The sequence below is a fragment of the Microcoleus sp. AT9b-C3 genome (genome assembly GCF_036705485.1).
In the GTDB taxonomy this organism is placed as follows: domain Bacteria; phylum Cyanobacteriota; class Cyanobacteriia; order Cyanobacteriales; family Microcoleaceae; genus Microcoleus.
The window spans coordinates 56,449-114,119 of record NZ_JAUBUR010000007.1 but is presented as its reverse complement, the minus strand read 5'-3'; the positions used below and the strand labels follow the sequence as shown (position 1 = coordinate 114,119).

The 57,671-nt window shown below is 45.8% G+C and carries 30 protein-coding genes and 1 tRNA gene (1 of these 31 running past the window's edge); 11 read left to right on the top strand and 20 right to left on the bottom strand.

Annotation, left to right across the window (positions count from 1 at the left end):
* Positions 1 to 56: 56 nt before the first annotated feature.
* From QUB77_RS08975 to QUB77_RS08935, 9 genes are all read right to left on the bottom strand, one after another.
* Entirely contained in the window at positions 57 to 914 is an 858-nt protein-coding gene (locus QUB77_RS08975) for a DUF2382 domain-containing protein (RefSeq protein ID WP_333171507.1), read from the bottom strand.
* A 395-nt stretch (positions 915 to 1,309) separates the two neighbouring features.
* Positions 1,310 to 1,825 carry a DUF1499 domain-containing protein gene (locus tag QUB77_RS08970; protein ID WP_333171505.1) on the bottom strand — a complete coding sequence of 172 codons (516 nt, stop codon included), beginning with the start codon at positions 1,823 to 1,825 and terminating at the stop codon, positions 1,310 to 1,312.
* Positions 1,826 to 2,019: 194 nt separating this feature from the next.
* A complete protein-coding gene (locus tag QUB77_RS08965; protein WP_333171503.1) occupies positions 2,020 to 3,678 on the bottom strand; it encodes an adenylate/guanylate cyclase domain-containing protein in 1,659 nt (552 codons plus the stop codon).
* Positions 3,653 to 6,223 carry a response regulator gene (locus QUB77_RS08960; protein WP_333171501.1) on the bottom strand — a complete coding sequence of 857 codons (2,571 nt, stop codon included), beginning with the start codon at positions 6,221 to 6,223 and terminating at the stop codon, positions 3,653 to 3,655. Before QUB77_RS08960 ends, QUB77_RS08965 begins: the two co-directional genes overlap by 26 nt.
* On the bottom strand, positions 6,220 to 6,612 hold the full coding sequence (locus QUB77_RS08955) for a response regulator (RefSeq protein ID WP_333171499.1): 393 nt from the start codon (positions 6,610 to 6,612) through the stop codon (positions 6,220 to 6,222). The genes QUB77_RS08960 and QUB77_RS08955 overlap by 4 nt, the downstream gene beginning before the upstream one ends.
* Before the next feature lie 210 nt (positions 6,613 to 6,822).
* Positions 6,823 to 8,247 carry a response regulator gene (locus tag QUB77_RS08950; protein ID WP_333171497.1) on the bottom strand — a complete coding sequence of 475 codons (1,425 nt, stop codon included), beginning with the start codon at positions 8,245 to 8,247 and terminating at the stop codon, positions 6,823 to 6,825.
* A gap of 7 nt (positions 8,248 to 8,254) precedes the next feature.
* Complete coding sequence (locus tag QUB77_RS08945; protein WP_333171495.1) at positions 8,255 to 12,199, bottom strand: PAS domain S-box protein; 3,945 nt, start codon at positions 12,197 to 12,199, stop codon at positions 8,255 to 8,257.
* 625 nt (positions 12,200 to 12,824) lie between these two features.
* Positions 12,825 to 15,566, bottom strand: a complete 2,742-nt coding sequence (locus QUB77_RS08940; RefSeq protein WP_445251722.1) for a family 10 glycosylhydrolase — start codon at positions 15,564 to 15,566, stop codon at positions 12,825 to 12,827.
* A gap of 402 nt (positions 15,567 to 15,968) precedes the next feature.
* Positions 15,969 to 18,707, bottom strand: a complete 2,739-nt coding sequence (locus QUB77_RS08935; protein ID WP_333171491.1) for a DEAD/DEAH box helicase — start codon at positions 18,705 to 18,707, stop codon at positions 15,969 to 15,971.
* 132 nt (positions 18,708 to 18,839) lie between these two features.
* Between QUB77_RS08935 and QUB77_RS08930 the strand changes: the two genes are divergently transcribed.
* The 3 genes from QUB77_RS08930 to QUB77_RS08920 all read left to right on the top strand — a co-directional run bounded on the left by QUB77_RS08930 (position 18,840) and on the right by QUB77_RS08920 (position 22,370).
* Complete coding sequence (locus tag QUB77_RS08930) at positions 18,840 to 19,043, top strand: hypothetical protein (RefSeq protein WP_333322938.1); 204 nt, start codon at positions 18,840 to 18,842, stop codon at positions 19,041 to 19,043.
* A gap of 146 nt (positions 19,044 to 19,189) precedes the next feature.
* Positions 19,190 to 21,148, top strand: a complete 1,959-nt coding sequence (locus QUB77_RS08925; RefSeq protein WP_333171488.1) for an adenylate/guanylate cyclase domain-containing protein — start codon at positions 19,190 to 19,192, stop codon at positions 21,146 to 21,148.
* Positions 21,149 to 21,236: 88 nt separating this feature from the next.
* The gene (locus tag QUB77_RS08920; protein ID WP_333171485.1) at positions 21,237 to 22,370 is read left to right on the top strand and encodes a succinylglutamate desuccinylase/aspartoacylase family protein; all 1,134 of its coding nucleotides are present in this window, start codon (positions 21,237 to 21,239) and stop codon (positions 22,368 to 22,370) included.
* 102 nt (positions 22,371 to 22,472) lie between these two features.
* Here QUB77_RS08920 and QUB77_RS08915 read toward each other — a convergent pair whose 3' ends face one another.
* From QUB77_RS08915 to QUB77_RS08905, 3 genes are all read right to left on the bottom strand, one after another.
* Positions 22,473 to 22,601, bottom strand: coding sequence for a hypothetical protein (locus tag QUB77_RS08915; protein WP_333171483.1), 129 nt, complete (start codon positions 22,599 to 22,601; stop codon positions 22,473 to 22,475).
* Between the two features lie 212 nt (positions 22,602 to 22,813).
* The gene (locus QUB77_RS08910) at positions 22,814 to 24,946 is read right to left on the bottom strand and encodes a phosphodiester glycosidase family protein (protein WP_333171480.1); all 2,133 of its coding nucleotides are present in this window, start codon (positions 24,944 to 24,946) and stop codon (positions 22,814 to 22,816) included.
* Positions 24,947 to 25,061: 115 nt separating this feature from the next.
* Positions 25,062 to 30,554 (bottom strand): AAA family ATPase, encoded by a 5,493-nt coding sequence (locus QUB77_RS08905; RefSeq protein ID WP_333171478.1) that lies wholly within the window; start codon positions 30,552 to 30,554, stop codon positions 25,062 to 25,064.
* Positions 30,555 to 32,137: 1,583 nt separating this feature from the next.
* On the opposite strand from QUB77_RS08905, the gene QUB77_RS08900 reads away from it, so the two are divergent.
* Both QUB77_RS08900 and QUB77_RS08895 read left to right on the top strand, forming a co-directional pair.
* Entirely contained in the window at positions 32,138 to 36,910 is a 4,773-nt protein-coding gene (locus QUB77_RS08900; protein ID WP_333171475.1) for a glutamate synthase-related protein, read from the top strand.
* Between the two features lie 201 nt (positions 36,911 to 37,111).
* Complete coding sequence (locus QUB77_RS08895; RefSeq protein ID WP_333171472.1) at positions 37,112 to 37,513, top strand: endonuclease domain-containing protein; 402 nt, start codon at positions 37,112 to 37,114, stop codon at positions 37,511 to 37,513.
* Positions 37,514 to 37,738: 225 nt separating this feature from the next.
* Here the strand turns inward: QUB77_RS08895 and QUB77_RS08890 are convergent, their stop codons facing one another.
* The gene (locus QUB77_RS08890; protein WP_333171469.1) at positions 37,739 to 41,122 is read right to left on the bottom strand and encodes an Eco57I restriction-modification methylase domain-containing protein; all 3,384 of its coding nucleotides are present in this window, start codon (positions 41,120 to 41,122) and stop codon (positions 37,739 to 37,741) included.
* A gap of 383 nt (positions 41,123 to 41,505) precedes the next feature.
* Between QUB77_RS08890 and QUB77_RS08885 the strand changes: the two genes are divergently transcribed.
* The 3 genes from QUB77_RS08885 (at position 41,506) to gcvT (ending at position 43,281) form a co-directional block, all read left to right on the top strand.
* Positions 41,506 to 41,709, top strand: coding sequence for a hypothetical protein (locus QUB77_RS08885; protein WP_333085722.1), 204 nt, complete (start codon positions 41,506 to 41,508; stop codon positions 41,707 to 41,709).
* Between the two features lie 154 nt (positions 41,710 to 41,863).
* Positions 41,864 to 41,936: transfer RNA gene (locus tag QUB77_RS08880), tRNA-Ala, on the top strand.
* Between the two features lie 193 nt (positions 41,937 to 42,129).
* Positions 42,130 to 43,281: a glycine cleavage system aminomethyltransferase GcvT gene (gene gcvT / locus QUB77_RS08875; RefSeq protein ID WP_333171466.1), complete on the top strand. Its 1,152-nt coding sequence runs from the start codon at positions 42,130 to 42,132 to the stop codon at positions 43,279 to 43,281.
* A gap of 111 nt (positions 43,282 to 43,392) precedes the next feature.
* Here gcvT and QUB77_RS08870 read toward each other — a convergent pair whose 3' ends face one another.
* The gene (locus QUB77_RS08870; RefSeq protein ID WP_333171464.1) at positions 43,393 to 44,226 is read right to left on the bottom strand and encodes an alpha/beta hydrolase; all 834 of its coding nucleotides are present in this window, start codon (positions 44,224 to 44,226) and stop codon (positions 43,393 to 43,395) included.
* A gap of 60 nt (positions 44,227 to 44,286) precedes the next feature.
* On the opposite strand from QUB77_RS08870, the gene gcvH reads away from it, so the two are divergent.
* From gcvH to QUB77_RS08855, 3 genes are all read left to right on the top strand, one after another.
* A complete protein-coding gene (gene gcvH, locus QUB77_RS08865; protein ID WP_333171462.1) occupies positions 44,287 to 44,676 on the top strand; it encodes a glycine cleavage system protein GcvH in 390 nt (129 codons plus the stop codon).
* 294 nt (positions 44,677 to 44,970) lie between these two features.
* Entirely contained in the window at positions 44,971 to 47,922 is a 2,952-nt protein-coding gene (gene gcvP, locus QUB77_RS08860) for an aminomethyl-transferring glycine dehydrogenase (RefSeq protein WP_333171460.1), read from the top strand.
* Between the two features lie 197 nt (positions 47,923 to 48,119).
* Positions 48,120 to 49,802 (top strand): glycoside hydrolase family 44 protein, encoded by a 1,683-nt coding sequence (locus QUB77_RS08855; RefSeq protein WP_333171457.1) that lies wholly within the window; start codon positions 48,120 to 48,122, stop codon positions 49,800 to 49,802.
* A gap of 92 nt (positions 49,803 to 49,894) precedes the next feature.
* Here the strand turns inward: QUB77_RS08855 and QUB77_RS08850 are convergent, their stop codons facing one another.
* From QUB77_RS08850 to QUB77_RS08825, 6 genes are all read right to left on the bottom strand, one after another.
* Positions 49,895 to 50,767: an MBL fold metallo-hydrolase gene (locus tag QUB77_RS08850; protein ID WP_333171455.1), complete on the bottom strand. Its 873-nt coding sequence runs from the start codon at positions 50,765 to 50,767 to the stop codon at positions 49,895 to 49,897.
* Between the two features lie 362 nt (positions 50,768 to 51,129).
* Positions 51,130 to 52,368: an HhoA/HhoB/HtrA family serine endopeptidase gene (locus QUB77_RS08845; RefSeq protein WP_445251721.1), complete on the bottom strand. Its 1,239-nt coding sequence runs from the start codon at positions 52,366 to 52,368 to the stop codon at positions 51,130 to 51,132.
* A gap of 712 nt (positions 52,369 to 53,080) precedes the next feature.
* Entirely contained in the window at positions 53,081 to 54,163 is a 1,083-nt protein-coding gene (locus tag QUB77_RS08840) for an AI-2E family transporter (protein WP_333171448.1), read from the bottom strand.
* A gap of 353 nt (positions 54,164 to 54,516) precedes the next feature.
* Complete coding sequence (locus tag QUB77_RS08835) at positions 54,517 to 55,587, bottom strand: D-alanine--D-alanine ligase family protein (protein ID WP_333171446.1); 1,071 nt, start codon at positions 55,585 to 55,587, stop codon at positions 54,517 to 54,519.
* Positions 55,588 to 55,780: 193 nt separating this feature from the next.
* Entirely contained in the window at positions 55,781 to 57,121 is a 1,341-nt protein-coding gene (gene miaB, locus QUB77_RS08830; protein WP_333042505.1) for a tRNA (N6-isopentenyl adenosine(37)-C2)-methylthiotransferase MiaB, read from the bottom strand.
* A 196-nt stretch (positions 57,122 to 57,317) separates the two neighbouring features.
* Positions 57,318 to 57,671, bottom strand: the 3' end of a protein-coding gene (locus QUB77_RS08825) for a DNA cytosine methyltransferase (RefSeq protein ID WP_333171442.1). It continues 786 nt past the right edge of the window; the window shows 354 of its 1,140 coding nt (coding positions 787-1,140); the start codon falls outside the window, past its right edge; it ends in the stop codon at positions 57,318 to 57,320.

Sequence of the window (57,671 nt, the reverse complement as noted above, 5' to 3'; positions counted from 1 at the left end):
GTGACTGAATTATGCCATTAAGGCGCCATTCCTATGCAATATCTGTTGCGGTTGGTTTAGATCTTGTTATTTTTATTATCTACAACCGCAGTTCCATCAGTCTTAACGTCTAATTCTTCACGACGCAAGGTTTCTTCGCCCTCAACCGTGGTGCGAACAACTTCTTTTCTGACGTTGACTTCTTCGCGCACGAAAGCTTCCTTGTGGATGTCGGCAGTTTCTTCGTAGACTTCCATGCGTGCAACTTCCCCTGATTGGAAGTCAGCCTCACCGACTGAAACTACTCGACCCGCTTCTACCGGGGTTACTCGATCGATTACGACTCGTTCTTTTTCAATGGGTACTGAAGCTCGCGCTGTTTCAGTTTCCACGCGCTTGCCAACTGCTACTTCGCCTGTTTTTGCGCGGTGTTTGTTGGCAATCAAGCGTTCTTCATAAAGCTTGAGATTTTGGTGCTGCTGTTCGTTGGTGTCGTAGAGGGGGCGGTCCATATCGTAGCTGTAGCTGCTGCGATCGTAGCTAGCAGGAGTTGCAGTGGCAGCGGCAGTTCCTTGATTGCGGTAGACGCCTCTTACCTGTTCTTCGCGATCGTAATCTATTGATTCTAATTCATTGTAAGCCGGCAATTGTTCTGCTTGAGCTTTGTTGCGAAGACCTGTGGCGTGGACGCGACGGGCTCCGTAGTCGAAGCGAGCCGAGCCGATTGGCAACAATACTTTTTTGCCAAAAATCCAAATACCGGTGTCAATTACCAGATAGCGGAAACGACCAGTGTCATCAACCAAAGCGTCATAAACCGTGCCTACTTTTTCATCAGAGTCGCCAGCATAAACATCAAATCCCTTGATGTCATCTCCAGCAAAGATTTCTTCCTGATAGTTAGGATAAAAATCTGCTAATTTTTGAAGTGCCATGTGTTTTTTCCTCTTTGCTCTACTTAAATTAATAGTAGAAATTAATTCGCTAACTTCCCTCTCCCTAAAGTCAGAAGTGTATAATTTAGGTTGTTTAATACTATAGGAATACTACGGCATCTCTGCTTGTGTGCTAGCGCGCTCAGCTATTTTAAAGATTGTAAAACTCTACAATCGTCAATCTGATAACAAGTATTAAAACTCAAAGCCATCCGTAGGAACACGGCATTGCTGTGTCCTACTCCCTCTGCGGCAGACTCCTTTGTGGTGTGCCTACTGTTAATAATTGTTAACTAGCTGGTGACAAATCAACATTACATAGTATAGTGATGGGCAACAATTAAAGCCCCTCATCTTGCAGAAGAGGAGCTTCGGGAAAGTTAGAAATTTTCAGTTCAGAGTTGATTGAATTGAGTTCTGATAGCTTCTATCCGACTGCGGTTAACTCCCAAATCCGACTGTCCCAGACGGGAAGCCGATCGCACATGGATGACTTTTGCTGCATCATCTACCAAAAATTCAACGTCATCAACAAACCCCATCAAAGCACTGGTGAACTCGGCATAGAGGTAATTATCACTTGCCGTGATAATTTTAGTTTTTCCATAGGACTCGATTACCCCTTTTAGCTTTACCATCGCTTCACTCTGGGACGAAGTGTAGGTCAAAGGCTCAATTTTGTGTTCGGCATCTTGACTGAAGCTGCTGACGCAGTTGGGGGAACTCGGGCACGCTGCGAGTTTTCCTGACTGAATCCCGATATTGGCAGGTCTTGTTCCAGCAAACATTGTTTTTTCTCCGGGTATAGCGATAAAAGTAGCGATCGACAGTACCGCTACTGCTAGCAGTGATATTAAAATAACTAGGACTCTTTTCAACGCTGTCGGCGATTTTGTTTCAACTGTTTGCAAAGGATTAGCCCTCCAGAAAGTGCAAGTTGCATATAATACCAAATCCGGCTTAAATACCCCCTTTATTTCTTAGTCTGCGAAGGCAGACGCAGACTTCGTTTGTATAGTAGCGGTTTCAACCGCCGAATCATAAAGGGTATGGCAAACGCAGATTTGGTCTACTTTTCATATTAATTGAAATTGAGCTCTAAAATTTAAAAAGATTTTTTTTGTTCTTCAATTAACCAGTAAGTCAGCATTCTTCCTTTACCTTTAACCGGGATATGACCCCGTTCTTCCAAAACAAACTGCTCTTTCAAACGCTCGTAAGTCGCCGCTGTCACTTGAATTTTACCAGGCAATCCGTTAGATTCCATGCGTGAAGCAACATTAACAGTATCTCCCCACAAATCATAGCTAAATTTACTAATCCCAATAATTCCAGCCACCACCGAACCGCTGTGAATTCCGAGCCTCAATTGAAAATTTTCTCCCATTTTGGCATTAAACCTCCTCAAAGCTGCCTGCATCTCCAAAGCTAAAAGTGCGATCGCCTCAGAATGATCCTCCCGCGGCGTCGGCAAACCCCCAACCACCATGTAAGCATCCCCAATCGTCTTAATCTTTTCCAACCCGTGCAATTCAGACAACCTATCGAACTCAGAGAAAATCCCGTTCAAAATTTCTACCAACTGCGTCGGACTTTTGTGAGCCGAAAACTCTGTAAAACCCACCAAATCAGCAAACAAGACGCTCACATCATCAAAATGCTCCGCTATCAACTTTTGCTCTTTTTGTAAGCGCTCTGCAATAGGTTTCGGTAAAATATTCAGCAGCAATTTCTCTGTTTGCTCTTGCTGCAATTTCAGCGCTGCCTCAGCTTGTTTCCGCTGAATCAGCGAACCTAGCTGCGTAGCAACCGCGCTCACTAATTCCAACAAGCGCGGCTGACATTGCAGAACTTTTTCCCGATAAAAAATCAAAATAGCTAACACTTGGTTGTCGGCCAAAATTGGCACCCCAAAAGCCGCTTTCAATCCCACACTAACCGCAATTTCCGCGCGTAAAAAAACTTGTTCCGGTGCGGTAGAAACATCATCGATCCATTCAGACTGCTGCGACTGCCAAATCCTACCTGGGAGTCCCACACCGGGAGCAAAAATCAACTGCCAACTGGTTTGTCGGAATGCGGCAAAACTGGAGTCGCTGACGTACCTGCCTGTAGCGCATTTTAAAAAGCCCTCACTGCCAGGAATCCAAGCTTCGCCCAGATTCCATTCAATAGTTTGGCAAATTAAACCTAAAATCACATCTATAGCCGACTCAAAATCCTCAGATTTGCCAATAGCTTGAGTGGCATGCAGCAGCAATCTTGTTTCCATTTCCACCTGGTGGCGTTCAGCGATTTCCTGGTGCAACTGGATATTTTGAGCGGTCAATTTTTGATTTTTTTCTTGCAATTGCATTTGCAATAAACGCACAGTAAGTTGATTGCTCACTCGCGCCAATACTTCTTTCACCTGAAAAGGTTTGGTAATATAATCTGCTCCGCCCACTTCAAAAGCTTTTGCTTTATTTATTCCTTCTTCTAGCGCACTGAGAAAAATGATGGGAATTTCCCTAAATTGCGATTGTGCTTTTAATTTTTTACATAGTTCGTAACCGTCAATATCCGGCATCATAATATCAAGCAAAATCAAATCGGGGGGGCTAGATTGAATTGCATCTAACGCCGAAAAACCATTAGTAACAGGTCGAACTTTATAGCCATTTTTTTGCAAAATTCTAATCAACAAACGCAGATTATCTGGCGTATCGTCAACTACTAAAATATCTGCTTGATAGTTTTCAGTTTGTTCCGCCTTCATCTGCATTATCTGATTCCTCCGCCTCGGCAATTAAATTGAGAATTTTCTGGTAATCAAAATTATCGAGATGACCCTGGAGGATTTCCGCCAATTCAGGATGAGGCTCCCTTATTTCGTCGATTGTCCTGACAATTAAGTCAAAATCAGCACTGCGGATTACCTGCTTTATGTTGTCTATCCATTGTGCGGGAAGTCTAGGTAAATAAGCAAGCGCAGCATTAGGGATGGAGCCAGATAAATTATTGCGATCGCCTATTGAGATAAAATCCGTTGAGTTAGAGTAGAGATACTTAACCCCCAAATGTTTGGTCAGGGTATCAAATATATCTGTTTTGCGGAAAGGTTTGCTAATAAAATCGTCGCAGCCGACCAATAAAGCAAACGCTTGCCTTCCTTCAATTGTACTAGCTGTCAAAGCAATAATCTTTGGAATCGGGGAGTCGAGATGGGAAATATTCGTTTCCCCATTTCCTTGCTGCGGTTGCTCTCTCTGCTTAATTCTAGCCTTAATTTGTTTAGTAGCTTCGTAGCCGTCCATCACTGGCATTCGCACATCCATCAAAATTAAGTGCGGATGCCAATTTTCCCACATTTCTATTGCTTCCTGGCCGTTGGTGGCTTGTTCCACCGCGAAACCCAAAGGAGAAAGCATTTTGACTAAAAGTTGGCGGTTGTCTTCGCGATCGTCCACAATTAAAATCCGGTAGCACGGTTGATTGGGTTCCAACCCACTAACTTCGCGGTTAAGTTGCGGATCGGGAAGCTCAGCAGCATCAACTGCACCGACAGGAATTTCAAATTTAAAAGTAGTACCGACTTCCAGTTGACTTTCTACGACAATTTCTCCTCCCATCAGGCGGACAAATTGACGGCTGATCTTCAATCCTAAACCCGTGCCTTTCTGAATTTTTTGACCGGAAGCTGTTTGCACAAAAGCCTTAAAAATATTGCCCAATTCTTCGGGAGCAATGCCAACTCCTGTATCTTCAAGTTCAAAGAGAAGGAAAAAACTAGGCACAGTTAAGTCCTCAACATCAGGGCTGCATTCAACATTCGCAAAATCACTGCTAGTTCTTGAAAAATCCCGAATACTTCTTGTGGTATCAAAGCAAGCTGTGGGACTATCCAATAAATCCAAAAAACCTGATTTTTGTAACTTTGTAACTCTTAAGATAATTTCGCCTTTTTGGGTAAACTTAATCGCATTACTCAGAAGATTAATCAGCACTTGCCGCAGTTTAATATCATCGGTTCGCACGTACTGAGGAACGTCAGCCTCGCGCTGGAAATGCAACTGCAATTCTTCATTATGTACCCGCAGTTGAAACATATCTTGCAAATCGTCAAGCAAGCGGTAGAGGTCGAAGTTTTTCGGGTTGAGTGTCATCCGCCCCGCTTCAATTTTTGACAAATCTAAGACTTCATTGATCAAGGTCAGCAAGTGTTCGCCACTACGGCGAATAATTCTCATATTTTCTCGGTTTTCGAAAGTAAGATCCGGGCTGGGTTCCATGATTTGTGCAAAGCCGAGTATAGAATTGAGAGGGGTGCGTAACTCGTGGCTCATATTGGCAATAAACGTGCTTTTAGCTTTGTTTGCTGCTTCAGCAGCTAATGCAGCTTGTTGCAGTTGTTCTGTGCGTTCATCAATTTGGGCTTCTAAGGTGTGGTGGTATTCTGCTAGTATTTTTTCGGCTTGTTTGCGATCGCTAATATCTTGAAAAGCTGCGATCGCATAAACAATATTTCCGTTAGCGTCAAAAATCGGCGTGGTATTGATCTCGATCGCAATTCTTTTGCCATCTTGACGGATTTCTACATCGTCAACCTTGACAGATTCTCCTTTCAGTGCGCGCAAAATTGGCAGATTATCCGAGGGGTACAGCTCATCAGTATTGGCAACATAAAGCTGATAAGTGGCTGCTAATTGTTCCGCAGTGCTTTCCGGGATAGTGTCTGCACCCAGCAAATCCCGCGCTGCCTGGTTGAAATAGGCGATCGAGCCGTCGGGATGATAAACAGATACCCCCACTGGCAAAGCTTCTAAAAATTGACTCAGGCGGCTTTCACTCGCAGACAGGGCCTCATTTACTAGCTTTAACTCCTCGTTTACTTCTTGGCGTTTATGAATTTCATCTGTTAACTTTTGATCTTGCAAATAACTGTGAACTGCTTCCACTACCGTTAATTTTAAGTCTTCATTTTGCCAAGGTTTAGGGATATAACGGTACAATTTAGCATACTTTATAGCATTGCTCAGGGCTTCCAAATCTGCTTGCCCCGTTAGCATAATCGTCAGCGTCTCCGGCGAGCTTTCGTGAATTCTTCTGAGCAGTTCATCCCCTTTAATATCCGGCATGATATAATCGGAAAGCACCAAAGCAATCTCGTATTCATCTGCCTGCAAATCTGCCAGCAACTCTAAAGCATCAGCCCCCCCTTCAGCGGTTTCAATTATACACCGATCGCCGATCGCCTTTTTCAGTTCAATCTTTAAACTATTCAAAACGTCAGGTTCATCATCAATACAAACAATCACAGGTTTTTTCATAACTTAGCCAGCCCAGATTTTATAGTCTCTATTAAGTCTTTGCTTTCCCAGGGTTTGTACAAACAACAGTATAAATCTGCTTCTTCTACTGCCCGCTGAACAGCCGCTGCATCTGCTTGTCCTGTCAACATCACCTTAATAATTTTAGGATATTTTTGGTGAACTTTAATTAAAAGTTCGTCCCCTTTAATTCCCGGCATCAGCCAATCAGAAACAACCACAATCACCTCAGCTTCTTCTTGAAACTCCTCAAGTAAATCTAAAGCTTCATCACCACTTTCAGCTAATTCATAAAAATAATCATTTTTAAATTCATTTTTGAGCTGAATCTTGAGAGTATTCAAGATATCGGGTTCATCGTCAACGCAAAGAATTACAGGCTTATTCATCTTTTCCTCTCTGCTTAAATTTTAGTAGGTTTACCCACATGACTTGCTTTTACATTATTGATTTCCGGCAACGATGCAGGATATCTGCCCCCTATCTTATTTTAATAGGACTTCCGAAGATAAACCCGGTTTCTTGTAATAAATCTTGTATTTATCAGCGAGACAGCGACGGGTGTCACCGGGAATCAGCCCCCTGCAGGTAAGTTTTGTTTAATAAATAGGCAGCGAGACTGTAAAAGTTGTCTGCCCCGGTACAGAATCTACAGCGATTGTGCCTTCGTGTTTTTCCACAATTTTTCTCACAATATCCAATCCCAAACCGCTACCTTCGCCCGCAGATTTAGTCGTAAAAAACGGCTGAAAAATTTTGGGAATAACTTCTGAAGGAATACCTTTGCCGTTATCAGTAAACTTGAGGAAAATATTTGCCTCTTGCTGCCGAGTTTCAATCATCAAAATACCTTTATAATCCATGGCTTGCAGGGCATTATGAACGAGATTAGTCCAAACTTGATTTAAGTCATCGGGATAGCACATAATTTCGGGTAAATCTCCATAATTTTTAACTACTTCTATACCGTGTTTCAGTTGATTTTGATAAAGGGTTAACACCGTTTCAATGCCATCGTGCAAGTTCGCCTGGACTTTTTCTTGTTTGCTATCAAAATGAGCGTAGGTTTTTAGGGCAAATACTACTTTTCCCGACTTCGCTGTTGCTCTTTGGATCAGGCTAATACTTTTTTTAAAGCTCGCAAACTGGTAAGCACTATTTAAAACTACTTCCCAATCCGGCGATTTAAAAAGCGGCAAGAATTCTTCTATTTTTTCGTAGATTTCCATGTCAACTAAAGTATCCGCAATTTCCTCCGGCTTTTCAACAGATTCTGCCATCAAATCGCCAGTCAACTGCTGCTTAAATTTGCGTTTCTCTTTGCTTGTGAATAAAACTTCTTGATGGGTGGCTCTGTACAGTAAAGCTAAAAAATAAGCTTTGCTTTCGTCAGAAAGTTCTTGATAAATTTGAGGAAATTTCTCTAAAAAGTCGTCGGAAAAATTAGCTATATTATTAATAGAGGAACCTATAATGCCCAGGGGGGTATTGATTTCGTGAGCAATGCCGGCAATCAGTTGTCCCAGGGCTGCCATTTTTTCCGATTGAATCAAATGCTCTTGGGTGGCTTGCAGTTGGTGGAGGGCCGTTGCTAAATCTTGATTTTTTTCTTGCAAAGTTTGTTGCAGTGAACAAATTTTTAAATGAGTTTCTATCCGGGCTAAAACTTCTTCAACCTGAAACGGTTTAGTAATAAAGTCAACTCCGCCAACTGCAAAAGCTTTAACTTTATCTAGCACGTCATTGATCGCACTAATAAAAATAACAGGAATGTCTTTGGTTATTTCAGAAGCTTTGAGTTGCTGGCAAACTTGATAGCCGTCCATTTCCGGCATCATAATATCCAGTAGCACTAGATCCGGGGGTATTTTTTGAGCTGCCGACAATGCTAGCTTGCCATTGGGTACCGGGCGAACTTGATAGCCTTTTTCGCTCAAAATTCCTGTCAGCAGCCGCAGGTTTTCTGGGGTATCGTCCACTACTAAAATATTAGCTCGATTGGTTTTAGGTAAAGTTGAAGTCATCGGGTATTTACTGTTTCTCGCTGAGCTCGATTATGTTCAAAATTCTGTCATATTCAAAATTATTAATGCAATCTTGAAGCTTGCCCGCAAGAGAGGGATTGACAGTGCCGATTTGTGCGATCGAAGTTGCGATCGCCTCCATGTCTATACTCAAAATACTTTGCTTAAATTGGGCTATCCAGTCTGGAGAAAGAGAGGCGAAAGCCTCCGGTGTCAGCGCCTCCTCACTTGACTCCTCTACACCTGTGGCACTTAGTGCGGTTGGATCTTCATAAATATAGCGTACTCCTAAATGTTTCCCCATTGCCACAAAGATATCCTCCTCTCGGAACGGTTTCCGCATAAAATCATCGCAACCCGCCGAAAGAATCACCGCCCGTTCTTCCTCCAAAACACTAGCAGTTAGGGCCACAATCGCCGTTGCTTGTCCGCCAGTTGTAGTTTTAATCTGTTTCGTTGCCTCGTAGCCGTCCATGACAGGCATTCTCATGTCCATCCAAATCAGATGCGGTTCCCACTCCATAAAAATATCAACCGCTTCTTTACCGTTATTGGCTTCTCTCAACTCAAATCCGAGTGGACTGAGAAGTTTTACTAACAGTTGGCGGTTCAAAGGTTTGTCGTCCACAATTAGCAAGCGATAACTCGGTTGATTCGGTTCTAGGGCAACAACTCGACGTTGAGTTTTTTTGCTTTCAATATCACTAGCTTCAACCAGATGAACTTGGATGTCAAACTGAAATACTGCACCCTTTCCGATCTCGCTGCTAACAGTAATTTCACCTCCCATTAATTGTACGAACTGGCGGCTAATAGCTAAACCTAAACCCGTTCCTTCCTGAGAATCTTTACCTGTTTTCGTCTGCACGAATGCTTCAAACAACTGATGGATTTCCTCAGCAGCAATGCCTGCACCAGTATCTTGAACTTCAAAATGCAGCCAGTAGCGACCGGGTAATTGGTCAGTGCTGTTTTTATGTATATTCCGCCTTCCTCCTTTGACTTGCACCGACACTCCCCCTTCTGAAGTAAATTTAATTGCATTATTGAGCAAATTAATTAAGACTTGCCGCAATTTAACTTCATCAGTACAAATGTAATGGGGAACTTCGGCGTCTCTGTCGAAGATTAATTGCAAACCTTTTTGCTCAGCTCTGAGAGCAAACATATCTTCTAAATCGTCGATTAGTTGGTACAAATCGAAACTTTTTTCATTAATCGTGGTTCGTCCGGCTTCGATTTTTGATAAGTCTAAAACTTGGTTAATTAAAGCCAGTAAATGTTCGCCACTCCGCAGAATAATTCCGACATCTTCTTGATTTTCCTGAGACAACGTTTTACTGCGGATCATGACTTGAGCAAAGCCGATAACCGCGTTCAGGGGCGATCGCAATTCGTGACTCATATTGGCGAGAAAGGTACTTTTCGCTTTGTTTGCTGCTTCGGCCGCTTCTTTAGCCTGCTGCATTTTTATTTCCGCTTGTTTGTTATCAGTAATGTCTTTAATAAAACCTTCGTAGTAAAGTAAATTTCCTGCTTCATCGCAGACAGCGCGACAATTTTCCGAAATCCAGATTATGCTGCCATCTTTGCGGTAAATTTCCGATTCAAAGTTTGATAATATCCCGTACTCGTTCATCAGCGCTGCAAATTCGTCGCGGCGGTGGGGTTTTACATAAAGCTGGTTCTTAAAATTCGGCTGTGCTGCTATTAAATCAGCAGGCGAGTCGTAACCGTAGATGTTAGCTAAAGCGGGGTTAGCGCTGATGTATTTCCCGTCAACCGCAGTTTGAAAAATTCCATTCAAAGCATTTTCATAAATATTGCGGTACTTTTCTTCTGCTTCCCGCAGGGCAGTTTCTGCTTGTTGGCGCTCGGTAATATCGCTAGAAATCGACAAAAAACAAGCTTCTCCGTCAATATCGATGGTTTCTATCGACAGCAGCGCCGTTCTTTCTGTACCATTTTTATTGCGAAACCTCAGCTCATAATTGTGAAGAGCCGTTTTATTTTTTAACATTTGAATCATGCGATCGCGCTCTCCCAAACTCGCCCAAAAATTGAGTTCTACCGCTGTTTTGCCAATGATTTCTTCATGACTGTACCCCATCATCCGACAAAAGCTCTCATTGGCTTCTATGTGGCGACCATCGCTAATTCTAGTCAGAGTAATTGCATTAGGACTTAAACGAAAAGCTTTAGAAAACTTTTCTTTTGCCTTGGCAAGATCGGCGGTACGTTCGGCCACTTGCACTGCTAAATTCTCGTTGTATTCCTTTAATACTTTCTCGGCTAGTTTGCGTTCTGTAATATCTTGAAAAGCACACATCCCGTAGATAATATTTCCTTGAGCGTCATAAATAGGAGTTCCCCAAACTTGCAGGGGAACAGTTTTGTCAGTCGAGGAGATTTCAATGTCATCAACAGTTACACTTTTACCCTGCAAAGCATTTAAAATTGGGTCGCGTTCCGCCGGGTAAATTTCCTGAGTGCCAGCTAAATAAACTCGGTAGGATTGACGTAAAGTTTCGGAATCTGCTGGTACAATTCCTTGAGATAAAAGTTGCTCTCCGGTAGGATTAATGTAGTGAGGTTGACCGTTGGGTTCTGCAATAAAAATCCCTAGCGGTACTGCATTGAAGAATTGTTTTACTCGGTTTTCGCTTTCGGACAGAGAAGTAAATGAATGCTGCAATTGCTCGGCCATGCTGTTAAAAGCAGTGGCAAGTTCTCCGAGTTCATCTTCGCGATTGAGAGTGAGCTTTGTATCCCATTCGTTCTGCGCCAAAGCTTTCGCCGCTGCATTCAATCTTAAAATCGGCTGAACTACCCATTTAGCAGTAAGAATCCCCAGAATTGTCGCCCCCATCAAAGCTGCCAGCGACAGTAAAAAAGTCGTGCGCGTGTTGAGGTTAATTTGCTCCATAAAGTCAGACTCTGGTACAACTACTACAATCAGCCAATCCAACCCTCGATCGTCTTTAAAAGGAGCTACCTGAATAAAATTTCGCTTGCCGTCTACATCAAAAGTAAGTTGTTGAGAATTATTGATTTTAGCTAAGCTATCGTATGATTTATCTAAATATTGTGCAGTTTGGCTAATTACCGGATTCTCGCTTTCGGAAGCTTTAATGCGCCTTGTTTCTTTACCTTCCACCACGAATTCTGGACTCGCCGTTGAAGTAGCAATTAACATCCCCGATCGCTCCATGAGAAAAGTTTGCCCCGACTTACCAATTTTGAGGCTAACCAGAAATTCTTTGATTCGGGAAAACAGCAAATCGCTGCCAGCTACCCCTAACAACTTGCCAGCGTCATCGTAGATAGGCAAAGCAGCAGTAATTGCCAGTTCCCTCGTCAAAAAATCTGTATAAATTGGAGTCCAAATAGGTTTTTTAGCCGCAGCGGCAGCTATGTACCAAGGGCGAGTTCGCGGGTCGTAAATATTGGGTGAAATTTGCACTAATTGAAGGCGATTTCCCTGAGAATCCGCAGTATATCGAGCTAATTTATTGCCAGTAGATCTGTCAGCAGCCGATATCAAAATCCCATCTTTAGTGCGAATGGCTCCTGAATGTTCTCCATTTTCTTGGCCTGTGTAAATGATGCTTATAGAATCAAAATATTGAATTTGTTCTAGAAAATGATGTTCTAGTTTTTGGTTTTCTTCTAGGTTCAACTGTCCTAATTTTATCGCTTTAAGGTTCAGGTGATTGACAATGTGGGGAATTGACATATAACTTTCCATGCGGTCTTTGATGCGATCGCTAATTTCTCCCCGCAACTGAGCAGCTACATCGTTTACTGCCCGCTGACCGTTTTGGAAAGATAGCCAACCTACAACTCCTACCGTGCCGACAATTTGCACTAAAAAAGGAACCACGAGCACCGTTTGTAATGGAGCTTTGCCGATAAATTTTGTAGCCAAACGATTGAGGGGTTTAGGAAACATATTCATCCTCAGAGGAATTGGACATTGGGCATTGGGCATTGGGCATTGGTAATTGTTGGGAGTTTTGAGTGTAAATTATGTTCCCTTTGCCCTTCCTTTTATCCTGATGCTGTAGTTTAATGACTACAGTAAAGTCTATCAATTTAGCTCAATATAGCGTATTTATACTCCAACTTTTTTCTTAACTACGGATAGAGATAATTTTGTGCGATCGACCTAAATCGAAATTATCTTATCGGAAGTAGGGTGCGCATTGCGCACCGGTGCGCATTGCGCACCCTACATATAGAGTAATATGGTTAATTTAGCACCGGTGCGCATTGCGCACTACATATAGAGTAATATGGTTAATTTAGCACCGGTGCGCATTGCTACATATAGAGTAATATGGTTAATTTAGTGCTTTCAATCGGTTTCAGCAATCATCAATATCCTAACTACCGAGAAGGTTGCTATATCTTGCACTATTGTCAATAAGGCTTTGAGGGGCGAGATATCCGGCCCACCCCACAATAAAATTCACTCTTTGTGGGACAAGTCCGAAAGGCCTGTTAAGCCAGAATATTGCAACATCTCAGTTTGAACCAAGAGTAGCTAAAGAAGAACTCCGCCCAAAAATCGGTATTTACCGGCGATTCAACTCCCTCCTTTCGCCGTAACGTAAAAGCATATCCAAACTCTCCAAACGATTTTGCCAAGTTTGCACCTGATAGCTATTTTCGGCAGAATGCAAGCGCATCGAAGATTGAAATTGAGATTGAAAACTCCCCAACAATCTTTTAGCAGTTGCTAAACTTTCTCTAGAAGGATTTGCCGCCAACTTGCTCAAAGCTTGCGCCAATTCATCGGCTCGACTTTGCAAAACTTGCAGTTCCGATTCCGACATCCGCAACTGATTGTTAGCCAACAAAAAACTCCATTCCTGCTTGAGAGCAGTATACCGCGAAGCGGCCGCCGCAAACGGCTGTCGGTAAGGAATCGGTTCCGCAGCAGAAGTGGAACGCACCGGCGGGCCTTGAGTGCGGTTAAAAAACCCCTGCATCCCGCTGCTGATACTTTCCACCGCAAAAATAGCATAGCCTCCTGTCGGCAAATCGCGCAAAGCTTGAATTTGGTCGATCGCCACAACTTCCGGGAGAGTCAACAACTTAACCGACGGAGAAATCAAAGCCGAACCCAGAATTTGTTCATTTACCAGCGGTTCGGTAATGCGCTGAAGTCGGTTCGTATCCAAAGCATAAGTCATCGGCACAATCAAATCTACAATGCCCTGACGAGCCCAAACTTCCCAATTTTGCTGAATTTTGTAAATCCGCTGACTTTCCGGGTGCGGAAACACCGCCACCGACAGAATTGTGCGCGGATAATTCTGCCGCAAAAGCTGAGAAACTTCAGCTACAAAACTATTAATTTGATTAGTTTTAAACTCAACCCACTGCCGCCACAAACTGCCGTTCCTGGGGGAAATATTCACCGGATCAGCACCAGTCAACTGCCTAAATTGCTGCCTCGCCGCAATACCGTAACCGTAAGTAAAATTCGCATTGTCATCTTGAAAAGGATAGCGAATGTAGTCTAATTGCACCCCATCTACTTTGTAGTTATTAGCAATTTCGCTGACAATTTGTAGCAAATAATTACGCGCTTCCGGGTTTGCCGGATCGAGATAAAATTTGCCATCATTAGGATTTTGGGTGCGTCCTTTATTGTCAATATTCGCCCACTGTGGATGGGCGGAAAGCACAGGTCCCGGATAAGAATTAGGCTGGCCAATTAAAGTATTGTGGCGCTTATTTCCTGTGGCAAAAACCCAAACCCAAGCGTGCAGTTCCATGCCTCGCTCGTGAGCTAATTTAACCGCAGATGCCAGCGGGTCCCAGCCAACTGTTAGGGGATTTTGTTGCGGTGCAACTTGACTGGGATAAATCGTATATCCGGCATTCAAAGTTTCAAAGAAAACGGTATTGATACCGGCGGCGGCGAGTCGATCGAACACTGCCGCCAAACCCTGTTCCGATCGCGCTGCGACGATCGTCCCGCGATCGAGCCAAACCGCCCGAATTTCCGCCCCAACGCGCTGTCCTTCCTTCGGGTAATTTTCCCACAGCAACTGCCGCGCTTCCACCCACTGCTTTCTAGCCTCCGCGTAGTTTTGCTGTTGCAGGAGTTGGTCAAAAGTTTGCAAAACCTGCCGCGCTTGGGCGATCGCCCGTCCCCTGATCGCTTGCAGAACAGGGGGGCGACTGGCTGCCGGGCTGCCTCCGCCCTGTTCTGCAGCCACCAGTTGAGGGGAGGTAGCAGCATTGAGATTGATGGCGGTATTGGCTGAATTAGATGCTGTCAGGGCGCTTTCAAACCTGCCGAGGAGGTTAGTGAGTTCTTGGCGCATCAAGTACGCTTCAATGCTGACGATCGGCTTATTGGAATTTGGCTGCACGTCCAAACCCGCCGGCGCCGACTGATCCGAAGGATCTGTAAAAGTTGCAGGAACTGGATCGGGAAGCGAGGTAGAGGGAGAAAGTCGGCTCAGCGGGGTAGTACGCGGCGAACTAGGGCTGTTTCTAGTGACTCTGGAGGGGGGAGTTGGCAGTGGGGTCGCGGCAGCGGTGGGCGGCGCGGAGGACTGCGGAGCGATCGTGCCTCCCCAGCGGGCGATCGAGGCTTGCAGCCAAGCCTTATCTACATTTGCCGAACCGTCGCTACCCCAGCGCCAGCCGAGATAGGTAGCGCGATCCGTGGCGATGGCTGCGGAGGAACCGGAACTATCTTTCCAAGTAGCAATAGTTTGACTGTTTGCATCAGCCGGAATCAAGACACCGCCTTGGACTGAAGCATTTTTTTGTTCTGGTGGCATCCAACTGCTAGAAGTAGTGCAAGCAAGATCGCGGCAGCGCGTGCGGGGTTGCGGGGTAGCCGGTTGGGTTAACGGAAAAGCCCAATAGGCCCCAAGGAGCGATCGCAAAGATTGGCGCACCAAGGCCGGGGAACTGCGGCCGACAGGGCCCGAAGCAATCAAGCGGCCACCCTGGGATGCCCAAGCTTCTAAAACTTTAATTTGCGTCGGACTCAAAGTTTCAATGTTGGGCAAAAACAGCACGTTAACGCCTGTTAAATCCGCCGTACTTTTGATTTCTTCCAGATTGATTGGTTTGTAAGCAATGCCGCTTTCCCAGAGGCGCGTGGTAATCTTTACCCAGTCGGGAGAATTCTCGGAACTGCGAACAACGCCCAGAACTACTTCTGCGAAACTGGGAGAGGGAAATAGGATGAAGAGATTGAGTAATGTACTTGCTAGAGTTCCAATTAAGACTCTTTGCAAGAAAGTGAAAAAGCGAATTTTTTGAGCCTGGGAGCAGGCATCAGGCATTTGAGGAGACTTTTTGATTTGTTGCATCATAAATATGAGAATTACCCAGCGCACCGCTAGACAAAAATTCAATAACAATTAAGAGCGAGCGATCGATCCGCACCATACAATTTTCTATCCTGCCCTGCAACCTGAATCAGGAAAAAGTGCGATCGATCGATTTTAGATTTTAGATTTTGGATTTTAGATTTTAGATTTTAGATTTAAATCTGGGTCTATTCCTCATGACAGTTGACAGGTGACTGTTTGGTCATTTGGGCATTTGAACAATACCGATGCAACCGGAAACAATTTTAGATTAAAACCTGGGTGCATTTGGGTTGAAAAACCAAAAATACAATTTAGATGCCCGACAGCTTACAGCCAACCGCCAACTGTCAACAGTCAACTGTCAACAATTTTCTAAGTTGCAGCTTCATTCACCGGGAATCGATCGATTAACTGCATCGCCCGACAAGCATTCCTCCGCAAAGCATCCGAAACATGAGGAACATGAGGAATCTGAGACAAGAAATCCAAAGTGCGGCGCAAAATCCGCACCACATCCCCTTCATCCAAACTCGTATGGCTAATCAGTTCCAGCCATTCAACTCCCAGAGCCCACTGTTCGACCAAAGTAACTAAATCCCGTTCCAGCCAAATCGGGATTGCAGCTTCGTGACGGTACTGAACTTGGAACAATCGGCGGCGCAGGCCTTTTTGGAGATTGTCCAAAGGTGCCAAAACTTCCGGCGACAGCGAGTAGTGAGTCCAACTGTCCGGCCTGGAAACTTCTGTAACTAAGGCCGCGCAAGCAGCAGCGAGGTGGTGGGGGTCGAGTTCGTCAAACTCAGCCGACATCAGGGACAAACCCAGCCACAGTTCGTTATCGCCGCGAATGGCGGCACAAGCTTGACCTAAGATTGTGGGCACTAACCTGTCGGAGGAGTCATCGCGGTTTCCAGTTGCCGAAACTACTCTTTCCAAGCAGCCGAAATTCAGCAAGATGTCGATTAAGTTGAGAAATTGCTCCCAGTAGCGAGCTCGCTGCTTTTCTAACTCTTGTTCGCTTTTACGGATTTCTTTTTTCAATTCTTCCCGGCGGCGCTGGCGTTTGAGCAAAGTACCGGGATTGCCCCATTCTAGAACCGGGTGAATTTCTAGCTTAGCTTCTACGGCGGCGATTTTCTGCTGTTGCTCGATCGCCTCTGGGCTCGGTTCCGGTGCGGGCAATTGTGGGATCGATGCAGCAATTGAAGCAGTTTCTTCAGTTCCCAAACGGCACTGGCCGAGTCTCAGAGCCATTTCCGGCGGCGGGTTCAAGGTATCTGCAACGCTCAAGCGGGGTAATTCGGCGTGCAGGCTAGCGACATCGCTAATGGCGACGATATACCAGCGGTTATCTTTGCCCAAGCACACTAAATTTGGTGCTTGGCCGGAACCTGCGATTTTGGCAACCAATACGGCGGGTACAGGATTTGTGTGCGATCGTTTTGCTGTCGGAACGTGCTTGCCTTTGAGACTCAGAACCGTGCCGAGCACTGCAAAAGCCACAGCTACGGACATCTCCTTAAATCTGGCTTCTTCAGCTTGCTGCAAGAGAATTTTGAGCAACCGTTTGTCTTCTTTGAGTCTTGCCTGCAATTTTTCGTAATGGGCGAGCTCTTTTTCCAGGGTGGACACATTTCCTCCCGCAGCCAAGGACTGTTCGAGCACCGCCAATTCTGTTTGCACCCGGTCTAATTCTGATTGCTGCGGCTGCAAGTACAAGGTAGACAGGTATTGACCAAAACTCCGCTCTACCAACTCTTGAGCTTCGTCGAGAGTGTGAGTTTGCAGCAAATTCAGCACCATGCCGTAGCTGGGCGTAAACTGACTGGCGAGGGGGTCGGCTTTGGCTGTGGCCAAATAAGAGGCTTCTTTTGCGCCTTCAAAGCGCGTCTGAACTGCGACGACGTGCCCCAGCTTGTCCATGCCGCGCCGACCCGCCCGACCGGCCATTTGCAGGAATTCTGAAGCGTTTAGCAGTCGGTGTCCCTTGTCGGTGCGCTTGGACAGGGTGGAAATGACTGTGGTGCGGGCGGGCATATTAATCCCGGCTGCTAGGGTTTCGGTGGCAAATACGACTTTAATCAAACCTCTGCCGAAGAGTTCTTCTACTAAACCTTTCCAAGCGGGCAAAATGCCTGCGTGGTGGGCGGCGATGCCTTTTAAAAGAGCTTCTTTTTGACCGAAGCGTTCTGCTTCTGGGTTTCGCTGTAAAAAATCGTCAATGATGCGTTTGAGTTCGGCTGTTTCGGCTTCGTTAACTAGGGAGAAATTGCCGACTTCTGCGACTGCTTGGTCGCACCCGCGACGGCTGAAGATGAAGTAAATTGCTGGTAGCATATCTCGATCGTCCAACCGCGCCAAAACATCGGTCAAACTCGGAGTGGGAATGCTGCCTCTTTCTACTTTTTGCTGCTTCTTTTTGGGGACTAACCGGATATTCGCTCTTTTGCCGGTCTCGTCTAGCAGGGGAAATATCCCTTTTTGGTTGGCGAAGTGGAATTGCAGCGGCACTGGCCGAAAGTCTGAGTAGACGAGCTCTGTGGGCCCGTGGACTTTGTTAATCCAGTCTGTGAGTTGCTCGCTATTGGCAACGGTTGCTGAGAGGGCGAGAAGTTGAATTTCGCTCGAACAGTAGATGATGGATTCTTCCCAGACGGTACCGCGCTGGCGATCGTTCATGTAGTGACACTCGTCGAGCACCACGGTTTCGACTCCGGTGAGGGAAGTACCGACTTCTCCGATCGGCGTACCGTAGAGCATATTCCGAAATATTTCGGTAGTCATCACCAAAATCGGCGCATCTCGATTGACGGAGATGTCGCCGGTGAGCAAACCTACGTTGTCGTCTCCAAATTGACTGCGGAAGTCGCGCAGCTTTTGGTTAGAGAGTGCTTTGAGGGGAGTGGTATAGAAGACGCGCCGCCCCCTGGAAAGTGCTTGATGGATGGCGTATTCCCCGATTAACGTTTTCCCAGAGCCTGTGGGAGCGCACACGACAACGGATTTACCTGCATCGAGGGCGGCGATCGCCTCTCTCTGAAAGTTATCTAGCTCGAAGGGAAATATGGTCTTCAGATCCAGCTCTGGGCGGTTCTGGGCAGTGTCTGGCACAAGGATTATTATAAGGTTTCAGGGTAAGTATGCTTAAATCTTGCTGAAAGCAAGTCAGCAGAGGACTGTACTGATTTTAAACCTTCGTCAGCAAATCGGCTATTAAGGAATAAGTCTGTTGGCAGTTGGCAGTTGGCACAAGAAAGAAAAAATTTTTGCCTTCTTCCCTATTCTCTGTTCCTTCTTCCTTCTTCCTTCTTCCCTCTTCTCTCTTCCTTCTCTATGATTCCAGTTATTTCGACTATTCCTGTGGTGCAGCTTGTTTCGGGCGATCGGCTTTCACTGCAAGTCTATCAGTTCCAAGGTGCCGTTCCTGAAACAAAAGGTTATATCTAGCATGATCTTAACAAAGAATATAAATCAAGAATTACGCCCCAAGTGTTTTGACACGCTATTTATGGCGTAAGGTGCGTACTGCACACCCTATTTATAGGGTGTATGTGTAAGTCGTGTAAATCTCAGAAACTTCACGGTTTTTTTATATGAAAATTCTCAAAAATCGCAGGTTGCGGCTCCGCATCGCCCTTGTTTTGCCCTTTGTATTGCAGATCGCTGGAACTGTGGGCTTAGTCAGTTATTTGTCTTTTCGCAGCGGTCAAAAAGCGGTTAATGATCTAGCAGCGCAATTACGCTATGAACTCACTGCCCGGATTGATGGAGAACTCAGAAAATATCTAGGTAACACCCACGCTTTTAATCAGTTGAATGGAGCAGCTTTTTCTGAGAATAGTTTTGACATGGTTAATGCCAGCAATGCCAAGCAATTTCTCACCCAGGTACAAATTTCTACCTTTATTGATTCATCCTACTGCGGTGACTCCCAAGGGCAATATCTGGGGGCATCTCGCCTGTTTTATCAAGGTTCTGCAACAGTCGCCATGTCTGTTAGCAATCAAGAGAGCGACTACAATTTTTACTATTATGGTATGGATAGTCGGGGCAATCGGCAGCAGTTGCTAGAAAAACGCCACCCCTACGATCCGCGCAAACGTCCTTGGTACATTGCCGCCATAGAAGCAAAACGACAGATTTGGAGTGAGGTTTACCTGGATTTTAGCAGCGGATTGCCCACGATTACAGCTAGCGAGCCAGTGTACGATAGTAGGGGAAACATCTTAGGGGTTTGTGCCACGGATGTGGTGCTTTTAGAAGATTTAAGGAAATTTTTAGCTAGTCTGGCAATTGGCAAAACAGGTCATGCTTTCATTATGGATCGCAAAGGCTCCATGCTTTCTAGCTCCACCAATGAACCTCTGACTGTGGGCAAAGAAGAAAATGCCAAGCTGGTGATGGCGATTCAAAGCGAAGAACCCGTAGTCAGAGAAACAGCCCAATATTTGCAGCAGCATTTTGGCAGCTTCGATCGCATTGAAAGATCGCAACAAGGCGATTACCTACTCAACGGTAAGCGACAGTTCGTGCAGGTATCCCCCCTCAACGATGGCAAAGGTATTGATTGGCTGATTGCGGTGGTGATTCCAGAAGCAGATTTTATGGCACAAATCTCTGAAAACACCCAATATACGATCGTGCTAGTTTTAATAGCCTTATTCGTCGCGATCGCGATCGGTATTCTCACTGCCCGTTGGATTACTCACCCATTATTAAAACTTGCTGAGGCATCTCAAGAAGTTGCCAGAGGTAATCTAGACCAAAAAGTTGAGGCTGGCTCGATTAAGGAAGTTGCTATTGTGGCTGATTCTTTCAACAGCATGACCGACAAACTCAAGGAATCCGTAAAAGCCCTACGCTTAGCTAATGAGGAGTTAGAAAATCGAGTGGAAATCCGCACGGCACAACTACGCCAAGAAAAGGAGCGCTCGGAACAGCTTTTACTTAATATTCTACCTGCCGAAATTGCCGAGCGCTTGAAACGGGCAGAATCTCCCACAGAACATTTTGAAGAAGTGACGATTCTCTTTGCTGATATTGTTGGTTTCACCAGTCTCTCAGCCCAAATGGAACCTATGCAATTAGTTGCCGGATTGAACCAAATTTTTTCGGCTTTTGATGAGTTGACGGAAAAGTACGGTTTAGAAAAAATTAAAACTATTGGTGATGCTTACATGGTGGTGGGTGGATTGCCAATCGCCCGTGAGGATCATGCCAGGGCGATCGCGGATATGGCTTTAGAAATGCAGGCTTACATGAAAACAATACCCAACAATTTAGGAAATTCACTACAAATACGGATTGGCATTAACAGTGGCCCCGTCATTGCGGGAGTGATTGGCATCAAGAAGTTTATTTATGACTTGTGGGGAGATGCCGTTAATGTCGCTTCTCGCATGGAGTCTCACGGTAAACCGGACTATATTCAGGTAACAGAGACCACCTATTCTCATTTGAAAGATCTGTATGTGCTGGAACCAAGAGGTACTATTTCTATTAAGGGTCGGGGAGAAATGATTACTTACTGGTTAATCTGTCCAAAAACCTAGAAGCCGATCAATGCTTCAATTGGGAAGATTGGTTTTGCCAAGTCTCACCTGCCTTTCTAAACGTGTTCCCTCTCTCCGAGTCTTGTCTATGATTCCTGTTATTTCGACTATTCCTGTGGTGCAGCTTGCTTCGGGCGATCGGCTTTCACTGCAAGTCTATCAGTTCCAGGGTGCGATTCCCGGCAAAAAAGCTTATCTCCAATCTAACCTCCACGGCGCTGAGATTAGCGGTAATGCTGTGATTCATCAATTAATTGAGTTTTTAATGTCTTTGGACAGCAGCCAGTTAAGCGGGGAAATTTGGCTAGTTCCTGTTTGCAATCCTGTCGGTGTCAGCCAGCGATCGCACCATTTTTCTCCTGGTCGCTACAATCTTTATGATGGGGTAAATTGGAACCGGATTTTCTGGGATTTTGAAAAACAAGGGGAAGATATTCTGGGTTTTGCTAAGTCTCACATCCATCTCGATGCTGATACTGTCAAAGTTAATTACAGAAAAGCGAGTGCTTTGAGTTTTGCGAAAGAGTTGGAAAAAATTAACGCTCCTAGTTGCCGCCCCTACAGCGAACTTTACCGATATCAGCTACAATCTTTGTGTTTGGATGCTGACTACGTGCTGGACTTGCACAGTTCTACGAATCAAAGTTTAGATTACCTTTACTGTTTTACTTCCCGCGAGGAGAGTGCAAAAGCTTTTTTGCTCGATCGCGCAATCTTGATGAACGAGTACGACGGCGATGCTTTTGACGAGGCGTTTCTCAAGCCTTGGCTGGCTTTGGAGAAGATTTTAGCAGAGTTGGGAAGTGCACTGAAATTTGACGTGGAAGCTTGGACTTTAGAATTAGGTTCGGGGATGGAAATGAATCCCCAGTCGGTGGCGAATGGCTTGCGGGGAATCAAAAATTACTTAGCAAGTAAGGGTTTATTGAAAATAGATGGATTTCCTCTCCCGGAAACAGCGGCGCATCAAGTTATTTTCACCCCCAAGAATTCAGTGTTCAAATACTACGCGCCCGCGGGCGGGATGATTCAAAATCGAGTGGAGTTGGGGAGTGATGTCAAAAAGGGCGATCGGCTTTATCAAATTCTCAGCTTTAATAAGAATGGGGAATTTCCGAGTTTGGTTGATGTTTGTGCTGAGTCGGATGTTTTCATTTTTGATGTTTCGACAAATCAGTCAGTAAATCAAGGAGAGTATGTATTGTCTGTGATGGCAGATTGAGAATACCAAGAAAGCCGGTTTCTTCAATAAACCGGCTTTCTGAAAACCTATGGGTAGTCGAACCATAAATTACGATATACTCTTGAATAGTGCTTGTTTAAATTACGCCACATTTGTATAATAAATATCAGGATTGTCAATTAAAGCGCGCTCGATAACCGTGGCTAGCGGTTGAGGAATTGCAGAATTGCGATCGCACACAGGAACCACATCATTTTGTAAAATCGCCAAAAACGAGTCTTGACCCTGCAAATTTCGCGGGGAATATCGCGTTATCCTCACATACAAACAAGCCGCTTGATTTGCGATTTTGGATTATAAAAACTTCTACTCCTCCCCTTAGCAAGGGGGGAGTAGAAGTTTTTAGGGTGCGTCAGTGGGGAGATTCTCGATTGTGGAGAAGATAAGGCACACTGACGCACTCTACAATTTAAGGGGACGGTTTATGGTTGAATGAAAATACCGATCGCATTATGAACTCTCGCAGCAGTTGAGGGAGGTCGATCGAGCAAACTACCTCCCAAATACAAACTCGTCGAACTTCCCCCATCCAAATTTAAAGCCTCCACAGCACCCATTTGCTGCAATATCTGCGCCAGTTCTGCGAAATTTGGCCCCGCCCCGCCCGCACGATTGTGCACGGCTACAATCAGCAAATTCCCCGCAGCATTTCGCCCGATCGCACTTCTAATTGCTGTCTGTCTAACATAGGCATCACTAAACCCTTCCGCCTTCGCATCCAGCACAACTCGACTGTTTTGTACCAACACCGGCCCGCCGCCGATAATGTAAGGAAAACGGTTAAAATCAGCAGGAAAAGTGTTAGTTTCCAGACGCAATAATGTACCGGGAGTGAATTGAGAGGTCGGCGAAAAATCGGAACGCAAAGCCAAAATATAACCGTTAGCTGGAATGGGAAAAGTTGTTGTTCCCGGCGCACCTCCGGGGGATTGGCTGACAACTTGCTCGCCCGCAACTGTCACAACTATTTCATTGCCCGACAACGGAGTATAAGTTGTTCCCCAATCCGAATTGTAGCGACCAATTCCCGATTGCACGTAGGCACTATTGAGATGAGAAACAGGCAAAAATTGATTTGCCGGAGTGATCAAAATTTCTTGCAAAGTCAAACGATCGAACGCAAATTCTCCCCGATCGTTCCAGGCGATCGCCCCCCGGTTCAATATCGGCCCGGAAAGCCATTTATTGTCACGCCGAATTGCCCCTAAAGCTAAGCGATTAATTCGATTAAAAAAACCTGCATTAATCGCCGCACCCACTCCCGAAACTTCTGCTGTTTGCAATAAAGGTGCAGTGCCTTGATCAGCAGGCGGATTGCTGAGAATTGGTCGAATTTTTACACCGGATTGACGCGGATTAACTTCTAACCAAACTACAGGAAAACGAGCAGTTCCTAAATTCTGATACTGCTGTCGCCACTGCACACCAGGCGCCCAAACAATGTTTTTTTCTACTAACGAATCTGGCCGAATGTCGATAACTAATCGATTGGGATTTCCCAGGCTGAAAACTTGCGGGCGCCAACCTAAAGGAATCTTCACTTTGACTTTGGTTCGATCGCCGTCAGGTTCGACTTTTAGTGATAGCAATTGTTGGCTGGTTTGAAAAGTGTCCTGAAGTAAGGCGGGAGGGACTTTGGCATCGATCGCGATCGACCATTCTTGACCGGCGATCGGCGCTGCGGGCGTTATTTGCAGCGGGAGAGTGGGTTTGGTTGGGTCGTCTGGTGTTTCGCGGTTTGGCGCTGCGGGGGTGATTGGCAGCGGGATAACGGGCTTTGTGGGGTCGTCGGGGGGGTTGGGTGTGGGTGTCGGCGACGGGCTTGGTTTATCGACAAAGTTGACTTGCCAAGGGGCGGGGCGATCGATATCTACAACAATGCGATCGCCCGATTCTATTTCTGCTTGCCGAATTCCGGTAACACTTGCAGTTTGAGAAGTAATTTTTAGAATATTCCCATCAGCAGATATCTCCCAGCCCGCAAGTCTAGCCAAATCAGTAACATCTAAGTAACGATACGGGCCTGTTGCCCGCGCTGCTAAGCTTTGAGGGCCAGTTAAAGATACCGAAAACCACTGCACCGGTTGTTGGGCACTGTCGGCGCTGCTGAGCAAATCAACTCCCGCACTTTGCATCAATCCAACGTCAGCAATCCAAGTTCGGAAATTCGCAGAAGTGCTGTTTGTCGGCTGCTGAGTCCAAGCTAGGGGCAGAATGCGGCCGTTTAGAGACACTTGGCGGCCTTGTCTAATTATCGAAGATGGCGGAACAGATTGAGCCAAAAGCCTAGAGTCCGACAGGGGTTTCAATCCCTGTCTCATAGTTAAAGTTTTCTCAAGAGAACTATGGCTCAATATTTCAGTCGGTTTTAACCGACTTTTGCTATCAGCCAGGGAATTCATTCCCTGGCGGGTTCTCGAAGCATGAATCAGGGCAGCCCTCTCCCCCTCTTGTGCTCTTGCGGGTTGATTCCAGACTAAAGACGGGGCGATCGCCAGTACGGGTAAAATCGAAACTGACAATATTAGACGCCAATAAGATAAATTACGTTTCACAGCTTAAAACTCACACTTTCACTTCTAAACGCATGGGGATTTAGAAACCCGGAAAATCCGTATGTTTCTTTTTACTAAACGGTGCTAATTGCGCTCAAGCCCTACTACAAACTGCTCACCCCGGAATAGAAATCACAAACTCCGAACCCTGCCCAAGAGAAGAATTCACGAGTAACGTACCTCCATGTTTTTCCACAACAATTTGGTGGGCTATAGACAATCCTAATCCAGTTCCTTGACCCACAGGTTTGGTTGTAAATAAGTGGTTAAAGATGTTTTCTTTGACTTCGGCTGACATCCCCACTCCATTATCCTTAATGCGAATCAAAACCTGATTGTTGTCTTCGCTCAGAGCAGTTTGAACCGTGATTTGATTAGGTAAGGCTTTAATTTCACTAAAACTCCGCCCCTTATTGGACTCCTCCAGAGCGTCAATGGCATTAGCCAGTATGTTCATAAATACCTGGTTCAACTGTCCGGGAAAGCATTTCACTAGGGGCAAGTGACCATATTCTTTCACAACTTCAATGGCAGGGCGGAACTCGCTGGCTTTTAAACGGTGCTTGAGAATTAGCAGAGTGCTTTCAAGCCCATCATGAATATTGAAAGAAACGGGTCGATCGCTATCTGCCCTCGAAAACGTTCTCAAACTCGTACTAATATTGCGAATGCGCTCGACTCCATCCTTCATTGAGCTAATCAATTTGGGCAAATCTTCTCGCAAATACTCCAAGTCTATATCCTCAATTTCTGTTTCAATTTCCCCTCCCGGATTGGGAAACTTTTCTTGATACAAATCAATCAAATTGAATAAATCCCCCACATATTCTTGAGCCGGTTGCAAGTTGCCGGCGATAAAGCCTACGGGATTGTTAATTTCGTGGGCTACCCCTGCGACTAAATTGCCGAGAGCAGACATCTTTTCTCCCTGCACCAATTGCAGTTGCATTTGTTTGAGATCCTGGATAGACTGCTCCAGTTTTTGGGCATAATCCTGAGATTGTTGATAAAGTTGTTGAGATTGTTGATACAAGCGGGCGTTTTCCAAGGAGATAGCCGCTTGGGAGCAGAGGATGTTGAGGAGGGCGACGCGATCGCCAGTGAATGCCCCTGTCGTCAGATTATTTTCCAAATACAGAATTGCCATCATTTTGCCTTGATGGATAATCGGAGTACAGAGGATGCTCTTAGGTTGATGCTGCTTGATATAGGGGTCAGAAGTAAATATTAATTCAGTCTTGACATCATCGAAAACTAGGGTTTTCTGGGTGCGCTTGACGTAATTAATCACAGTCTGGGGAATTGATTCGCTCTCCTCAATCCCAATAGTTTCTTGCAGATGACAACCTTGGCGATCGCTACAGTGGACGGCGATTGTCCAGTTGTCCTCTTCTTTCAAAATTAATACTCCTGTTTGAGCGCCTGCATTCTGAATCGCTACTTCCATCAGGGTAGTGAGCAATTGTTCCAGCTTAATTTCGCTAGACAAAGCTTGATAAGCTTTGATAACTGTTGGTAAATCTATTACTGTGGTACTCGTACTTCCAGCAATTGTTTGGCGATGACTAGAAATTAATGAACTCTCATGGGAAGTAGTACCTTTCTCGAACGAACCAGCATTCTCCTGTTTGAAGATAGGAGCCAGAAGTTCGGTATAGCGTTGTTCTAGATCGTCTATTTTTGCTTTCGCTCCCCAACGAGCATAAGCATAGTAAGCATCTCTTAGATATACCTGGCCAACTTTTTCTTTCCCCCATGCCAGATAGAATTTAGCAGCCAATTCATTCGCCAGAGCTTCTTCGTTGAGATAATCGTTTTCTTTAGCCAGAAAAATGGCGCGATCGTAACTTTCCATCGCCTGCACATTTTCACCCAGCACTCGGAAGAGTTCGGCTTCCACTAGGTAACATTTGTGAGAGAAATTCATGGGGGCGTGATGTGCCCATTTATGAAGGATTTCCTGGTTGCTTTTCACTTTTTGCAGATGTTCTTGTTTCTCTTCGGAGGAAGCCACCTCGGTACAAACGCCCAGCCGTGCTAGAGAGTCATAAAAGTAGAACATCGGCACATTGAGCATACCCGTCACCGCGTCTAAATACTGTTCGGCTTGCCGACCATTTTCTAAAGCTTGCTCGGTTTCTCCAAACAGGTAACACACAAGCATTTTATGAAAGTACAAATAGTGGAGTCCGTTGCGATCGTTTGCTTGGATGTGAAATGGGAGCATTGTTTCTTCATTATAGGCATCTCCCACAAATTGACAGGGATTTTCCGATCGCCCCAGCAGGTTTAATAAAGCCTGATGAACGATTTGGGTATAATTTAACGCTACTTCTTGTTTGAATTGAACCAGCGCATGGCAGTAGGTGGCTACTTCCTCTTCAAGTCCGGCAATTTCTCGACCGATTAAATATGAATATTGAGAGATTTCTTTGGCTGAATATCCTAATTCTAGCTCTCCGGTTTCCAGTCCTCTGGCGTAACCATCTTTTAAAAGAGGGATGGTTTCTTTAACATGATGTTTACCATGTATTATGTGAACGCCGACTGTATAATATACTTTTGTTTTGAGGTAATTAGCATTAAATAAATCAACAATATTTAACGCTAATTGCCCAAATTCAAACCCTGTTTCAATGTCTTGAACTACACCGCTTAATACCAATCCATACAAGCCGTAAGCAAATGCCGATAAGGGAGCATTTCCATAACTGACCGACAAATGCACCATTTCTACAATAACCAGTGGCAGGAGAAGTGGAGCAGTGATGTAGGCTGGAGAAACTAAACCTGATAGAATCCGCAAAGCTGCTTGCTTTTGGAAATTTTCCATTTCTGGCAAATCAATAAAGTCCGCGATTTTTTTCCCAGAAAAAAGTGAGACCGTTTGTTCGAGGCCCTGCTGAATATCTGCCGGAGTTGGATTTTCTGGGAAGCAGATTCCCAAGAGTTTGAGAACTGCTAACCCCATTTCAACGGCTTGTTTGGGTTTGACTTGCGCCGTACAAGCAGAAAGCTGGATTTCATAAACTTTCACCTTATCCAGCAGCGTTCTGGCATTGTGCAGAACTAAATCCGCTAATTCCTCCATGTCCTGAAAATCATAGCTCAGGTATGCAGTTTCTGCCCCTAATACGTGCAGTTCGAGGGCGGTTTCATAGTGAGTTTGCCAGCTATCTGGAGCTAGGATTTGCCTGCCAAAACTTAAATATTTGCGTGCAGCAGCATAAGCAGTAGCAGTCTTCGCCTTGCGTCCCGCGATCAAATTCAACTCAGCCAGTTCGTAACGCTGGGTGGGTTCGGCAATTAAATCAACACCATAATTCAACTGGTTGACTATATTAAAAATTTGCTCTTCCCTTTCTGTTATCGGAGTATTAATCAACAAAAGTTGACCAATATTGAGGTGAGTGGATTGTTTCTGGGATTCTGGAATTAAAACGTAAGCGGCTTGCTGTACGCGATCGTGCAGAAATTTGTAATAACAGGAGTCGGGATTCTGGAACCATGAGTCAGAAGTATTGCTTTCTCCTTCTGAATTCGGATTTCTGAATTCAAACTCGTCTGAAGTAAAAAACTTATAAACTTCAGTCAGTGGGAGAATCAATCCTGCTTGCAAAGCAGGCCACAAGTTGGCTGCCGTATCTGAAGAAGATTTTTCACAAACTACCGCCAGCGTTGCTAAATCGAATTCGTTGCCAATGCAGGCAGCTAACTTTAAAACTTCTTGAGTTTTGGATGGCAACTTTTGCAATTGAAGCGCCATGAACTCTACAACATCATCTGTCAGAGCTAAGGTTCGCACTCTGGCGATATCGCACTGCCAATGCCTCTCCTCAAAATTAAATGTAATTAGCCCATCTTCATGCAAAGATTTGAGAAATTGTGTGCTGAAAAATGGATTGCCTTGAGTTTTTTGATCGACCAGTTCTGTTAAGGGCATAGCCAACGCTCTAGAACAGACTAAAGTATCGGCAATCAAACAATTCAAATTGAAGCAATCGAGCGGCGCGAGGCTAATGGTCTTTATCGTAGCTCCGGTTTGTTGAATGTCGGATAATGTCAGCACTAAAGGGTGTAGGGGACTGACTTCGTTATCTCGATACGCTCCAATTAATAAAAGATAGCGCCGATCGCGATCGCTCGTCAAAAGTTGAATCAACTTCAATGAGGCTGAGTCGGCCCATTGCAAGTCGTCTAAGAAGATGACGAGGGGATGTTCTTTGGTTGTAAAGAGTTGAATGAAGTTCTCTAATAACCGATTGAAGCGATTTTGGGCAGCACTGCCCGAAAGTTCTGGTGCGGGTGGTTGCTCGCCGATAATCCGTTCTAGTTCAGGAATTACCTCAACGATTACCTGAGCATTCTCGCCCAATGCTGCCAGGATTTGAGTCTTCCATTGTTCAACTTTAGCATCTGTTTCGCTCAGCAATTGCTTCATTAAATCGCGAAAAGCTTGTACAAAAGCTGAGAAGGGTTGGCTGCGCCCAAATTGGTCGAATTTGCCTTTGATGAAGTAGCCTCTAGCTGCGACAATCGGTTTGTGAACTTCGTTGACGACGGCGGTTTTGCCAATCCCTGAGAAGCCAGCCACCAGCATCATTTCGGCACTTCCTGCACTCACGCGATCGAAGGCTGTCAGTAGGGAGAATACTTCGATCTCTCTACCATACAATTTTTCGGGAATGATGAAGCGATCGCACAAATCTCGCTGCCCTAGTTTAAAAGAGGCGATTTCTCCAGTTTTTTGCCACTGGTACAAACAATTTTCCAAATCAAACTTGAGTCCTAGGGCACTTTGATACCTATCTTCAGCATTCTTCGCCATCAGTTTGCTAACAATTTCAGACAGCACCAATGGAACTTTATTGTTGAGGTGATGGACTGAGATAGGCTGCTTGGCAAGGTGACAGTGTACTAACTCTATCGGATCTTCGCTTTGGAAAGGCAACTGTCTCGTCAGCAGTTCGTAGAATGTGACTCCCAGAGAGTAGAAATCCGTGCGGTAGTCAATGCCTCGGTTCATTCGCCCAGTTTGTTCGGGAGATATGTAAGGTAAAGTGCCTTCGAGGAGGTTGGGATTTTGAATTTCTTGGGTTTGGCGCGGCAACAGGGAAGCGATGCTGAAGTCAATCAGCTTAACTTGTTTGCTGACAGGGTTAATTAAAATGTTGGCGGGTTTGAGGTCCTTATGGATGACGTGGTGGCGATAAAGTCCGTCAAGCGAGTTGGCAATTTGAATTGCAATGGGAAGAAACTCGTTAATGGGCAACCCTTCTAGGGGTTCCCTGCTGGCGAACACCAGACTAGCGAGGTAGCTACTTAAGGAAATTCCGCCAAAGTCTTCCATCACCAGAGCATAGTGGTTATGGTAAGTCTCCAGGCTGTATGCCTTGACAGTGCCGGGGATATCTAAGTTTTTAGCAATGACAAACTGATTGCGGAAGTGAACCAGTTCGTGGAAGCGGGGAAAGTCATTTCGCAGCAGTTTGATCGCGACGGGCTGTTGATCTGAAGATCGACGACCACGATAAACTAGAGTTCGATTGCCTGCGTATATTTGCTCGTTGATTTGATATCCTCGAAAAATATTTGTTATGCTCGCCATACCTACCTACTCCTACTGCTTCTGTTAAGCCTGAAGCTTTTTAGACTTACTATCTACTATTTTCGCTCTATCGGCTGTGCTATTGATTAACTATATTTAGTTTAATCTACTTTGTAGCTCAAATTATGAAACCGCCCTTTTAAAACCAGACTTAATATTTTGGTTGTTTTTGCTTGTATACTTGTTTTGAGATAGCGCTGACCTAAAATTACTTGAGCTTTTGGTAGATTTGCTGAGTCATTAACACGCATTGATACAAGTATGTGGGGTTAATTTAATCTAACCTCTTCCTTACGAAAAAAGCGTGAATTATCAAGCGCCCTGCTATTTTAATCAGTGTCTACTTATTTTAAGTATATCTCCCATATAATATGATTACCAGGATTTATATCACTTTGCTTCGGTCTACCTGTATGCAGAATTGAGCGTAATAACCATCGGTACATTTTACCAGTCTTACGATTTCCGCTAACTAACTTTCTTTTATAAAAGATAGGCATGAAATATTCCCATGCCAATCAAATCTGTAAAAACGCTCGCGGTTGAGCTAAACAAAATTACCAAGGACAAGCTTGTGAGCGTTAGTCGAGTTGAGTTTGAGATTTGAGATTTACTTCAATGAATCGGGCCGCTTGAACTGTGGTCTAAAATTTTTGCCTCTCCACGAATCTTGTCAGCAAGCAAGTATCCATTTGGGGGCGTGGTCAAAAAGGCGGCGCCGGCTCTACCAGATGCTCCTAATGTGTTAGAAATTGTTGAAATATCCTGCATTGATGAGTGATATCCATTCCGGTGGTATCGGAATGATTAAACCGCAGAGGACACAGAGGATAGAGAGAAAGGGAAGAGACAGATGAATAATTCCGATGCCAACGGATTTGATAGGACAAAACTTTGTGGGCAAAAAATATAAATTAGAGTTATGGAAAACTGTCAACCTTTTTCGGCTAGGCATCTTAGCGTGAGTTCTGGACGATCGCTGACAAGACTTGCACCCAAACTCTGACTGTCATGGGTGAAATTTTATCAATTTTTTGATAAACTTGATGTTCGCGGCTTGAGAGTTGACTTCACAATAAGACAGGTTTCACCAGTTGTGAACCGCGCTGCTACATTGCACCTACCGACTGAGCGGGCAGGTGGCTTTTGTGTCTGCGGGCGCTGACGAAAGCAACTCAACAGCGCAGCAACCAAAATAACGCTAAAGTTACTATCTACCTGAGTCCGCAAGGCTACCCTTGCGAACTAAGGAAAAACCCACCTCAAACACTCGTGAAGCGCAGCTATCCCGTAGGGAATCGCCTGCAATGCTAGTCGCATGGTGGCAATTTCTCCAAGAATCACTGCTTTTTAACAGCCGGGTATTCTAGGAGACATCTCCGAGGCGATGCTAGCGAGATAATTTAAAATCTGCAAACAGGGATTAAGTGCTAAGTACAGGCCGCATAGACGTAAATTTTTATCAAATCAGCTTCCAATCTGCTGTCTTAAAGTTTACTAGGCTCCCACCGCTCGGCAGCCTTCTCTCTCCGAGCTATAAAAACGAATCCACCACACAATCACGGAAATAACATTCAATCAACATGGGTAACACGATCGATCCAAACAGAAACGTGCATCAGACTGAGCGAGGAACTCCATTCGCCGGCCAAAGCTGGTTAGTGGAAGAAAGAGATGCCTGCGGTGTGGGCTTTATTGCCAACCAAAGCGGTGAAGCCACCCACTCGATTATTGAGAAAGCGCTCCCAGCTTTAACTTGTCTAGAACATCGCGGCGGTTGCAGCGCGGACCAAGATTCCGGCGACGGTGCGGGTTTAATGACCGCGATTCCTTGGGAATTGCTAGATACTTGGTTTGCCGAACAGGGAATTGTGCCTCCCGCACGGGAAAACTGCGGCGTGGGAATGCTGTTTCTGTCTCAAGATAAATTTCAAGCGACTATAGCGCGGCAGGTGGTTGAGCAAGTTCTGACCGATCGCGGGCTGACAGTGGTGGGATGGCGCAAAGTTCCCATTGTACCGTCGGTTTTGGGCGAGCAAGCGCTAGAAAATCAACCTCAAATCGAACAAGTAATTGTCAGTTCACCGCACTTAGCCGGAGACGAACTCGACAGACACCTATTTCTGGCGCGCCGCACGATCGGACACGCGCTGTCAAATCGCCCCAACTTCACCCGCCAAGACTTTTATACTTGCTCTTTCTCCTGCCGCACGATCGTCTATAAAGGCATGGTGCGATCGGCCGTACTGGCAGAATTTTACCCAGACCTGAAAAATCCCGCTTATAAAAGCTCCTTTGCCGTCTATCACCGGCGCTTCAGCACCAACACCATGCCCCGCTGGCACTTAGCCCAGCCCATGCGCTTGCTGGGACACAACGGGGAAATTAACACGCTGTTGGGCAATATTACCTGGATGAAGGCGCGGCAAGCCAATTTAGCTCACCCGAATTGGAGTCAAGCTGATATCGACACGTTTAACCCAATTGTCAATCCCGAAAGCAGCGATTCGGCAAACTTGGACAACGTGATGGAATTGTTGGTGCACTCCGGTCGCACCCCCCTAGAATCCCTGACAATTCTGGTGCCCGAAGCCTACAAAAATCAGCCGGATTTGGCTCCTTATCCAGAAATTGTCGATTTTTACGAATATTACAGCGGCATTCAAGAACCTTGGGACGGCCCCGCACTGCTGGTGTTCAGCGACGGCAAACAAGTAGGTGCTACGCTCGATCGCAACGGTTTGCGGCCGGCCCGCTACTGCATTACTAAAGACGGTTTGGTAATTGTGGCTTCCGAAGCCGGAGTTGTCGATATTCCCGAAGCAGATATTGTCGAAAAAGGCCGTTTGGGGCCAGGACAAATGATTGCAGTTGACCTGCAAACTCAAGAAATTCTCAAAAATTGGCAACTCAAACAGCGAATTGCTAAGCGGCATCCCTACGGCGAATGGCTGAAACAAAACCGCGAAACCTTGGAACCGCAGCCTTTTGCCGAAACCCCAACCCTCGACTCGCAAACCCTGTTAGCAACCCAAACTGCTTTCGGTTATACAGCCGAAGATTTGGACATGGTGATCGTCGAGATGGCGAGTTCTGGGAAAGAACCGACTTTCTGCATGGGAGACGACGTTCCCTTGGCTGTGTTGTCAGAAAAGCCTCAGTTGCTGTACAACTATTTCAAACAGCGGTTCGCTCAAGTGACAAATCCGCCGATCGACCCCCTGCGCGAGGGGATGGTGATGTCGCTGACGATGAATGTTGGCCTGCGGGGCAATTTACTGCAAGCAGTACCAGAAAATGCCAAGCGGCTAAAAATTGATTCCCCCGTACTCAACGACGCTGAACTGTCTTTCTTGAAAGAGCAAAAGTCTTTCCCAGCTACCGAATTGTCAACGCTTTACAAAATTGCGGCCGGGCCTAGCGGTTTGAAAACCGCAGTCGAGCAACTTTGTCAAGAGGCGGCTCAAGCGGTGCGCGAGGGTTCGAGAATTCTGATTTTGAGCGATCGACTTTTGAAGAAAGAAGGCAATGTATCTACTGGTGGATTGAGTGCAGAATGCACTTATATTCCGCCTTTCCTAGCAGTTGGCGCGGTTCACCACCACTTAATTAGCGTCGGCCTGCGGATGCAAACTTCCCTAGTTGTCGATACCGCCCAATGTTGGAGCACTCACCACTTCGCTTGTTTGCTGGGTTACGGGGCGGTGGCTGTTTGCCCTTACTTGGCATTGGAAAGCGTGCGCGCCTGGTGGTCTGACGCCAAGACTCAAAATTTGATGCAGCACGGCAAAGTTCCCAATATTACCGTGACACAGGCTCAAGCTAGATACCGCACAGCGGTGGAAAACGGCTTGCTGAAGATTATGTCGAAAATGGGGATTTCGCTGCTGGCTAGCTATCAGGGGGCGCAAATCTTTGAGGCGATCGGCATTGGCGGCGATTTGCTCGATTTGGGTTTCAAAGGCACTGTTTCTCGGATCGGCGGTTTGAGTGTGGCGGAACTGGCTAACGAGGTAATGTCTTTCCACAGTCAGGCTTTCCCAGAATTGGTTCTGAAAAAGCTGGAAAACTTCGGCTTCGTGCAGTACCGCCGGGGCGGTGAATATCACATGAACAGCCCGGAAATGGCGAAGGCTTTGCACAAGGCTGTGACTACTTTTAATGAAGGAAGAAGGAAGAAGGAAGAAGGAAGAAGGGAAGAGGAAGAAGGAAGCAACGGTAACGGCAATGGGGGCGAACCAAAAATGGAACCAATTGGTTCCAAAAATTCTGAAACGGCTTACGATCACTACGAGGTTTACAAGAAACTGCTCGAAAACCGCCCAGTAACGGCTTTGCGGGATTTGCTGGATTTTGTGAGCGATCGCCCTTCCATTGCCATCGAAGATGTAGAATCTGTAGCAGATATTGTCAAGCGCTTCGCCACCGGCGGTATGTCCCTCGGCGCTTTGTCCCCGGAAGCCCACGAAACGCTAGCGATTGCGATGAACCGCATCGGCGGCAAATCCAACTCCGGCGAAGGCGGCGAAGATCCGGTGCGCTACAAAGTGCTAAACGATGTGAGCGAGGCGGGTTTCTCACAAACGCTACCTCACTTGAAAGGTTTGCAGAACGGCGATACAGCTTCTTCATCCATCAAACAAGTAGCTTCGGGACGCTTCGGGGTGACTCCTGAGTATCTGATGAACGCCGAACAAATCGAAATTAAGATCGCACAAGGTGCGAAACCGGGTGAAGGCGGTCAATTGCCAGGGGCGAAAGTGAGCGAGTACATTGCTTATTTGCGCCGGTCGAAACCTGGTGTGACGCTGATTTCGCCTCCTCCTCACCACGACATTTATTCGATCGAGGATTTGGCGCAGTTGATTTTTGACTTGCACCAAATCAATCCGAAAGCAGGAGTTTCGGTGAAGTTGGTGTCGGAAGTCGGCATCGGGACTGTAGCCGCTGGTGTCGCCAAGGCAAATGCTGATGTGATTCAAATTTCCGGCCACGATGGCGGCACCGGTGCTTCGCCACTGAGTTCGATTAAGCACGCAGGTTCTCCGTGGGAACTCGGATTGACAGAAGTTCACCGGGTGCTAATGGAAAATAAATTGCGCGATCGAGTTTTGCTGCGCGTTGACGGTGGCTTTAAAAGCGGCTGGGACGTGATTGTAGGCGCTTTGATGGGCGGCGAAGAGTACGGTTTCGGCACGGTGGCAATGATTGCAGAAGGCTGTATTATGGCTCGCGTTTGCCACATGAATAGTTGTCCAGTGGGCGTGACAACTCAACAAGAACACTTGCGGAAACGGTTCCCCGGAACGCCGGAACACGTTGTTAATTTCTTCTATTTCGTAGCGCAAGAAGTGCGGAGTTTGCTGGCGAAATTGGGTTATAAGTCGATCGCAGATATCATCGGCCGCGCGGATTTGCTGAAAATGCGCGATGGGGTGAAACTAACTAAAACTCAAGCGATTAATTTGGATTGTTTGACGAAGTTACCGGATACTAAGAGCGATCGATCTTTCTTGATCCACGGCGACGTACACACCAACGGGCCAGTGTTAGACGATGAATTGCTGGCGGATACTGAGATTCAAAGTGCGATCGCCAATCACGGCACTGTTAGCAAGAATGTAAAATTGGTGAATACCGATCGCACTGTAGGCGCACGTTTAGCAGGTGCGATCGCACAGCAACACGGCAACACCGGCTTTAGCGGTCACATCACCCTCAACTTCACTGGTAGCGCGGGCCAAAGCTTCGGCGCGTTCAATTTGCCGGGGATGACGCTGGTACTGTCAGGCCAAGCCAATGACTACGTTGGTAAAGGGATGCACGGCGGCGAAATCGCGATCGCACCCCCGGCTGGTGCGACTTATGATGCTTCCGAAAATGCGATCGTCGGTAACACTTGTTTGTACGGTGCGACGGGGGGAACTCTGTTGGCTGCGGGTAAAGCTGGCGAACGGTTTGCGGTGCGTAACTCGATGGCGAAAGCAGTCATTGAAGGTGCGGGCGATCACTGCTGCGAGTACATGACTGGCGGCGTAATTGTCGTGTTAGGAAAAGTCGGCCGCAACGTCGGCGCTGGAATGACTGGCGGCTTGGCTTATTTCCTCGATGAAGATGGCAGTTTCCCGGCTCATGTCAACGGGGAGATTGTGAAGATGCAGCGCGTTTGTACGGCGGCTGGGGAGGCGCAATTGAAGGAGTTGATTGAGGCTCAGCGCGATCGAACGGGCAGCAAGAAAGCTGAAAAGATTTTAGCAAATTGGTCGGAATATTTGCCTAAGTTCTGGCAAGTTGTGCCGCCGAGTGAAGCGAATTCCCCGGAGGCGTCGGAACAAAAGATTGCTGTGGAAGTTTAATGTTGTAGCTGGTTAAATAATAGATGAGGGGCAATGCGAATTGCCCCTTTTTTGCATCTACCGGACTTATATTACACATGGATAGTCAGAAATCGAGTTTTGCACAAAACCTCAAAAAAACCTCTTGCTCCCCCCCTTAGCAAGGGGGGGCTGGGGGGGGTAAAAAAGGCCAAGCAACAACGAAAAAACCCAAATAAAACAATGACAAAACTTTACAACAAAACCTCAGAAAAACTCAAGCGACAGCGGCTACGCAGAGAAATGACAAAAGCTGAAAAACGTCTCTGGGACAAAATCAAAGGCAGACAGCTTGAAAATTGTAAATTTCGCAGACAGTACAGCGTAGCAGAATTTGTGATAGATTTCTACTCACCGGAAATCAAGTTAGCACTAGAAGTTGACGGTGATAGTCATTTTGAAGAAGGTGCGATAGAATATGATGCAGCAAGGCAAGAATTTATTGAATCAGCAAGGATTAATTTTTTGAGGTTTACAAATGATGATGTTTATCATAATTTGGATGGGGTTCTCGATGTGATTGTAGATGGGATTAAATCGCTGAGAGTATTAGGTGTTTTACCCCCCCCAGCCCCCCCTTGCTAAGGGGGGGAGCAAGATAAGATAACATGAGATTAAATCCCTCAGAGCATTAGGTGTTTTACCCCCCAGCCCCCCCTTGCTAAGGGGGGGAGCAAGACGACAGGAAATAAAAAATTACCTCAAAGGTCAATTATTCACCTTTAAATCCTGGAAAAATTGCATAATTTGTCGCGCAAAAATTGTGATTCCAACATTTCCAAAGACGATAAACACTGCTCTAATATTAGATCAAATCGGTCGGGCGATCGGCATTCGCGGAGGTGCTGTTTTCCACATCAAATCTATTTCTTCCGGTGTCAATCCGTAAGCTTGATTAACTAAGTCAGATAAATGGTGTTCGAGTCTCAACGCCTCAGCTTTGCGAGATTGAATGGCCGGTGCATATTCATTATAAGTTTCGCGGACTGCTTTTAGTCCAGCAACGCCGAGAGGATCGGAGGATTTAGTTTTCGGCATTCGCTTTCTGATTTCTGCTACGAAATCAGCAAAGGAAAGGGCAGAAAAATCTTCGAGTTTTTGTCCGACTTTATCAATTAAATAAGTGATTTCCAGCCAATGCAACACATCTCGGTGAGTTTCTTGATTAGTTTTGGCGATTTCAATTAAGCGGCTGACAATTAATTCTACCTCAGCACGAATTGAGTCGGTTGGTGGTGCGATGGGTAAAGTTTCTACCTGTTCTCTAAACATTCGTAGTGTGTCATTAATTCCTTTTTGCAAAGTGTGGTGACAAATCCACCAAGTTATTGGCGAACACAGCCACCCAAGCATATAAAAATTTCCTGTTGGCCATAGATAGCAAGTATTCACTGGGTATATCTCTTGAGAGACGAAGCAAAACCAAGAATAAGTAGCCAAATCTTGAGTGATAATTTTGGGTTCTTGAAAGACGTTATAGTAAGCACAGCTACGCAGTTCCCACCAGTAACGCCCTTGGTCGGAACGCTTAGACAGTTTTTCTTGCATCGGCTTCATATACTTATATACCGATGGAAAGGTTTGTGCAAATACTTCCTCTGCTTTATCGTTTGCTTTACTCCACGGCCATACACTATCGCTGCTAGACTTCAGCAAAATAACCCAAAGATTTGCCCACTCTGGACTCCAGCGCTTAATATCTTGACCTCGTAAATAAGGCTTGATAATTTCAGCGGATTTAGGGTCTGCTTGAACGAGACTATTTTTAGTAGCTTCATCAATCAAAAAAGCTTCGTTAAATCCTGTTTTTATGCCATATAAAGGCTTAACCCCTGCAAAATCTTTAAGCGGAACACCCACTCGTTGAATTTTTTGCATCAAATCATCAACAGCAGGAGGTTCCAGACTCCAAGCATTCGCAGTAAAACGATCGCGCGAAATTTGATAGCCGTGTTGTTGAACGTATTGTGTAAGGTTGATATTAGCAAGTTCCTCGCGCGGAACCGGACAAACAATCACAGACGAATTAGGTTCATATTTACCTGGCTCTATCTCGCTTTCAGTTTCAGAGATACATAGAGAAGCGTTAGGTTTTCTGACTGCGACAATACAGGGAAAAGTATCAGCATCTTCAAAAATTGGAGCGTATCCAAAATCAATAATTTGCTCTAGTAAACCTTGACTGGCAAAAAACTTGCGTAGAGGTTCGCCGTATCCAGATCGCAGCCATTTATTTGTGACAATATACGAAAGCACACCCCCCGGTTTGAGAATCTTTAACCCAAGTTCATAAAAGTAAGTATAAAGGTCTGCTACGCCGTTATAGGATTCATAATTTGCTTGCAAGTATGGTTTAATTGGAGATAGCAACTCCTGCCGCACGTAAGGCGGATTGCCAAGGACAACATCAAAACCGCCATCAGCAAAAATTTGGGAAAATTTAGCTTGCCAATCAAACGCTGTATCTGCTATATTACTGTCAGCAACGATCGAGTTTCCCGCTTTAATATTATCATCCAAATAAGTCAGCGTTTTACCCGGTTCCGCTGTCTTCAACCACAGAGAAAGTTTGGTAATTTCCGCCGATTCTGGCAGCAAATCTACGCCGTACAGGTTGTTGCTTAAAATGCTTCTGTCAAATTCCAGCGAGTTGCCGTTTTTTGGCTTACAGCCCAAAGCATTCAATTCTCGATCGACTCTTTCGTACTGCTGCATTAAATAATCAAAAGCCGCAATCAAAAAAGCTCCCGAACCGCACGCCGGATCGATGACGCGCGTTTTTTGCAGCACTTCGTCTCGATACGCTTTCCAAAACTTAATTGCAGTTTTCTTTGGTGGCTGAACCGACACTTCAGCCACTTCGCCCATTAGGAACAAATCGCGCAATTCTTTCTCTCGCCGCTGCAAATAACCGCCGAGAGAAACCTCGACAATATACTGAGTAATAAAAGCTCGCGTGTAAAACACACCATGAGTTTTCCTCTTGCCTTTTTTCTGATTGTATTCCTGTCCGGTAGTTTCAGCATTTAATTCTTCCAAATCTGTAACAGACTGCTCGAAGATATGCCCCAAAATATCGACGGAAACTTCGGTATCAAAATCAAATCGCGTCAAATTCTTAAGCTGACTGCATAAGGGATTTGGCACTGTCAATTGTGCGTCTAAAACCGGATCGAATTTAAATAAACCGCCGTTGTATCCCGGTACAGAAGGGTCATCATTTCCGACATCAACCCAGCGAAATACAGATTGATAATTTTCCCAAATTAATCTAGGATTGTATTGGTCTTTGTGGTCGTGAGCGTTGCTGAGGGTGTTTCGCGGTAGCAACCCTTTATCTTCACAAAAAGCAATGAATAAAACGCGGTCTAAAGTTTTTTGAGCTTTTTCGATGAGTACGCGATCGCGGTTGGGGATATCCTGCGACCCCGAAAAGCGAAAATGCTTGACGAGAGCCAGTCGAATTGCTTTGTATTCTTGATATAATTTATTGGTAATTTCCTCTTGAGCTTCGTCAGAGTCTTTTAACAGTCTGTCAATAACAGAAACTGTTTGAGCTTGGTTTTGAGGCAAAAAATTGCGGCGACACAGCAGAAAGTAAAACCGCTTAAAAGCTGCAATATCCGCCAAGTCAGTCAGAAAAAATTGTTCGTAATAAGCGGGAGTTTTATTTGTATGATAAAGTCGCAGCTCTCGATAATTTGAGACAATAATCCAGCGACAATCTGGTGTATAATTAGCGTAGCGCCAACCTTGGTCAACTGCTGATTCGGTTCGCCCAGATGCGGGACGGTCTAAATCATTTTTCGCTCCCTTGAGTTCGATCGGAGCAATCACTTTACCTTGCAGGGACACGGCTTTGCCTTTAGGATTGCCAGCAGCAGTAAAAAAGCCGATCGCCCCGTCAGCAGCACCGCCGCCATCAGATATCGTTTGTTCCGCGTTAATTTCCCAAGCTTTCCCCGCACCTTGAATTACCGAGCAATATCCCAAAATATCCTGAAAAATATCATTAATAAAACTGCCGTGCAGCGAAACTTCTTTAACTTCGTCTAACGTACCCGTTTTAAGTGCAGCAATCCACCTTCCCAATTTTTGGTGGCGCACTTCCATATCTTGCGGAAAGCTAAAAGCACGCAAAGCAGTGTTGAGTGTTTTGCTGTGAAAAAGGGCGCGACTAGAGCGATTTGTCATCTTTTCAAGCAGATTAATCAAGTTAATTTTACAGCATTCAAGTGCAACAGTGGCTCAGACCTTCTGCTATCAAATCAGTGAGACTCAAATGTCGAGCCTCTTCAAGGGCTTCGCGAACGCACCCTACCCCCCTCAAAAAAGCGTGTGAAGCGCAGCTATCCGGCTGTTAATCGATCGCTCAAGAGTCAAAAGCGCCACCACTAAAGCTGAGCTAGCTCTCATTTACTTTGCATATTGTAATTATTAATAAAAGCTATAAGTTTTTCTCAGTGCGTTTCCGCTGCTCCCTTCCGGTTTTACAGCAAAAGTTAAATACAGGTGAGCTGATCTGCACGGAGCGAAAAGTTTTGTTACAATAGGTAAGCTGTTACAAATCGTAACTTATGCTGGTTCCTATTTTAATAATTGACGTTGCCCTCGTTGCCTGGTCTTTGCACTTAATGCAAGAGGCGATCGCGCAACGGGAATTTTCACTAATGCTAGCCGGCACCCTAGTTGCGGTATCAGCCGCCGCTCTGCTAGTCGTGTACTTCCTCATGGGGTCTTGTTTGAGCCATTTGACCGAAATATCCCAACACACTTACTAAATGATAGTAGGGGATTGACCATTGTCCAGAAGCGAGGAGAGTTTTGTGAACAAAAAAGCCCAAAGCCTTGCCCAGCAAGGGATAAAAACTAATTTCCCCAAAAAGCTTGACAAATATTGGTCAGTTAAGGCATGATTGAGAGCGCGAAAAGAAAGGGGAATTAGCTCAGTTGGTAGAGCACTACAATGGCATTGTAGGGGTCAGCGGTTCGAGCCCGCTATTCTCCATAAAAATTACAGTAGGGAAACAGCACTGCTTTATCCTAATTTGTACCCAAACATTACCACCGCGTGCTTAAATTCGATCGCGACTTGTACCTAAACAGCATTGGCGTGTCGTTAAATTCGATCGGGCTACACACCGCGAAAACCAATTTTCCCGTAAAATCAAAACAGTCTACCCGCAACCAAAGCGCTACCTGTGGCAAAGTCAACTGAATCCAGCAATCCAGAGAGTCCGAGCCAACTTGCCCGCACGCCTCTGTACGACCTATCATTACAACTCAAAGCCCGAATGGTGCCCTTTTCCGGGTGGGAGATGGCGGTGCAGTACGCAGGCATCAGCAGCGAACACCAAGCAGTACGCCAGCAAGCAGGAATGTTCGACATTTCCCACATGGGAAAATTTGGTTTGAGAGGGAAACAAATAATAGAAAAATTTCAACCCTTAGTACCCTCAGACTTGAGCCGCTTGCAACCCGGTCAAGCTCAATATACAGTCTTGCTAAATGCCAAAGGCGGCATCTTAGACGACATTATTTTCTACTGCCAAGAACCAGATGCCACCACTGGCGAAGAACGTGCAGTAATCATTGTCAACGCCGCCACTCGCCTCGCAGACAAAGCATGGATCACCACTCACTTAGAATTGAGCGAACTCAGTTTTACCGACCTCTCCGAAGATAAAGTTTTAATTGCAATTCAAGGACCGGAAGCTGTTAACTATCTCCAGCCTTTTGTGGAAGACAACCTCGCACAAATTAAGGCATTCGGTCACTTAGAAACAAATCTGTTGGGACAGCAGAGTTTTATCGCCAGAACAGGTTACACCGGCGAAGATGGGTTTGAAATCATGGTGGATGCCGAAGTAGGAAAAGAACTGTGGCGAAAATTGTTAGAGGCTGGCGTTGTTCCCTGCGGTTTGGGTGCTAGAGATACCTTGCGTTTAGAAGCAGCAATGGCTCTTTACGGTCAAGATATCGACGACAATATCACGCCTTTAGAGGCTGGATTGGGTTGGGTTGTTCACCTCGACACCAAAGGCGATTTTATTGGGCGGGAGGTTTTGGAACAGCAAAAAGCGAGTGGAGTATCAAAGCGGTTGGTAGGTTTAGAAATGCAGGGGCGGCACATTGCGCGCCACGGCTATCCGGTAATATTTGAAGGCGAAACAGTAGGAGAAGTTACTAGCGGTACATTATCGCCTACATTGAATCGGGCAGTAGCCCTAGCGGTTGTTCCGGCAAAATTAGCGAAAATAGGTCAGGAATTAGAAATCCAGATTCGCGGGAAAAACTATCCGGCTAGTGTGGTGAAAAAACCATTTTATCGATCGCCAAACAGACCTAGTTAAATTAAGTAGGCGAGCATTAATTCAGGGGCGTTGCTCATAGCAACGGCTTACAAGGAAGTGTAAGTGTATTTGTTGTGGAACGGGCTTCTAGCCCGTTGCTCATAATTGCGGTCAAGAAGATTCATCTACTAGCTTAGCAAATTGTCGCAAAGTTTCAGCATAGCGATCGCCCGCCACATCCATCAAATCATTATGACCGGCCCCATCAACCCAAAAATTTAATTTCGGCTGCTTCGCCGCTGCAAACAACTCCTCTCCATGCCAAAAATGCACCACCTCATCAGCCTTACCGTGAATCACCAAAACAGGCGATCGAACTTTGCCAATCTTATCAATATTCACAAACTTATCAAAGGGTAAAATAGGAATCCGCGTCAACACCCGAAAAGCCGAAACAAAGGAATTTTCAACCACCAAACCGCCGACTTTTTGCCGCGACGCCAAATCAATTGCCGGCCCACCGCCCACAGAACGGCCGTAAAGAATAATTTGCTTTGCAGGTACTCCCAACTGTTGCGTTAAATAATTGTAAACAGCATCAATATCACGATAAGTATTATACTCAGAAGGATTTCCCAGACTCGTGCCGTAACCTTGATAATCATAGGCAAACACAGCAAACCCGCTATCTCGAATCTCTCTGAGTAGCCACAAAATCCCCTCCAAGTCTTCCGCATTTCCGTGACTGTAAAGTATGGTATATTTAGCTTGCGGGTTAGGAAAATGAACAGTAGAAATTTTCACGCCATTAGCTGAGCCAACTTTGATAACTTCCCTGCTATCACTCAGACTAGATGCGGGAGGTTGAAAAATTAGTCGTTCTGAAAAAAAGAAACCGTAAAAACACAGAAATGCGTAAATAAAAATTATAGAGTGCATCAGTCTTTTGACAGAAAATTCTCCAAAAAGCAAGCGTTTAATATTTTTTTTGTTCCAGTTAGCCATCAATAAATGCTCATAGTTCACTAAGATTTACTTGATACTTTCTTTATTGCGAGAAAAGACATGGCACTAACATACCCCGATGACCTGAAATACCTAGACACTCACGAATACATTCGACTCGAAGGCGAAATTGCCACCATCGGCATTAGTGCCTTTGCAGTTGACCAACTCGGCGATATCGTTTTTCTAGATTTACCAGAAGTCGGTGCAGGGTTGGAAAAGGGCGAAGCTTTCGGTACAGTCGAATCAGTCAAAGCGGTTGAAGACTTGAAAGCACCAGTTACCGGTATCGTCGTAGAACGCAATGATGACATTGTAGAGTCTCCCGAAAATTTAGCCGAAGACCCCTACAGGGACGGGTGGCTGCTGAAAGTGCGCGTTGACAACACCAGCGAAGTCGATGACGCTTTATCCGCCGAGAAGTATCGCCAAATGGTCGAAGGGGCATAGGGAATAGGGCATAGGGCATGGGGCTCGTTGATTCCTCCACAATCCGCCAGGGGTTGAAACCCACGGGGCTTTTAGCACAAGTCGTCTTTAGACGACTGAAATACTAACCAGTTGCGCGCGGAGTGGCGATAAGTGCGCCTTAATCTACAGTCGTCTTCAGACGACTTTAGCTATGAGACAGGGGTTTCAACCCCTGTCGGACTGTCGCACTTTGATAGACGCAGAAAATCTTCCTGGTTTTCTTAGCAAAATGTTACAAACAAAGAAGCAAAAGTCTATTCAGGAGAATCCGCCTTGGTACTCTACAGCCCTCAAGTTGAACCCAGTCAGCAGCAAAACCTTTCCTCCATCAATGGTTTTGCGGGCCGGCACATTGGCCCGACACCCAGCGAAATCCAGCAAATGCTCAATGTTTTGGGCATTTCCAGCCTCGATGAGTTGATTGACAAAACGGTTCCAGCGGCGATTCGCATTTCTGCACCCCTACAACTTCCCGCAGCGCAAAGCGAGTACAGCGCTTTGGCAGAATTGAAAGAAATTGCGGCAAAAAATCAGGTATTTCGATCGTACATCGGGACTGGATATCACGACTGCATCACACCCCCCGTTATCCAGCGGAATATCCTAGAAAATCCCGGCTGGTATACAGCTTACACTCCCTATCAAGCCGAAATTGCTCAAGGGCGATTGGAAGCTTTACTGAACTTCCAAACCATGATAATTGACCTCACGGGTTTGGAAATTGCCAACGCTTCTTTGCTGGATGAAGGGACTGCGGCGGCGGAAGCGATGGCGGTGAGTTACGGCGCCAGCAAAAAGGGGGCAAAAGCGTTTTTTGTTTCCCAAGATTGCCACCCTCAAACTATTGAAGTGGTGCAAACTCGCGCTAAGCCGTTGGGAATTGAGGTAATTGTCGGCGACCATCAAAGCTTTGAGTTCGATCGTACAATCTTCGGCGCTCTCCTGCAATACCCCGCCACAGACGGCGCAATTTACGACTATACCGATTTTATTCGATCGGCACACGAAGTCGGCGCATTAGTCACAGTAGCCGCCGACATTTTGAGCCTTTGCTTGCTGACACCCCCCGGCGAATTCGGCGCGGATATAGCCGTAGGAAGCACTCAGCGCTTCGGAGTTCCGATGGGATTCGGAGGGCCCCACGCAGCCTATTTCGCCACGCGAGAAGAGTTTAAACGGCAAGTTCCGGGGCGAATTGTTGGAGTTTCTAAAGATGCAAACGGCAAATCTGCTTTGCGTTTGGCTTTGCAAACTCGCGAACAGCACATCCGCCGCGAAAAAGCAACCAGCAATATTTGTACTGCTCAAGTTTTGCTGGCAGTGATGGCGAGTATGTATGCTGTTTATCACGGCCCGTCTGGACTGAAAGACATTGCTGAGAAAGTATGGAGTTTAACGGCACTTTTGGCATCCGGTTTAAGAAGTTTCGGATACAAAATTGGTTCTCAACATTTCTTCGATACTTTGCGGGTAGAATTGGGAGATAAACCGCTATCAGAAATTCTAGAAGCTGCTAAAGTTCGCAAAATTAATCTCCGAATTTTCGATGATTCGACAGTGGGAATCACTTTAGATGAAACTGTCACTGTTGAAGATGTGCAAGAGTTGTGGAAAATTTTTGCACAGGATAAAGATTATATCAGGGCAGACGGGCAGAATGCTCTCAACATTCCGCTGGATGCAGACGCATTGAGTTTATATCTGACATTACCAGATTTTTGCGATCGCACCAGCAGCTATCTCTCCCATCCAGTTTTCAACAGCTATCATTCAGAAACTGAACTTTTGCGGTATTTGCACCGTTTAGAAGCCAAAGATTTATCGCTAAATACATCGATGATTCCCTTGGGTTCTTGCACAATGAAATTGAATGCGACAGCAGAGATGATGCCAGTGACTTGGGCGGAATTTGGCAAGATACATCCCTTTGCACCCCACGATCAAACTCGCGGCTATCAAATGATGTTCGTGCAACTAGAACAGTGGCTGGCAGAAATCACAGGTTTTGCGGGAATTTCTTTGCAGCCAAACGCAGGTTCCCAAGGCGAATACGCGGGCTTGTTAGTTATTCGTCAATACCACGAACACCGAGGTGAACCTCACCGAAATATCTGTTTGATTCCCCAGTCAGCCCACGGTACAAATCCGGCTAGCGCGGTGATGGCGGGGATGAAAGTAGTTGCTGTCGAGTGCGATTCTCAGGGCAATATTGATGTTGCTGACTTACATAAAAAAGCAGAAAAACACAAAAATGAACTTGCGGCTTTGATGGTGACATATCCATCAACTCACGGCGTTTTTGAGGAAGAAATTAAAGAGATTTGCGAGATAGTCCACAACTGCGGCGGACAAGTTTATATGGACGGCGCGAATATGAATGCTCAAGTTGGTTTGTGCCGCCCCGCTGATTTTGGCGCTGATGTTTGCCACTTGAATCTGCACAAAACTTTCTGTATTCCTCACGGTGGCGGCGGGCCGGGAATGGGGCCGATTGGGGTAATGTCTCATTTAGTAGAATTTTTGCCCAGTCATTCTATTCTTAACAGTCAACAGTCAACAGTCAACAGTCAACAAATATCAGTTGGTGCTGTTTCCGCAGCGCCTTGGGGAAGTGCTAGCATTTTGCCTATTTCTTGGATGTACATTCGGATGATGGGAGGAGTGGGTTTAACTGAAGCGACAAAAGTAGCAATTCTTAATGCTAATTACATGGCAAAACGCTTAGAATCTTACTATCCGGTTTTGTACAAAGGGAAAGCTGGTTTGGTGGCACATGAGTGTATTCTAGATTTGCGATCGCTCAAAAAATCTGCGTCTATTGAAGTCGAAGATATCGCTAAACGGTTGATGGATTACGGCTATCACGCGCCGACGGTTTCTTGGCCGGTCGCTGGTACGGTAATGGTGGAACCGACGGAAAGCGAATCGAAGCAGGAATTAGACCGTTTTTGCGATGCGATGATTGCGATTCGAGGCGAAATTGCGGAGATTGAAAAAGGTAATGTTGACGCGCAAAATAACGTCTTAAAAAATGCGCCGCACACCGCAGAATCTCTGATGGTTGATGAGTGGAATCGTCCTTATACTCGCGCGCAAGCGGCTTATCCGGCACCTTGGACTCGCGAACATAAGTTTTGGCCGGCGGTGGGCAGAATAGATAATGCGTTTGGCGATCGCAATTTTGTCTGTTCTTGTTTGCCAATGGAGGCTTACAGTCAAGGTTAAATAAGTCTCTGCGGGGCAATGGGCACCTTACACATATACTCTTGTCGGGTGCTTCTAGCCCGCCCAAAAAACTGTAAGGTGCGCCATGCGCACCAAATCCTAGGCTACACAAACGCACCGGTGCGCATTGCGCAGCCTACAGAAACTGTAGAAAACAATTTAATAAAAAAATCCCAAAATTCCCAGGAAAAATAAAAATGAATAGACGATTTTTGTGGCTTACTCACGAAAATAAACCGCGTTGGATTATCCTAATATTGTTAGGTGTTTTTGCTGCTTTGGGGGTGGTGGCAACCACAGCTTACATCAAAATGGCGATCGCCCAAACTATCGGCCCGGCTTTGTCTGTTGATGTTACAGCCGATCGACATTCCATCAGCCCCGACATCTACGGTATGAATGATTATGCGATCGATCGTACACTCGCGCAAGAGTTACGAATTCCAGTAGAACGCTGGGGGGCTAATCACACCAGTCGCTACAATTGGCTTGTCGATTCTTCCAACAGCGGCGATGACTTCTTTTTCGTAGGTGGCGGCGACAATAAAAATCCTGTTCCCGGCGATTCTATAGATAAAATTGTCAAAACCAACGACCAAAACGGCAGCAAAAGCATCGTTACAATTCCGATGATTGGCTATGTAAATAAATTTAGCACTTGGAACTGCGGGTTTAGGGTAGCCAAATACGGCCCGCAAGAAAAAACAAATCCCTACATTTTTCCAGAAGGAGATAAGTGCGGTAACGGTAAGCGTCCCGACGGTACTTTGATAACTGATAATAATCGCCTTGATGTCAGTATTATTAGCGACCCAGCTTTTCAACAAGCTTGGGTTAAACACTTAGTTAAAACCCACGGTACTGCTGCTAACGGCGGTGTGCAAATTTATCAAATGGACAATGAACCAAGTGGCTGGGGAAACACTCACCGCGATGTTCATCCAGAAGCGACAAGTTACGAGGAATTGCGCGATCGCACTTATCAATATGCGTCAATGGTAAAAGCTACAGATCCCACTGCTAAGGTACTCGGCCCGTCGGATTTTGGCTGGCCTGTATATGTGGATTCGGGGGTTAAGGGCGATCGCGAAAAACACGGCGGTGTCTGGTTTGCGCGCTGGTACCTGCAACAAATGCGCGCTTATGAAAAGCAAAAAGGTGTTCGCATTCTCGACTATTTCGACGAACACTACTATCCGGCGGCGGACAATACCTGTTTGGCCAATTGTCCCGCCGGCGATGCCAAAACCCAAGCGCTGCGACTGCGATCGACTCGTTCTCTCTGGGATGCTACCTATACTGATGAAAGTTGGATTGGTAAATACAATCCGCCGCTAACAATTATCCCTCGGTTTCGAGAGTGGGTAAATCAGGATTATCCAGGTACAAAAGTCGCGATTACTGAATACAATTGGGGCGGTTTGGAGTCGATTAACGGGGCCTTAGCCCAAGCCGACGTACTGGGGATTTTTGGGCGAGAACAACTCGATTTAGCGACGCTGTGGGGGCCTCCGAAGTCGTCTGAGCCGGGGGCCTATGCTTTCCGAATGTACATGAATTACGACGGAAAAGGCGGTAAGTATGGCGATACTTGGGTGCGATCGCTTAGCCAAGATCAGGGACTTTTGTCAATCTACGGAGCCGAGCGCAACAGTGATGGTACTCTGACGCTGGTAATTATTAATAAAACCAACAAAAATTTGACCAGCAACTTGAGTTTGAAAGGATTTAAACCTGCGGGTAAAGCTCAATTTTACACTTACAGCGAGGCGAATTTGGGGGCGATCGTCCGTCAGAGCGATTTAGTTGTCAGTGATACTGGATTTCAGGCAACTTACCCCGCTAATTCTATGACTTTGGTGGCTATTCCCAAGGCTTAATACCCAATCTGGCTTATTAAATATCCGCTGATCGGACGAAAGTGTGTGTAGGATTGGTTTCAACCGCCTAGTATAAAAGGGGTTTTAAACTATTAAGCATCCAGCATCCAAGCAATACACTTTTGCATTTGATTGCTCATTGTTTGTCGATCGGCATTATACCTGCGGCCGTGTCCCGGCAACACCCATTCAAACGAGTAATTAGCCAAATTCTGCATAGATTTGATTTGTTCCGGCCAAGAATACCAACAGACTTCGTGAAAGCCAACTAGCTGCTGCCAACTTTCCGACCAAGCAAGATGATCGCCGGTGAACAAAAATTTGTTATTGTAAAGCAAAACTGTGTGACCTTTCGTGTGACCTGGCACAGGTATAATCAACAAATCATCGGCTATTTGATGCGGTTCGCTGCCTGACAATTGAATTTCTACACCGCGAGTACCAGCGTTAATTTCGTCAGCATGGAGAATGCGATCGCACCCAAAATGATCGTGGTATTGTTGATGATCGGCCACATCGTCGCGGTGAGTCAAGTACAGATAGCGAATGCCGCCCATTGCCTCTATATTTTTAACTAGCGGCGGCACAAAACGGGGAGAATCAACTAAAATGTTTCCTTCAGGGCGGACAATTAAATAGCTGGCTGCGGCGTAGGATTTCTCAGAGTGGTAGCCACAGTGATAGACATTTTCTGCTACGAGTGCGGGCAACAGTTGCTGGGCTTCTTTGATCCTGTTGGGTTTTTCTACAGTGCCGATCGAACTTGTGGGACAAGACAAAAGAGCCGCGAGCGATCGTATTTCTTCAGTTTCATTAGTTGGCTGGTGGTAAACCGCAGACTGTTCTCCTGCTTGACCAAATACTTCAGGTGCCATCCACCGACAAGTATCACAGTCAATGCAGGTATTGTCTACATAAAAGTTACCATTAATATTTTCAGTACGCCTCCGATTAATGTTAGCCATTTTTATACCTCTTAATAACCGATATAAATCTATGGTAACTCACTATAACGAGTACCCGTGACCTCCCGCCGGGGGTTGAAACCGTCTCATATCGATTCCGGTTGCAGCGGAATGATGTTGACTGTTGACTGTTGACTGTTGACGCCGTGAACAATCAACAATGAACTTGAATTTACTATTCCGATGCTAACGAATTTGATATCACAGACCAAGCCGATTAAAACTCACCTCTTGCAGCATTCTCAAGAACGGGCAAGATGCCCGTTCCACAAGAGATTAATTTTCTTGTGGAACAGGCCGGAAAGCCTGTTCATAAAAGGATTATTGACAATGGTGCAATATCTAAGTTGCAATCAACAATTCTACCGCTGCTGATCCGCTGGAAAAGCACCCGCTTTCACCGCCACAGTAACAGGTTGTCCGCCGCGGCTCAATTCAAGCTGCAGATCGCTGCCCACTGTACTTTTCTCGACAATTTCTTGTACGCTGCCAGCATCAGTTACTTCTTTACCGTTGATTTTCTTGATCACATCGGCAAGGCGAACTCCAGCTTGTGCCGCCGGAGAATTTTTCGCAACTCCCAAAACTAACACGCCTTTATCTTCAGTCAGCCTCAATTTCGTGTTGGGATTGTTATTAAATTCTGTCTTGATTGCGGGAGTAATGCTCAACATCCGAACGCCGAGATAAGGATGTTGGGCTTTTCCTGTTGTTTCTAACTGCTCAGCAATTTGTTGTGCTCGATCGATCGGAATCGCAAAACCCAATCCTTGAGCGCCTTGAATAATCGCCGTATTCATGCCGATAACTTGACCGCGCTGGTTCAGCAGCGGGCCGCCAGAATTACCGGGATTGATTGCAGCGTCGGTTTGAATAAAGCTGACGCGCTTGTCGGGGACGCCGACATCGGCGCTAGAACGGCCTGTAGCGCTAATAATTCCCACAGTCACAGTATTGTCCAAACCGAGGGGGTTGCCGATCGCGATTGCCCATTCTCCCGGCTGTAATTCTTCTGATTTGCCCAAATTCACCACAGGCAAATTGTTAGCTTCTATTTTAACAACAGCCACATCAGTAACTGTATCGACGCCTAAAACTTTGCCGACAAATTCGCGACCATCTTTCAGTTTTACCGTCACCGTATCCGCACGGTCAACGACGTGAGCGTTAGTCAAAATGCGACCGTCGGAACCAAAAATAAAACCAGAACCTGAACCTCTTTCTACCCGATTTCCCGGTTGAATGGGAGATTCCGAACCGAAGAAGCGGCGGAATTGCTCGGGAATCTCATCTGGAAATTGGTTCGTCACCGTGCGAGAGGAGTTGATCCGCACCACCGCCGGGCCAACTTCCTGCACAACTTTACTGACAAAATTAGAGTCTTGAGAGGGCAGTATATTTGCAGGCAATGCTGAGATTGGCGCTGCACTTGCCGGTTCAGCTTTGATGGCGTTAGAACTTCCAGGAACTTGAGAAGTTAGGGCGTTGCACCCAACAGTTGCGGTGGAACCGAGCAAAACAAGGGATAAAAAAGCCAGTTTTTTCGGCAACGAAAAACGGCGAGAACGCACAGTTGTAGCAGGCATATTTTTGGTTGACATAGTATTGATTTGGTGAGAGTTAGAGCGAGAGTTATAATTATGGTTTTGCATTTTTAGCACCTACTGTAATTAAGTTAGAAGTAAAGGATCTTTAATTTTAATTCAAGCATTTGTGATGTCTGTTTGACTGGTGGGGTTTACCCTACCAGGTGGGGTAGAAACCGGACAGTCGCAGGCAAATTGTTTGTGGATTCCAGCTTTTGAGTGCGATCGAACTGGGTCGGCACTAGCGAATTGCTGTCTGAGTGCGATAATACAAACTACGCTAGCCAGCTCGCATATTCCGCATTTCCCGCAAACTTTTCACAGGATTGATATCCGAAGTCAACAACAATCCTGCACTCAAAAAAACCAGGATTCTAGGCAAAATCTTCGTTGTGAGCGATCGACGTTAACCTAGAAACGGGATTTTTGACCTCGCCTGCATCTAGGGATGATAACAGCTAAAGCACCGGAAAGCCTCACCCTAAAGCAGGAATTCAGTTGACAGTTGACAGTTGACAGTTGACAGTTGACAGTTGATAGAGACCTCTACCTGGAAGTCCGAGGATGGGAGTAATGAATAGTCTTCTTTTAATTTCTCCCGCTTATGGGAGAGGCTTTAAACCAATTCTTCCGGGTAAAGCCTCAAGCTAAAGTACCAAGTAAACCTAAGTCAGAATCGCCTGCAAAAACTCTCTTCAAATCTAAAATTTAAACCTATGGAGGAATTTTATTGCTCCATAGGTTCAATGGAACTAACCGAATCGATTTCTCTCGACTTGTTCCTCGAACTTTCCAAAACATCAACAGTATTCTTAATAAAACCAGCCATCGGCACAGCCACTAACAAACCTGCGACTCCCGCCACCTTAACCCCCACCAGCAGCGCCACTAAAATCCACACAGGATTGAGGCCGATAAAACCACCTAATAACCGAGGAGCAACCCCGCTTTCAATTATTTGCTCAATTACTGTAGCGACAGCTAAAACTGTGACGCCGAGCCAAAAGTTGTTTAATGTGATCAGCAAACTGACAATGCAAATACTGAAAGGTGCCCCGAAGGGAATCATAGTCATTACACCCACACCCAAACCGAACAGAAGTCCGAAGGGAACTCGCAAAATTAAAAAAGCAACAGTGATAGACAGTCCCATCAAACCCGCCAAAGTTGCTTGCCCGACGAAGTAGTTGTGGAAGCTTCGGGCCAGCAACTCTCGCAATTGAAGGCTCAGCTTGGAAGGAAACCATTTAAACAATCCTTCCCATACGCGATCGCCGTGCAATAGCAAGTAGAATGTCACGACTATTGTGAGGAGGAAATTCAACAGACTGTCTGCAGCACCCAAGCCAAATTTGAGAATTTCGCCAGTGAGAGACTGCAATTGAGCTGAAAGTCGATCGCTCAATTGGGTAGTCAAACCGCTAACATCAATGCGGAGATTGCGATTTTCCGCCCAATTGTGGAATGCTTCAATCTGTTCTGTGCCAGAAACTATCCAAGTCGGCAGTCGGGTGGCGAGTTCAGTGATTTGGTTTAGCAGAATGGGAGCCAGAGTTAGACCTAAAACCACCAATACCAGTAAAGTCAAAAACAATACCGACAAAACTGCTCGATCGCGCTTCAAGCCGTATCTGTGCAGAAAGCGCACGGGATAATCTAGCAAAAAAGACAGCACTGTAGCCACTACCAAAACTGTAATCAGGGCGCGAAAATATTCAAAGACTAGGAGGGCTAACCAGCAGTTGAGTACCGCTAGGGGAAATACCAGTCCGTAAGTCCACCACTGCGGCAGTTGAGTGAAACGTCTCATCTAAGTTAACCGAGTTAAAATTTGAGATGCAAGATGTGAGATTGACATCATTTCCGGTTAAACCGGAATGATGTTGACTGTTGACTGTTGACTGTTGACTCGAATTTACTATTCCGATGCTAACGGATTTGATATGACACTGCTATTCGCCGTTCTCGCTTAAACATTTTAGGGTGCATTTATTTATACCCGACTGCTGAAAATTCCCAGTTGCTCGGCCCGCAGCGGAAATTGGGTTGCTGGCAGGCAGTGCCTGCCACAACCATGTTATATCGTTTCCGCTGCTATGGATATATCACCTGCGAAAAAAATATTTGTTGCTGTTGGCAAGGCAGCAGTTTGCAGTGCGGGATTCAAGCTTTTTCCCCGTGCCTTTCGAGAGCTAATTGAATTAAACGGTCTACTAATTCCGGGAAAGAAATGCCGTCCGCTGCCCACATTTGCGGATACATACTGGTAGCTGTAAAGCCAGGAAAAGTGTTGATTTCGTTAATCAAAACTTCTCCGGTTGATTCAATGTAGAAAAAGTCTACTCGCGCTAAACCTGCCGCGTCTATAGCCAAAAATGCTTGTACTGCCATTTCTTGGATTTGCGAGACGATCGCAGCGCTGACTTTTGCCGGGATTGAGCAGTCGGCTTGTCCCTGGGTATATTTAGTTTCGTAGTCGTAGAAATCGCTTTGAAAAGAAATTTCTCCCACCGTTGAAGCTTGGGGGTTGTCGTTACCCAAAACAGCACATTCTAATTCTCTAGCAACCACACCAGCTTCGACAATTATCCGCCTGTCGTAGCTGGCGGCGCTATCGAGAGCTGCTTCTAATTCAGCGCGCGATCGAGCTTTAGAAATTCCCACAGACGAACCCAAGTTAGCGGGTTTTACAAAGCAAGGATAGCCCAAATTTGCTTCAATTTTATCACATAGTTTGGGGAAAACGCAAGGATTAGACCAGATTTCGGAACGGTTGACAGCGATGTATTTTACCTGCGGCAAACCAGCCTGAGCAAAAGCCATTTTCATGGCAATTTTATCCATTCCCAGCGCCGAACCTAAAACCCCGGAACCGACAAAAGGAATTTGCATTAATTTCAGCAACCCTTGCACCGTGCCGTCTTCGCCGTTTGGCCCGTGCAAAACAGGGAACCAAACATCTACGGTATTAAAATTAGGAAACTGTCCAGCGGGAGAATCGTTTTGTACTGTTTGTTCCTCTATTTCCAGAGGTTTTCCCGTGTCTAAGACTTGTTGAGGTAATGTTCCCGACAGCCAGCGGCCGTTTTTTTGGATATAAAAGGGCAGAACTTCGTATTTAGAGGCATTTTCGTCAGCAGCGAGGGCGCGGCCGATCGCCCGCGCCGAACTAATTGAGACTTCGTGTTCGCCCGATCGCCCCCCGAACAATAGCCCGATCCGCATCTTTGTCATTTTTCAATACTCCCGGTACTTTTTGACAAATATACACGCAGTTAGGGCAGCTATCACAGGAAGTATGCGACAGAAACTAAGAATTAAGCATAAGGTGTTGCGAATTTAAATTGTATATTGCGGGCGGCCTCGGAGAAACGGCCCAGTCATAATTTGATTATTTCTTGACATACAATTTAAATGTCCTAACAGCTTACAGCATTTCTCCTGTCAAACTAAAAGCGCGAATATCTGTAATTTTAACCCGCACAATTTTACCAGCCAATTCAGCAATATCGCCCTTAAAAAATGTCAGACGATTGCCGCGAGTGCGTCCCATCACCTGAGTTGAATCTTTAAGATTCTGGACTTCCACCAAAACCTCTTCAGTGCGTCCGAAATAGCGCTGCGATCGTTCCATCGCCGTTGTTGTCACTACATGATTGATTCGTTGCAGGCGATCGGCTTTCACCTCCTCACTCAACTGATTTTCCCACAAAGCCGCCGGCGTTCCAGGGCGAGGCGAATAAGCAGCAGTATTCACCAAATCGAAACCAACATCTTCGATTAACTTCAAAGTCTTCTCAAACTGTGCTTCCGTCTCCCCAGGAAAACCGACAATCGCATCAGCAGTAATCGAAGCATCCGGCATATAACGGCGAATTGTATCAATAATCCGGCGGTATTTTTCCTGAGTATAACCCCGCGACATCGCCTTCAAAATATCATTATCTCCCGACTGAAAAGGAATGTGAAAATGTTCGCAAACCTGCGGTAATTCAGCACAAGCCTTAATCAATCTTTCCGTAAAATAGCGCGGGTGGCTAGTAGCAAATCTCAGGCGATCGACTCCCGGCACATCCTGAACAAAATAAAGCAAATCCGTCAAAGTATGCTGGTTGCTGCCGTCCGGTTTTGTCCCCGGCAAATCGCGTCCATAAGCATCAATATTTTGCCCCAACAAAGTTACTTCCTTGTAACCTTGACGGCCCAAATCCTCCATTTCCGCGCGAATTGCCTCCGGCATTCGCGACTGTTCAACCCCGCGAACATTCGGCACCACACAATAAGTGCAGCGTTCATTGCAGCCGTAAATTACATTCACCCAAGCAGTCACCTTGCTGTCGCGGCGCGGCTTAGTAATATCCTCCATAATCTCAACAGCTTCAGTCGCTACAACTTGATTGCCCTCAAAAACTTGTTCCAGCAAATCTTCAAGTCGGTTAGCGTGTTGCGGCCCCATTACTAAGTCTAATTCCGGCACTCTCCGCAGCAGCGCTTCACCTTCCTGCTGCGCCACGCATCCAGCTACAATTAAAGTTAAACCCGGTTCTTGGCGTTTGCGATGAGCTTGCCTTCCGAGGTTAGAATAAACTCTTTGTTCGGCATTGTCGCGAATCGTGCAAGTATTGTAGAGAATCAAGCTAGCTTCGTTCGGGTCTTCCGAGAACTCAAAGCCCATATTTTCCAGAATGCCGGCCATCCGTTCCGAGTCGGCTTTATTCATCTGGCATCCGAAAGTAGTGATGTGATAGCGGCGGGGTTTAACGGTCATGGCAAATTGCAGGCAAATAAAAAATATAGGTTTTCAACCTTAACACTTTATTATAACACTTCTCTGTTAAACGAGATACGTCTGGTAATTGAGAATTTTAGTAATTGTAGGGTGCGCATTGCGCACCTTACCGCTACAAATAGTTTTATATCCGCGACAAAGTTTGCGAATTCGAGTATCTGGCTATTCTGTTTTTTTAGTGAGATAAAAACTGTAAAATTGTTTTGGCAATACCTTGTGCAGCCAAATAAGGAACCCCATTGCCAACAGTTTTAAACATATTAGTCAAGGTCATCTTGGCTGGCAGTGCAAAATCTTTTGGCAGTGACTGAATAGCCAGTGTTTCTGCAACAGAAAGCCGACGAAGTTTGTAAGGGTGCAAGTGAACTTCGTTATTGCCGTAACAAGCTGTTGGCGAATAACGCCATCGGTGCAATCGCTTGAAAGATTTTTTTGAATCATCTCCTTCATCAACGGAAGCAAACCGCTTAAGGCCGGCTTTGGGTTGGAAATAGTGTTTGGCATTGGGATGGTTGAGAACGTCATTTTT

What these genes read in the sequence shown, in the direction of transcription:
- QUB77_RS08975 (WP_333171507.1), bottom strand. Translation starts at nt 914, where the DNA reads ATGGCACTTCAAAAATTAGCAGATTTTTATCCTAACTATCAGGAAGAA.
- QUB77_RS08965 (WP_333171503.1), bottom strand. Translation starts at nt 3,678, where the DNA reads ATGCAGATGAAGGCGGAACAAACTGAAAACTATCAAGCAGATATTTTA.
- QUB77_RS08960 (WP_333171501.1), bottom strand. Translation starts at nt 6,223, where the DNA reads ATGAAAAAACCTGTGATTGTTTGTATTGATGATGAACCTGACGTTTTG.
- QUB77_RS08955 (WP_333171499.1), bottom strand. Translation starts at nt 6,612, where the DNA reads ATGAATAAGCCTGTAATTCTTTGCGTTGACGATGAACCCGATATCTTG.
- QUB77_RS08950 (WP_333171497.1), bottom strand. Translation starts at nt 8,247, where the DNA reads ATGACTTCAACTTTACCTAAAACCAATCGAGCTAATATTTTAGTAGTG.
- QUB77_RS08945 (WP_333171495.1), bottom strand. Translation starts at nt 12,199, where the DNA reads ATGTTTCCTAAACCCCTCAATCGTTTGGCTACAAAATTTATCGGCAAA.
- QUB77_RS08940 (WP_445251722.1), bottom strand. Translation starts at nt 15,566, where the DNA reads ATGCCTGATGCCTGCTCCCAGGCTCAAAAAATTCGCTTTTTCACTTTC.
- QUB77_RS08925 (WP_333171488.1), top strand. Translation starts at nt 19,190, where the DNA reads ATGAAAATTCTCAAAAATCGCAGGTTGCGGCTCCGCATCGCCCTTGTT.
- QUB77_RS08920 (WP_333171485.1), top strand. Translation starts at nt 21,237, where the DNA reads ATGATTCCTGTTATTTCGACTATTCCTGTGGTGCAGCTTGCTTCGGGC.
- QUB77_RS08905 (WP_333171478.1), bottom strand. Translation starts at nt 30,554, where the DNA reads ATGGCGAGCATAACAAATATTTTTCGAGGATATCAAATCAACGAGCAA.
- QUB77_RS08900 (WP_333171475.1), top strand. Translation starts at nt 32,138, where the DNA reads ATGGGTAACACGATCGATCCAAACAGAAACGTGCATCAGACTGAGCGA.
- QUB77_RS08895 (WP_333171472.1), top strand. Translation starts at nt 37,112, where the DNA reads ATGACAAAACTTTACAACAAAACCTCAGAAAAACTCAAGCGACAGCGG.
- QUB77_RS08890 (WP_333171469.1), bottom strand. Translation starts at nt 41,122, where the DNA reads ATGACAAATCGCTCTAGTCGCGCCCTTTTTCACAGCAAAACACTCAAC.
- QUB77_RS08885 (WP_333085722.1), top strand. Translation starts at nt 41,506, where the DNA reads ATGCTGGTTCCTATTTTAATAATTGACGTTGCCCTCGTTGCCTGGTCT.
- QUB77_RS08870 (WP_333171464.1), bottom strand. Translation starts at nt 44,226, where the DNA reads ATGGCTAACTGGAACAAAAAAAATATTAAACGCTTGCTTTTTGGAGAA.
- gcvH (WP_333171462.1), top strand. Translation starts at nt 44,287, where the DNA reads ATGGCACTAACATACCCCGATGACCTGAAATACCTAGACACTCACGAA.
- QUB77_RS08855 (WP_333171457.1), top strand. Translation starts at nt 48,120, where the DNA reads ATGAATAGACGATTTTTGTGGCTTACTCACGAAAATAAACCGCGTTGG.
- QUB77_RS08850 (WP_333171455.1), bottom strand. Translation starts at nt 50,767, where the DNA reads ATGGCTAACATTAATCGGAGGCGTACTGAAAATATTAATGGTAACTTT.
- QUB77_RS08845 (WP_445251721.1), bottom strand. Translation starts at nt 52,368, where the DNA reads ATGTCAACCAAAAATATGCCTGCTACAACTGTGCGTTCTCGCCGTTTT.
- QUB77_RS08840 (WP_333171448.1), bottom strand. Translation starts at nt 54,163, where the DNA reads ATGAGACGTTTCACTCAACTGCCGCAGTGGTGGACTTACGGACTGGTA.
- QUB77_RS08835 (WP_333171446.1), bottom strand. Translation starts at nt 55,587, where the DNA reads ATGACAAAGATGCGGATCGGGCTATTGTTCGGGGGGCGATCGGGCGAA.
- miaB (WP_333042505.1), bottom strand. Translation starts at nt 57,121, where the DNA reads ATGACCGTTAAACCCCGCCGCTATCACATCACTACTTTCGGATGCCAG.